At 34.6% G+C, this 57,671-nt stretch carries 59 protein-coding genes and 1 tRNA gene (1 of these 60 running past the window's edge); 26 read left to right on the top strand and 34 right to left on the bottom strand.

The features are described from left to right. From BLV64_RS12160 to trmD, 5 genes are all read right to left on the bottom strand, one after another. Nucleotides 1-124 carry the start of an NADP-dependent isocitrate dehydrogenase gene (locus BLV64_RS12160; protein ID WP_092135911.1) on the bottom strand. Its footprint begins 2,105 nt before the window's first position, so the window shows 124 of its 2,229 coding nt (coding positions 1-124); the start codon lies at nt 122-124; the stop codon falls past the left edge of the window. 153 nt (nt 125-277) lie between these two features. Continuing rightward, entirely contained in the window at nt 278-850 is a 573-nt protein-coding gene (locus tag BLV64_RS12155; RefSeq protein ID WP_092135908.1) for a pentapeptide repeat-containing protein, read from the bottom strand. An 866-nt stretch (nt 851-1,716) separates the two neighbouring features. Next, on the bottom strand, nt 1,717-2,067 hold the full coding sequence (rplS, locus tag BLV64_RS12150) for a 50S ribosomal protein L19 (RefSeq protein ID WP_092135906.1): 351 nt from the start codon (nt 2,065-2,067) through the stop codon (nt 1,717-1,719). Nucleotides 2,068-2,307: 240 nt separating this feature from the next. Then, on the bottom strand, nt 2,308-2,805 hold the full coding sequence (locus BLV64_RS12145) for a GyrI-like domain-containing protein (protein WP_092135903.1): 498 nt from the start codon (nt 2,803-2,805) through the stop codon (nt 2,308-2,310). 17 nt (nt 2,806-2,822) lie between these two features. Beyond that, nucleotides 2,823-3,500 carry a tRNA (guanosine(37)-N1)-methyltransferase TrmD gene (gene trmD, locus BLV64_RS12140; protein ID WP_092135900.1) on the bottom strand — a complete coding sequence of 226 codons (678 nt, stop codon included), beginning with the start codon at nt 3,498-3,500 and terminating at the stop codon, nt 2,823-2,825. A 156-nt stretch (nt 3,501-3,656) separates the two neighbouring features. Here trmD and BLV64_RS12135 point away from each other — a divergent pair, with 156 nt between their 5' ends. Beyond that, on the top strand, nt 3,657-4,538 hold the full coding sequence (locus BLV64_RS12135; RefSeq protein ID WP_092135897.1) for a DMT family transporter: 882 nt from the start codon (nt 3,657-3,659) through the stop codon (nt 4,536-4,538). 80 nt (nt 4,539-4,618) lie between these two features. On the opposite strand, the gene BLV64_RS12130 is transcribed toward BLV64_RS12135, so the two are convergent. The 16 genes from BLV64_RS12130 to BLV64_RS12055 form a co-directional block, all read right to left on the bottom strand. Continuing rightward, nucleotides 4,619-5,065 carry a KTSC domain-containing protein gene (locus BLV64_RS12130; protein WP_092135895.1) on the bottom strand — a complete coding sequence of 149 codons (447 nt, stop codon included), beginning with the start codon at nt 5,063-5,065 and terminating at the stop codon, nt 4,619-4,621. A 265-nt stretch (nt 5,066-5,330) separates the two neighbouring features. Beyond that, nucleotides 5,331-6,776, bottom strand: coding sequence for a cardiolipin synthase (gene cls, locus BLV64_RS12125; protein ID WP_092135893.1), 1,446 nt, complete (start codon nt 6,774-6,776; stop codon nt 5,331-5,333). Between the two features lie 75 nt (nt 6,777-6,851). Then, complete coding sequence (locus BLV64_RS14850; RefSeq protein ID WP_092135890.1) at nt 6,852-8,114, bottom strand: T9SS type A sorting domain-containing protein; 1,263 nt, start codon at nt 8,112-8,114, stop codon at nt 6,852-6,854. A gap of 124 nt (nt 8,115-8,238) precedes the next feature. Then, nucleotides 8,239-8,919, bottom strand: coding sequence for an aspartate/glutamate racemase family protein (locus BLV64_RS12115; protein ID WP_092135888.1), 681 nt, complete (start codon nt 8,917-8,919; stop codon nt 8,239-8,241). 4 nt (nt 8,920-8,923) lie between these two features. Next, nucleotides 8,924-9,871 carry an L-histidine N(alpha)-methyltransferase gene (locus BLV64_RS12110; protein WP_092135885.1) on the bottom strand — a complete coding sequence of 316 codons (948 nt, stop codon included), beginning with the start codon at nt 9,869-9,871 and terminating at the stop codon, nt 8,924-8,926. An 8-nt stretch (nt 9,872-9,879) separates the two neighbouring features. After that, the gene (gene egtB / locus BLV64_RS12105; protein ID WP_092135882.1) at nt 9,880-11,028 is read right to left on the bottom strand and encodes an ergothioneine biosynthesis protein EgtB; all 1,149 of its coding nucleotides are present in this window, start codon (nt 11,026-11,028) and stop codon (nt 9,880-9,882) included. Between the two features lie 207 nt (nt 11,029-11,235). Beyond that, complete coding sequence (locus BLV64_RS12100) at nt 11,236-11,742, bottom strand: GNAT family N-acetyltransferase (RefSeq protein WP_092135880.1); 507 nt, start codon at nt 11,740-11,742, stop codon at nt 11,236-11,238. A 23-nt stretch (nt 11,743-11,765) separates the two neighbouring features. Then, nucleotides 11,766-13,454, bottom strand: a complete 1,689-nt coding sequence (locus tag BLV64_RS12095) for a sodium:solute symporter family protein (protein ID WP_092135877.1) — start codon at nt 13,452-13,454, stop codon at nt 11,766-11,768. A gap of 112 nt (nt 13,455-13,566) precedes the next feature. Beyond that, nucleotides 13,567-16,074, bottom strand: a complete 2,508-nt coding sequence (locus BLV64_RS12090) for a PIG-L family deacetylase (protein WP_092135874.1) — start codon at nt 16,072-16,074, stop codon at nt 13,567-13,569. Between the two features lie 194 nt (nt 16,075-16,268). Next, nucleotides 16,269-17,345, bottom strand: a complete 1,077-nt coding sequence (corA, locus tag BLV64_RS12085) for a magnesium/cobalt transporter CorA (RefSeq protein ID WP_092135872.1) — start codon at nt 17,343-17,345, stop codon at nt 16,269-16,271. A gap of 11 nt (nt 17,346-17,356) precedes the next feature. Beyond that, nucleotides 17,357-17,887 carry a mechanosensitive ion channel domain-containing protein gene (locus tag BLV64_RS12080; RefSeq protein WP_092135869.1) on the bottom strand — a complete coding sequence of 177 codons (531 nt, stop codon included), beginning with the start codon at nt 17,885-17,887 and terminating at the stop codon, nt 17,357-17,359. A 64-nt stretch (nt 17,888-17,951) separates the two neighbouring features. Further along, entirely contained in the window at nt 17,952-18,548 is a 597-nt protein-coding gene (locus BLV64_RS12075; protein WP_092135867.1) for a Maf-like protein, read from the bottom strand. Between the two features lie 2 nt (nt 18,549-18,550). After that, on the bottom strand, nt 18,551-19,459 hold the full coding sequence (locus BLV64_RS12070; protein ID WP_092135864.1) for a geranylgeranylglycerol-phosphate geranylgeranyltransferase: 909 nt from the start codon (nt 19,457-19,459) through the stop codon (nt 18,551-18,553). A gap of 32 nt (nt 19,460-19,491) precedes the next feature. Beyond that, nucleotides 19,492-20,025, bottom strand: a complete 534-nt coding sequence (locus BLV64_RS12065; RefSeq protein ID WP_092135861.1) for a KdsC family phosphatase — start codon at nt 20,023-20,025, stop codon at nt 19,492-19,494. After that, a complete protein-coding gene (locus BLV64_RS12060) occupies nt 20,012-20,773 on the bottom strand; it encodes a Rossmann-like and DUF2520 domain-containing protein (RefSeq protein WP_092135858.1) in 762 nt (253 codons plus the stop codon). Before BLV64_RS12060 ends, BLV64_RS12065 begins: the two co-directional genes overlap by 14 nt. A gap of 18 nt (nt 20,774-20,791) precedes the next feature. After that, nucleotides 20,792-21,382 carry a Crp/Fnr family transcriptional regulator gene (locus BLV64_RS12055; RefSeq protein WP_092135856.1) on the bottom strand — a complete coding sequence of 197 codons (591 nt, stop codon included), beginning with the start codon at nt 21,380-21,382 and terminating at the stop codon, nt 20,792-20,794. Between the two features lie 74 nt (nt 21,383-21,456). Between BLV64_RS12055 and BLV64_RS12050 the strand changes: the two genes are divergently transcribed. The 4 genes from BLV64_RS12050 to mscL all read left to right on the top strand — a co-directional run bounded on the left by BLV64_RS12050 (nt 21,457) and on the right by mscL (nt 26,010). Then, complete coding sequence (locus tag BLV64_RS12050; RefSeq protein WP_092135854.1) at nt 21,457-21,738, top strand: hypothetical protein; 282 nt, start codon at nt 21,457-21,459, stop codon at nt 21,736-21,738. A 3-nt stretch (nt 21,739-21,741) separates the two neighbouring features. After that, a complete protein-coding gene (locus tag BLV64_RS12045) occupies nt 21,742-22,152 on the top strand; it encodes a group III truncated hemoglobin (protein WP_092135851.1) in 411 nt (136 codons plus the stop codon). A 90-nt stretch (nt 22,153-22,242) separates the two neighbouring features. Next, entirely contained in the window at nt 22,243-25,542 is a 3,300-nt protein-coding gene (gene ccsA / locus BLV64_RS12040) for a cytochrome c biogenesis protein (protein ID WP_092135848.1), read from the top strand. A 6-nt stretch (nt 25,543-25,548) separates the two neighbouring features. Continuing rightward, nucleotides 25,549-26,010 carry a large conductance mechanosensitive channel protein MscL gene (mscL, locus tag BLV64_RS12035; protein ID WP_092135845.1) on the top strand — a complete coding sequence of 154 codons (462 nt, stop codon included), beginning with the start codon at nt 25,549-25,551 and terminating at the stop codon, nt 26,008-26,010. A 293-nt stretch (nt 26,011-26,303) separates the two neighbouring features. On the opposite strand, the gene BLV64_RS12030 is transcribed toward mscL, so the two are convergent. From BLV64_RS12030 to BLV64_RS12020, 3 genes are all read right to left on the bottom strand, one after another. Then, nucleotides 26,304-26,675 (bottom strand): hypothetical protein, encoded by a 372-nt coding sequence (locus BLV64_RS12030; RefSeq protein WP_092135842.1) that lies wholly within the window; start codon nt 26,673-26,675, stop codon nt 26,304-26,306. Between the two features lie 82 nt (nt 26,676-26,757). After that, nucleotides 26,758-27,483: a DUF3307 domain-containing protein gene (locus BLV64_RS12025; RefSeq protein WP_092135839.1), complete on the bottom strand. Its 726-nt coding sequence runs from the start codon at nt 27,481-27,483 to the stop codon at nt 26,758-26,760. Between the two features lie 6 nt (nt 27,484-27,489). Next, nucleotides 27,490-28,080 carry a transcriptional regulator gene (locus BLV64_RS12020; protein WP_092135836.1) on the bottom strand — a complete coding sequence of 197 codons (591 nt, stop codon included), beginning with the start codon at nt 28,078-28,080 and terminating at the stop codon, nt 27,490-27,492. A gap of 224 nt (nt 28,081-28,304) precedes the next feature. Here BLV64_RS12020 and BLV64_RS12015 point away from each other — a divergent pair, with 224 nt between their 5' ends. The 4 genes from BLV64_RS12015 (at nt 28,305) to BLV64_RS12000 (ending at nt 31,258) form a co-directional block, all read left to right on the top strand. Continuing rightward, entirely contained in the window at nt 28,305-29,456 is a 1,152-nt protein-coding gene (locus BLV64_RS12015; protein ID WP_092135833.1) for a trans-sulfuration enzyme family protein, read from the top strand. Between the two features lie 23 nt (nt 29,457-29,479). Next, nucleotides 29,480-30,382 (top strand): 23S rRNA (adenine(1618)-N(6))-methyltransferase RlmF, encoded by a 903-nt coding sequence (gene rlmF / locus BLV64_RS12010; protein WP_177165331.1) that lies wholly within the window; start codon nt 29,480-29,482, stop codon nt 30,380-30,382. Next, complete coding sequence (gene bshB1, locus BLV64_RS12005) at nt 30,379-31,095, top strand: bacillithiol biosynthesis deacetylase BshB1 (RefSeq protein ID WP_092135828.1); 717 nt, start codon at nt 30,379-30,381, stop codon at nt 31,093-31,095. The genes rlmF and bshB1 overlap by 4 nt, the downstream gene beginning before the upstream one ends. 87 nt (nt 31,096-31,182) lie before the next feature. Further along, a tRNA-His gene (locus tag BLV64_RS12000) sits at nt 31,183-31,258 on the top strand. Nucleotides 31,259-31,445: 187 nt separating this feature from the next. Here BLV64_RS12000 and BLV64_RS11995 read toward each other — a convergent pair. The 3 genes from BLV64_RS11995 to BLV64_RS11985 form a co-directional block, all read right to left on the bottom strand. Continuing rightward, a complete protein-coding gene (locus tag BLV64_RS11995; RefSeq protein WP_092135825.1) occupies nt 31,446-33,500 on the bottom strand; it encodes an ATP-binding protein in 2,055 nt (684 codons plus the stop codon). 271 nt (nt 33,501-33,771) lie between these two features. Beyond that, nucleotides 33,772-35,325, bottom strand: a complete 1,554-nt coding sequence (locus tag BLV64_RS11990) for a M28 family peptidase (protein WP_092135823.1) — start codon at nt 35,323-35,325, stop codon at nt 33,772-33,774. A gap of 90 nt (nt 35,326-35,415) precedes the next feature. Further along, nucleotides 35,416-36,453, bottom strand: coding sequence for a M28 family metallopeptidase (locus BLV64_RS11985; RefSeq protein ID WP_092135820.1), 1,038 nt, complete (start codon nt 36,451-36,453; stop codon nt 35,416-35,418). 228 nt (nt 36,454-36,681) lie between these two features. On the opposite strand from BLV64_RS11985, the gene BLV64_RS11980 reads away from it, so the two are divergent. From BLV64_RS11980 to BLV64_RS11955, 6 genes are all read left to right on the top strand, one after another. Then, nucleotides 36,682-37,680, top strand: coding sequence for a metal-dependent hydrolase (locus BLV64_RS11980; protein WP_092135817.1), 999 nt, complete (start codon nt 36,682-36,684; stop codon nt 37,678-37,680). 329 nt (nt 37,681-38,009) lie between these two features. Then, on the top strand, nt 38,010-38,222 hold the full coding sequence (locus BLV64_RS11975; protein WP_092135814.1) for a hypothetical protein: 213 nt from the start codon (nt 38,010-38,012) through the stop codon (nt 38,220-38,222). Continuing rightward, nucleotides 38,222-39,121, top strand: coding sequence for a J domain-containing protein (locus tag BLV64_RS11970; RefSeq protein ID WP_092135811.1), 900 nt, complete (start codon nt 38,222-38,224; stop codon nt 39,119-39,121). Before BLV64_RS11975 ends, BLV64_RS11970 begins: the two co-directional genes overlap by 1 nt. Nucleotide 39,122: 1 nt before the next feature. Further along, nucleotides 39,123-39,413, top strand: a complete 291-nt coding sequence (locus BLV64_RS11965) for a chaperone modulator CbpM (protein ID WP_092135808.1) — start codon at nt 39,123-39,125, stop codon at nt 39,411-39,413. Between the two features lie 155 nt (nt 39,414-39,568). Further along, the gene (locus BLV64_RS11960) at nt 39,569-40,024 is read left to right on the top strand and encodes a pyridoxamine 5'-phosphate oxidase family protein (protein WP_092135805.1); all 456 of its coding nucleotides are present in this window, start codon (nt 39,569-39,571) and stop codon (nt 40,022-40,024) included. A gap of 51 nt (nt 40,025-40,075) precedes the next feature. Next, complete coding sequence (locus tag BLV64_RS11955; protein ID WP_092135802.1) at nt 40,076-40,546, top strand: YqiA/YcfP family alpha/beta fold hydrolase; 471 nt, start codon at nt 40,076-40,078, stop codon at nt 40,544-40,546. A 109-nt stretch (nt 40,547-40,655) separates the two neighbouring features. On the opposite strand, the gene BLV64_RS11950 is transcribed toward BLV64_RS11955, so the two are convergent. Then, nucleotides 40,656-41,774, bottom strand: a complete 1,119-nt coding sequence (locus BLV64_RS11950) for a T9SS type A sorting domain-containing protein (protein ID WP_092135799.1) — start codon at nt 41,772-41,774, stop codon at nt 40,656-40,658. Nucleotides 41,775-42,224: 450 nt separating this feature from the next. On the opposite strand from BLV64_RS11950, the gene BLV64_RS11945 reads away from it, so the two are divergent. The 3 genes from BLV64_RS11945 to BLV64_RS11935 are packed head-to-tail and all read left to right on the top strand — an operon-like array spanning nt 42,225 to nt 45,932. Continuing rightward, nucleotides 42,225-43,280 (top strand): Fe(3+) ABC transporter substrate-binding protein, encoded by a 1,056-nt coding sequence (locus BLV64_RS11945; RefSeq protein ID WP_092135796.1) that lies wholly within the window; start codon nt 42,225-42,227, stop codon nt 43,278-43,280. Beyond that, nucleotides 43,261-44,925 carry an ABC transporter permease gene (locus BLV64_RS11940; RefSeq protein ID WP_092135793.1) on the top strand — a complete coding sequence of 555 codons (1,665 nt, stop codon included), beginning with the start codon at nt 43,261-43,263 and terminating at the stop codon, nt 44,923-44,925. The genes BLV64_RS11945 and BLV64_RS11940 overlap by 20 nt, the downstream gene beginning before the upstream one ends. A 2-nt stretch (nt 44,926-44,927) precedes the next feature. Beyond that, on the top strand, nt 44,928-45,932 hold the full coding sequence (locus BLV64_RS11935; RefSeq protein ID WP_092135790.1) for an ABC transporter ATP-binding protein: 1,005 nt from the start codon (nt 44,928-44,930) through the stop codon (nt 45,930-45,932). Between the two features lie 87 nt (nt 45,933-46,019). On the opposite strand, the gene BLV64_RS11930 is transcribed toward BLV64_RS11935, so the two are convergent. The 6 genes from BLV64_RS11930 to BLV64_RS11905 all read right to left on the bottom strand — a co-directional run bounded on the left by BLV64_RS11930 (nt 46,020) and on the right by BLV64_RS11905 (nt 52,034). After that, nucleotides 46,020-46,556 carry a hypothetical protein gene (locus BLV64_RS11930; RefSeq protein ID WP_092135788.1) on the bottom strand — a complete coding sequence of 179 codons (537 nt, stop codon included), beginning with the start codon at nt 46,554-46,556 and terminating at the stop codon, nt 46,020-46,022. 254 nt (nt 46,557-46,810) lie between these two features. After that, the gene (locus BLV64_RS11925; protein ID WP_092135785.1) at nt 46,811-47,827 is read right to left on the bottom strand and encodes an alpha/beta hydrolase; all 1,017 of its coding nucleotides are present in this window, start codon (nt 47,825-47,827) and stop codon (nt 46,811-46,813) included. A 4-nt stretch (nt 47,828-47,831) separates the two neighbouring features. After that, a complete protein-coding gene (locus tag BLV64_RS11920; protein ID WP_092135782.1) occupies nt 47,832-49,016 on the bottom strand; it encodes an ABC transporter permease in 1,185 nt (394 codons plus the stop codon). Nucleotides 49,017-49,023: 7 nt separating this feature from the next. Beyond that, nucleotides 49,024-49,983: an HlyD family secretion protein gene (locus tag BLV64_RS11915; protein WP_092135779.1), complete on the bottom strand. Its 960-nt coding sequence runs from the start codon at nt 49,981-49,983 to the stop codon at nt 49,024-49,026. A 12-nt stretch (nt 49,984-49,995) separates the two neighbouring features. Next, on the bottom strand, nt 49,996-51,378 hold the full coding sequence (locus BLV64_RS11910) for a TolC family protein (RefSeq protein WP_092135776.1): 1,383 nt from the start codon (nt 51,376-51,378) through the stop codon (nt 49,996-49,998). 83 nt (nt 51,379-51,461) lie between these two features. Beyond that, a complete protein-coding gene (locus tag BLV64_RS11905; RefSeq protein ID WP_092135774.1) occupies nt 51,462-52,034 on the bottom strand; it encodes a Crp/Fnr family transcriptional regulator in 573 nt (190 codons plus the stop codon). A 224-nt stretch (nt 52,035-52,258) separates the two neighbouring features. On the opposite strand from BLV64_RS11905, the gene BLV64_RS11900 reads away from it, so the two are divergent. The 8 genes from BLV64_RS11900 (at nt 52,259) to BLV64_RS11865 (ending at nt 57,572) form a co-directional block, all read left to right on the top strand. Then, the gene (locus BLV64_RS11900) at nt 52,259-52,783 is read left to right on the top strand and encodes a DUF6933 domain-containing protein (protein WP_092135771.1); all 525 of its coding nucleotides are present in this window, start codon (nt 52,259-52,261) and stop codon (nt 52,781-52,783) included. Between the two features lie 68 nt (nt 52,784-52,851). After that, on the top strand, nt 52,852-53,292 hold the full coding sequence (locus tag BLV64_RS11895; RefSeq protein WP_092135768.1) for an SRPBCC domain-containing protein: 441 nt from the start codon (nt 52,852-52,854) through the stop codon (nt 53,290-53,292). A gap of 208 nt (nt 53,293-53,500) precedes the next feature. Beyond that, nucleotides 53,501-54,055, top strand: a complete 555-nt coding sequence (locus BLV64_RS11890) for a GRAM domain-containing protein (protein ID WP_092135765.1) — start codon at nt 53,501-53,503, stop codon at nt 54,053-54,055. Between the two features lie 268 nt (nt 54,056-54,323). Beyond that, nucleotides 54,324-54,731: a hypothetical protein gene (locus tag BLV64_RS11885; protein WP_092135762.1), complete on the top strand. Its 408-nt coding sequence runs from the start codon at nt 54,324-54,326 to the stop codon at nt 54,729-54,731. 537 nt (nt 54,732-55,268) lie between these two features. After that, a complete protein-coding gene (locus BLV64_RS11880; protein WP_143034163.1) occupies nt 55,269-55,850 on the top strand; it encodes a hypothetical protein in 582 nt (193 codons plus the stop codon). 266 nt (nt 55,851-56,116) lie between these two features. Then, nucleotides 56,117-56,569: a hypothetical protein gene (locus BLV64_RS11875; RefSeq protein WP_092135756.1), complete on the top strand. Its 453-nt coding sequence runs from the start codon at nt 56,117-56,119 to the stop codon at nt 56,567-56,569. Nucleotides 56,570-56,686: 117 nt separating this feature from the next. After that, entirely contained in the window at nt 56,687-57,022 is a 336-nt protein-coding gene (locus tag BLV64_RS11870) for a hypothetical protein (protein WP_092135753.1), read from the top strand. A 28-nt stretch (nt 57,023-57,050) separates the two neighbouring features. Next, nucleotides 57,051-57,572, top strand: a complete 522-nt coding sequence (locus BLV64_RS11865) for a hypothetical protein (protein ID WP_143034162.1) — start codon at nt 57,051-57,053, stop codon at nt 57,570-57,572. Nucleotides 57,573-57,671 lie beyond the last annotated feature (99 nt).

Genomic DNA, 57,671 nt, shown 5'->3' with positions numbered 1-57,671 from the left:
CTTTGGTTTCGATGTTTATTCCTGAAGAGGCAACAAAAGATTCTACTATAGGTAGGAAAGATCGTGTTGCTAAAGCTGGAGCTTCATCTGTTTTTGTGTAAATAATTTTTGGTGCTTGTGACATAATATCGTGTATGCTTTGTTTTAAAATTAAGAGTTGCGAATATACAAAATTCTTATAGCTTTTTAAAGCCTAAAATCAAGTGGTTTTTAGAATTCATAACCTTGTGGTTTTGGGGGTTATAAATTGCAAAATTCATAATATATTACCAAAATATTATGTAATTATAATCTTATAATCTGCTAATAAGCCTAAAGCATTTTCTTTAGAAAATTTTGCACCCTTAATCTTGTTGTATTCGGGAGAGATATTAAGGTTTTCTGCAGTGGTTAAATCTGCTTTTTCTAAATTGGTTCCACTAAATAAGGTTTGGTATAGATTGCAATGACTTAAGGTTGCTCCTAATAGATCTGTATTCGTAAAGTCCGTTTTCTCTAAATTACAGTCTGTAAATGTCGTGTTTTTAAGATTCAATCCATAAAAGGAAGCTAAGCTTAAGTTGCAAGCATGGAATGTCATTTCTAGTAAAAACGGATTACTCGCATTAAAAGGTGTGCCTAGAAGTTTACAGTTAGAAAAGTGAACGGATTTAAAAGCTGTGTTTTTAATTTTTGCAGAACTGAAATTGCAATCTATAAACTCACACTCTGAAAACACCGTAGATGTTAAAAAAGCAGATGTAAAATCGCAGTCTGTAAAAGTACAGGTATCGTATTCTGTGTTTTGAAGTTCTGAGGTGGTAAAGACTTTGTTTTTATACGAGGAATCGGTAATGTAAGGGCTATTCATTAAAAGCTTGTTTTTCAATGTTGAGATTATAACTAACAAAATTAGTAAATCGATTAGCCATTTGGATGGTTTGAGAGTAATTAAAATACAAAAGCCATAACACGATAGATTTAACTATGGTTGCTATGGCTTTCTTTGAGATAACGCATCGTGATCTATTTAGTTTTACCTAAAGGCATCCAAAACATGAGTTTTGCATGATTTCAATTCAAGAGTTGTTTACTCAATGATACATCCAGTAACGTTCAAAATGTATTGAGCTATTACTACTATGTACCCAAGAATTGTTTTTTAAACACAATTAACTTCACCTCGTTTTAATATAGGTATTACTTGTGTTTTGTTAAGTAGTACTATTTCTCTTGCGATCTATTTCCTAAGCTTAACTCTGATTTTACTATTTTGATTATAAAAATCCAAAATGGTAAAATACTGTAGTCTCTAAGTCTAAATATAAAATGTAAAATACTTCGAAACTAAAAAAACAATTTAAACTTAATTTTTTGAGAAATTCAGAAAGTTGAATGTTTTTACTTCAATATAAAAATGTGTTATTATAACTAAACTAAATCAATACATTTTTATATATAAAATACTATATTATTAATCCTAAATATCAATAAAAAATTAAGGTGTTAAAGAACGTGGAATTTAATGACTCAAAGATTTTAAAAAATATTACCCAAATAAAGTCGGGGAGCTCTTAAATTCTTATGCTAAGATACATTAAAGTATCCTGTAATCCAAGAGTTTTAACACTTTAGTTATCAGTATGTTATAAACGGAGTTTATTAACAATTGTTAATAAATGAAAAAGCCCTGTTTTAATAAAACAGGGCTTTAATACTATATAGGGTAAAAAGATATTATCTTCTTGCTTCTTTAATTCTAGCTTTCTTACCAGTAAGACCTCTAAAGTAAAAGATTCTAGCTCTACGAACTTTACCTTTCTTGTTCACTTCAATTTTCTGTAATGCAGGTAAGTTAACTGGGAAGATACGCTCTACACCAACGATACCAGACATTTTTCTAATTGTAAATGTTTCAGAAGCACCAGCGCCTCTTCTTTGTAATACTACACCTCTAAAGAACTGTGTACGTACTTTTTCACCCTCTCTAATTTCGTAATAAACTGTGATCGTGTCACCAGCTCCGAACTCAGGAAAGTCCTTTTTTGTTACAAACTCGTCTTGTACAAATTTTATTAAAGATTCCATCTTTATTTGTTTTTATTGATTATATATTCAAATTAACATTCACGTATCTCGCCAGAGGTTAATCCGAAATTGAGTGCAAAAATAACCATTAATTACTAATAACCAATAATTTTTTTCTTTTTTATATGGAGCTGTTTAAGCGTTGTATCTAAAGTAGATAGAAGACTTATTTCCTCACTTTGTTCGCTTCTTATATATTATACTCCTTTAACAACGCCTTAGTTTTCATAACTAATCCATCTAAAAGGTCTTGGTTTTTAGTGTAATGGGAATATATACCATTTCATTTGTGTGGGAGTCACCTTTTTTAAATGCGGTATCCAAAACATTAAAATGTGGTCTGTGGTCTATACTATAGTCGGAATTTGGAAGCCATTCTGTAAATATAAATTGCATATACTTAGGGAAATCAGCGACGCGTCCTCTAAAAGAAAACACGGCATATAAGCCTTGGGGAATTTGTATTGATTTAAAGGAGCTCGGTACAGTAGCACAGTCGTTAGCCTCTATTGTCGCCCATTTTACAAAGGTTTTCTCCGGCTTAAAAGCTGAGAAATAAGTACTGTCGTATAGTAACACTTCAAATACAGTTGCATTATTTTGCAGTGCACATCTTAGTTTATAAGGTATAAATTGAGAAAATAGCGCTTCAGTCGTATTCTCGATTAAAGACATCTCACAGGAAAGGCCAACCAGTTGTTTTGAGTTAATGGATTCAATTTTTGGGACGCTATTCATCTTAAAATAATAACAGATTATTCTTCTAAAAGATCAGGGCGTCTCTCTTTAGTGCGTTCGTAGGCTTGTTCTTCTCTCCATTTTTCAATTTTTGGGAAATTACCACTAAGTAATAATTCCGGAACTTTCCATCCTTTATACTCTCTAGGTCGCGTGTATATAGGAGGTGCTAAAAGGTTGTCCTGAAACGAATCGGTTAGGGCAGAAGTCTCATCTCCCAAAACCCCTGGGATGAGTCTAATAATAGCATCACATAATACGGCAGCTCCCAATTCGCCTCCAGATAAAACATAATCTCCAATAGATATTTCACGGGTTATAAACTGGTCGCGTACGCGCTGATCGACACCTTTATAATGACCACATAGAATAATAATATTCTCTTTTAGCGATAAATGATTAGCCATACCTTGTTTTAAGGTTTCTCCATCTGGCGTCATATAAATCACTTCATCATAATCCCGTTCTTCTTTTAAAGCTGAGATGCATTTATCTATGGGTTCGATCATCATTACCATACCAGCACCACCACCAAATTGGGTATCGTCGATAGTCTTATAGTTATCGGTAGTATAATCACGAAGATTATGGAAATGTACCTCTACTAAACCGGCATCAATAGCGCGCTTTAAAATAGAAGCATTGAAAGGGCTTTGTAATAGTTCGGGTAATACGGTGATGATATCAATTCTCATAGGTTAACTTTAAGATGCAAAGATAATTTAATTGTCTTATATATAGAACTTGTTTTCGTTGTGTTTTAATAGGGTAAAATTTAACGTATTGAAAAATTGCTAATTGTAGTTTTGTAGGATAAAAAAAGCTAATTTAGCCCGCTAATTTTTAGGTTTATGAAGAAGGCACGAATCGCATTGGTGATAGGAATTTTTTGCATTTCTATTTTTCCAATTTTGGTGAAATTAAAATTAACGCCGGGTGTTATCTCCGCGTTTTATAGGATGGCGGTTGCTTCTGCAATTATCTTACCGTATGCTCTGATTACAAATAAAATTAAAATTAAGTCTAGAGGGACTTTTATTTTAGCTGTTATCTGCGGGGTTGTTTTTGGATTAGACGTTGCTGTTTGGAATGTTGCTATCCAAGAGTCTACGGCAACACAAGCGACCTTACTTACCAATTTATCTCCGGTTTGGGTGGGAATAGGTGCGTTTTTCTTTTTAAAAGATAAGCCTACGACCAATTTTTGGATTGGTACTGTTATCGCTATAATAGGAATGGTATTATTGGTTGGTTTAAAAACCTTTGTGAACTTAGACTTTAATTTGGCTTTTTGCTTTGCTATTTTATCAGGTATGCTTTATGCCGTTTATATGTTGGTCAGTAAAAAGGTTCTTAACGAGCTTGATGTCGTAACCTTTATGTCTATCACTTTGCTATCGTCTACAATAGCTTTAGGATTAATAAGTTGGGTCATTGGCGAGCCGTTTTCAGGATTTAGTAATGCCGGTTGGTTGGTTTTATTAATTCAAGGTGTTGTTTGTCAGTTATTAGCATGGTTACTTATAAGTTTCGCTACGAAACACATGCGTGCCACTCGGGTATCGGTTAGTTTATTAGGTCAGGCGGTACTAGCCTCTATATTGGCGTGGTATTTTCTTGATGAGGCCATTTCGATACAAATGGTAATTGGTGGATTTGTATTGTTGTTTGGGATTAGAATTACCTTTTACACCAAGAGAATTGGTTTTTCTAAAAAGGTAATAAAAGCTTAAGTAAAACGTAAGTAGTTATATATAAAAAAAGCCTAGCTATTATTGAATAGCTAGGCTTTTTAATTTAATACAGTGTAAGCTTATGCTTCTACCTCACTTTTTTTAATTTTTCTGTATGGAAAAGAGTTAAAAACACTTCGTTTTCCAAAACGTGATTGTTTATCACTTTGAGAGAATTTAATATAAAGGGCTTTGTTAACTCCGAAATACTCGTAAGTATTACCGTCAAGAAAAGTCACTTCTAATAATAATCCTTTGTGTTTCCAATCCATAATCGGGCTAGAAATAGTGGTAGTATATTCTTCTTTGTTTGCTTCAATTGTTTCTGGGGCCATACTGACTAAGAAATGGTAACCATCAATAATTTTACGACTCATTTGTTCAGCTTCAATCGCTTTGTCGTCTCCATCTTGAAATTTGTCAGGATGCCATTCTTTAACTAAATTTCTGTAAGATGTCTTTAAACTTTTTAAAGTCATCTCATTTTCAACGTTAAATAATTTTTTGTACTCGTTAATACGCTTCATAAAAAGGTTTTCTAAATAAGGCGCAAATGTACTACATCTTTTTGCATTGATAATTAGAAAGTTGAAAAGATTTTTTTATACCGACTTGAAACCTTAAGCATAGCGGTTTAAACGTGTATTTAAGCCGTTGTTACTAGTTTTTTAGATTTCTAATTACCCGCATATTATAGTGTCTATTAAATTTTAATATCGAAAAGGACCTGTAATCCCAGACTTTTATTGTGTTTTTTGGCAATTGAAACTATTGAAGCTTTAAAAACTAGCTTTACATTAAAGATGAAAATAGGCGAAGTACACGTTCATAAAGTACTACGTAAAGCGGTCTTTTAATCCAACGTTCAATTTCTATTTTATTTGCGGTTTCTAGATCTTTATTAAAATGATCTTTTAATTCTGAAGCCAACGTGGTATCGTAAACAATAGCATTAACCTCCAAATTTAAATCAAAACTGCGGTTGTCTAAGTTGGCCGTGCCAACAAAAGAAACATAACCATCGCAGACCATTGTTTTGGCATGAACAAACCCTTTGGTGTATTTGTAGATTTCCACACCAGTTTCTAATAGTTCTTGATAATATGATTTGCAAGTCGCGTTTATTATAAACGAATCGGATACGCTAGGCACAAGTATTTTTACTTTAATTCCACTAAGGGCTGCAATTTTAATAGCGTCTAAATATGATTTTTCAGGTATAAAATAGGGGGTGGTTAGTAAAATTTCCTCTTTCGCTAAGGTGATTGCCTGAATAAGGGTGTACATTATATTAGGATGGTCGGACGACGGACCACTAGAAACAATTTGGGTGAGTTGTGAGCCTTGAAAATTTTTTCTTGTGTCCTCTAATGGGAAATAGCGGTAGGCGAATGTAATATTCTGATCGGCGCAGAAATTCCAATCGGTTAGAAATATGTATTGTAAATTTAATACTGCTTTTCCTGTAATTTTAATGTGTGTGTCGCGCCAATACAAATCGTTAGCATCAGTATTCACGTATTTATCAGAAACGTTTATACCTCCTACATAGCCTACAACACCATCAATTACAATAATTTTTCGATGGTTTCTATAATTAATACGATTGGCAAACTGTATGAAGTTAATCTTATAAAAAGGCACGGCCTCTACACCGGCTTGTTTTAATTTTGTAATAAACTTCTTTCTAATAGAGATACTCCCGAAATCATCATATATAAAGCGGACTTTGACGCCCTCTTGTGCTTTTTTAATTAATAAATCGCCAATTGTGTTTCCTATTTTATCATCGACAAAAATGTAGTATTCTATATGAATATGATCCTTAGCGGCTTCTATACTTTTAATTACTTCGGGAAACTTGTTTTCACCATTAATTAGGAGTTCTACAACATTGTTATCCGATATAAATTGGGTGCCTCTTCTATAGTTTGCCAACGGATAAAAGTTAGCAATCTCTGATTTATAGGTTTTTAAAACATCTTGGGTTTGTCGAGCTACTATTTCTTTTAATTCACCATAAGATTTACTGTCATAGTCTAGCTTTCTGAGATATAATTTTTTTTTACGGTAATTATCACCAAAAGAAAAATAAACAAAAATGCCTAGAATAGGGAATAGGATGGCTAGTAAAAGGTAAGCAGTTGTTTTACTCGGGGAATTCGTATTGTAAATAATACGAATACATACAAGAAACAAAACAATAGAATAAACAATGTAAAAGTATATGGAATCCACGTGCTGTGTTTAAGATATTTAAAAATACACTTTTTTATTATCCCTTCATTTCTATTCTAATAGAATTTAGTACTGCTATTGCAGTATTATCTTTTTAGTAAGTTTTTTTTGGTCTGCATTTACATGTAAAAAGTAAACGCCTTTGCGAAACTCAGAAAGGTCAAGTTTTATAGTGTTTTCAGAATGGTGGTTTTTGGATAATACCAGTTTTCCTGTGATATCGATAAGTTGCACATTAATGTTTTGGTAGTTATTAGCGGTCGTAAGAGTGACATAGTGCGATGTCGGATTTGGGAATACAGAAAACGAACGACTAGAAAAACTATCGGTGCTTAAGGATAAATCAATAGTAAATTCTTTGGTTGTTGTTGATGATTTACCACAGGCGGTAACCGTTAAGGATACGGTATAGGTTCCAGATTCTGTGTACGTATGCTCAGGGTTCATTTCGGTAGCCGTAGTGCCATCTCCAAAATCCCAATAAATAGATTCTGAAGGATCACTTGTATTGGTAAACGCAATGGTATCTTCAGAAACCACTTCTGTAAAACTGGCTAGGGCTGGAGGTGTTGTAAAGTCCCAATCTGATAACAGATTAAATACAACGGTTTGCGTAGCTGTTTTTATAGTGCTAGCCTCGGCAGCCGATAATGAGGCGTTCCAAGAGATTAGGGTTGGGTCTTTTTTGTAAATCATGGTGTAAAAAGCACAGGCAGCGGCGTAAGACCCTGCTAATGAAGGGTGGGATCCATCACCAGAATACAAGTTAATGTTAGGGTGGTTGGTTCTTAAATAACGCCAAACAGCTCCTACGGGAGCAAGTTCTGCATCATTGGAGTCTGCTATAAATGTGTAGGTTGCCTGAATCACATCGTCCATACTTTCATAGGTGCACACCCAAGGTAAATAAGGACAATTGTTCGCATCTCCATTTTCGCGACCCCAAGTCATATAAAACATAGGTTGCGAACAAGGATTGTTTGCTCTAATAGCATTGCTAAGCGCCGTGGCGTTTGGATATAATTCAGCTTCCATTTGAGCCTGAGGAAAAGAGGTTTCTTGGCTTTGTGCTTGTAAAACAACATAGTCCCAATCTTCAGCGTTAATTTTATTTTGGGTTGTGGCGTTAGAAACGTGATTTATAAAACGATAGCCTCCAGGTGTATTCGAATCATAAGTTAAGACATCACCCGTACTAGTAGCCATATTTTGTACAAGAGCGGGTAAATTATTGGATGCCGTATAGCTATTGCCTATAAAAAGTACTTTTTTATTCGATTGGCTGTGGCTAGCAATGGAAAAAAATAAAGAACAAAAAAGGAGCAAAATGGGTTTCATTACGGGTAGTAGGTTGGTTGTTTAATGGTTTACACTTTAAAAAGTTGCGTTAAATATAGTAATAAAAAGTGGGGCATAGCCTATTCTCACAGCTATAAAAAAGCCCTTAAGTAGCGTTTTATATTTACTGGGAATAGTGTAAACGTAAAGCCTCTTCAATTTGTAAGTCGGCTAAGTCTATAACCTGTGGCAAGTCATTTGATATTTGCATAACGGATAATTCGGTGCAAGCTAAAATAACAGTTGATTTGGCACTATAGCATTTTAATAATTGATAATAGCTGATTTTATCTGCTTCTGTTTCCGTTTTAGAATATACTTTTTGTCTGAAGCGTTCTATAAATAGCCTGTGTTTTTCTAAAGGTGAAAGTACTTGGATGCCTTCCACGCTAAAGTAGTTTGAAATGTAAGGTGAAGTCATGGTGTAATGGGTACCAAAAACAACTACTGATGTGGTTTGTTTTTCTTTTAAAATTTGCCGACATAGTACTAAAGGGTGAATGAGTTGTACTGGCAGACTTAAGCGATCAATGGCTTCGTGTAAAGTGATATTAGGTATTAATAACTTTGAAATGGGAAGCAATTCAATTTGACTGAGCACCTCTGAAAGAATGGGGATAAGGTCGTCGAATTTATTTGGTAAATAGGAGTTAATCGTATTGAAATTAGTGTTGTATACGATTAGTGGAAACGTGCTATATCCCTTTTCTTGCCTGTTAAACGCAGTGTTTAAGGCATTAATATAATACAAAGTGCTGCGGTTACCTAACCCTAATACGCCCAATCGACTTCCCGTTTGATCCATTTTTCTATGATTTAACTAAAATATAGTCGGCGAAGTATTCTTTAGAATCTAATAGTTTTGAGGCGATAGTTAATTTACTATTTTTTAAAATGCTACGCAAAACATCATCGTTATATTTACGAGAGGTTTCTGTATGAATTTTTTCTCCATTCCTAAAAGAGAAGGTTTTATTTAAAGCTTCAATTCTAACCTCTTGATCCCTTTTACTAACAATAAAACTTTGAGCCACGCCAGTCGTTTCGGAATACTCTGGAGCATGATAAAAATGATCTAAATTAAAGTTGGCGTCTAGTTCGGAGTTAATGCGGTTTAGTAAATTAAAATTAAAGTCTTTAGTGATGCCCGCTTTATCGTTATAGGCAGGTAATACAATGTGCTCGGGTTTTATTAAATCGACACCCAATAGAACCTTATCGTTAGTATTTAAAACAGCACTTAAATTTGTTATAAATGATTCTGCTTCCGTATCGGTTAAATTACCAATATTAGAGCCTAAAAATAAAACCACTTTAGGGTGTTTCGATGCCTTAAGGCTGTCTAAAACATGAAAATAATCGCCTTGTTTAGGAGCTATTTTTACTGCGGGTAATTCTTCTGTAAATCGCGACTCCAGTTGCTCTAAAGCATTCGAAGAAATATCTATGGGTATATATTTAAAAAGATAGTTGTTGTTAGATAAAACTTTTAATAATTCTTTGGTTTTAGTCCCATCACCAGCGCCTAGTTCAATCAATTCAAAATACCTATCCGGACTAATTTTTAAGCCTTTAATTATGTGTTGCGTCTGATTTTTAAAGATGTCAAATTCAGCTTTCGTCAAATAATATTCCGGGAGGTTCATTATTTTAATAAAAAGGGCATCCCCAATTTTATCATAGAAATATTTGGAAGGCAGTGTTTTTTCTGGAGCACTCAACCCCTTGTCAATATCGTTTTTAAATGTATCTTTCATAACTAAGTTTATTTGGCTAATCGTATTCCAGAAAACTGCCACTGTGATTCTGGAGAAAAGAAATTTCGGTAGGTGTGGCGACTGTGGTTTGCTGCGGTAGCTTTCGATGCGCCGCGAAGCACCATTAAATTATTCATAAATTTTCCGTTATATTCTCCAAGAGGCCCTTCGGCTATTTTAAAGTTTGGATAGGGAAGGTAGGCCGAATTTGTCCATTCCCAAGCCATACCCCAATCGAGTTGTGCCGCAGCAATTTCCCACTCGAACTCCGTTGGTAATCGGTATCCCGCCCAGAAGGCATAAGCCGAGGCTTCGTAATAAGAAATATGAGTTACTATAGCCTCTAGATCTACCGGTTGTAAACCGGATAAGGTATATTGGTGCCACTTACCGTTAATTGATTTCCAATATAAGGGATGAGATATCTGATTGTTTTGTAGCCATTGCCAGCCGTTGTCTAACCAGTATTTAGGGTTTTTATACGCATTATCCTCAATAAAAGCTATAAATTCACCATTGGTAACCAGGTCTTTGGCTATTTTAAAAGGCTCTAAAAATACACGGTGGGCACCGAGTTCATTATCATAACAAAAATCATCTGTGGTATGCCCAACAGTAAAAACACCCTCGGTACACTCCAACCACTCATTAGTTTTTGGTGCTTTACAGGTATAATTAGTGTCTTTATATTTTGGATAGGTTGGATTATGAGAAAAGGTGAATTTTAAATCGGTAATTAATAACTCTTGGTGTTGCTGTTCATGATTAATCCCTAGGGTAGTTAATGCTAAAACCTCATGAGAAGGCAAATTCTTAAGTAAGACATTCATTTCGCGATCAATATGTTCACGGTATTTATAAATCTCATCTACCGAAGGTCGCGTTATCAATCCGCGATGCCCTCTTTGTATTCGGTCTCCTAAACTATTGTAATAACTATTAAATAAAAAACCATAGCTAGGATCAAACACCTTGTAATTAGTCACATGTTTTTTTAAAATTAGTTCTTCAAAAAACCATGTGGTATGTGCTAAATGCCATTTCGGCGGACTGGCAAACGCGGCAGATTGCGGCGTGTAATCTTCAATTTGTAAGGGTTTACATAGATTCTGTGTGTGTGCTCTTGTTGTGTTATAAGCTTGAACTAAGTTTTCCATAGACTTAAATATAATAAGTAATTATGAATAAGTGCTTTCTAATGGGAGAATATTAAGTGAAAGGTCTTGTTTTATAGAATTTTAAGATATAGTAATACGGATACCGGGTATGCCTAAGGGGAATACAGCTTATTATGATGGGGAGAAAGCGATAGCTTAAAGCTGTTTAACCTTGAGTAATATTGGTTTTGCTTAAGCTTAGTAAAACTAAAGTTTTATTTCAAATAGAGTAAAGGCCCCTGCTTTGTAGTGTTCTGGAATGGGACTGTTGGGATCCAAATAACTAATACCTTTATTTGTGAATCCACAACTCGTATAATAAGCGTTTATTTTATCATTTCCAATGTGAGTATCGAGTCTAATAAATAATTTATTTTTAGCTTTAGCGTGGACTTTCGACCATTCGATAATGGATTTAATATAGCCACGGCCTCGATATTTTGGGTGTGTTGCAATGCGGTGTAAATAGAGAGCCGGATCTTTATTGGCGGCTTGCCAAATGAGCGGGTCCTCGTACGTAATTAAAAAGGTACAGGCAATGGTGTCCTTTTCTTTTATAATAAAATGACGGCTCTCTTTTATTTCTTTTTCGACTTGTGCACGATCAAAACCATTCCAATAGTGTTTTTGATGTCGTTTTTGATATTTGCTAGCTTCATCGTACAAATAAAAAACGGCATCGATATCTTCTATACAAGTGTTTTGAATGGTCATAACCTGCCTTACTTCATTTTTTATTAGTTAGACTTAAAGACGCCTTGAATTAGGCTAGCAATCGCAATTACAATAGCACAACCCACAAAATTTAACCATAAAAATGGAAGGTTTATCACCTCATATTCATTTAAAAAGAAAAGAGCAATCACGATTACTTGAGTAATTAAAGCGGCTACAAATACGGCTTGACCTTTTACAAACTTAAAAAAGAAAGCGAGTAAAAAGACACCTAATACGTTACCGTAAAATATGGAGCCTATTATGTTTACCAATTGAATTAAATTCTCAGCGAGATTGGCAACGCAGGCAATTCCTATGGCGATAATACCCCAGAGTAAAGTAAAGAGTTTGGATACTTTTACCATTTGTAACTCCGATTTTTCGCTGGTATTTCTTTTGTATAAATCTAAGGTCGTAGTACTTGCTAAGGCATTTAGTTCACTTGCCGTACTAGACATGGCAGCGCTTAAAATAACAGCTAATAACAAACCAATTAAGCCGCGTGGTAAATTGTTTAAAATAAAGTGGATAAATACATAATCTTTATCGTTACTTTCTACTTTTATATTTTGAGATTCGCCAGCTTTATCAATAAGCTCACGCGCTTCGTTTCTTAAATCATCACTCGTCGCATTGGCGGTCGCGATATAAGCTTGCATGTCTTGGTTTCCCGTTGCTGCATAATTAGTAATGAGTTGCTTTTTGTCATTAAAAATCTGTTTTTGCTCTTCTTGCAGTTGCTTGTATTCTTCGGCGTATTCGGAATTAAGGACTATGTCGGTGGCGGTCGGGTTAAAATTGACAGGCGCTTCGTTAAACTGATAAAATACAAACACCATGACACCTACGAGTAAAATGAAAAACTGCATAGGTATTTTTAATATCCCATTAAAAATTAATCCCATTTGCATTTCTTTTACCGATTTACCAGAAAGGTAGCGTTGCACCTGACTTTGGTCGGTTCCAAAATAAGAAAGCATTAAAAAGGTACCACCAATTATACCAGTCCAAAACGTATAGCGGTTATTTAGATTAAATGAAAAATCTAGAATTTCCATTTTACCACTAGCACCAGCAATATCTAAGGCTTTTGTAAATGAAATATCGGCAGGTAGTTTACTAACAATAATAAAAAAGGCAATAAACATCCCGGTAAAAATGACGGTCATTTGATGTTTTTGCGTGACGCTAACCGCCTTTGTACCTCCTGATACGGTGTAGATAATTACGAGAATACCTATTATTATATTTAGGAGTAATAGATTCCAGCCTAAAACAGCCGATAAGATGATGGCAGGAGCGAAAATGGTAATACCTGCAGCTAATCCACGCTGAACTAAAAAGAGAATAGCTGTTAGGGTTCGTGTTTTTAAATCGAATCTATTTTCTAAAAACTCGTAAGCGGTATAAACTTTTAGGCGGTGATATAGGGGAATAAACACCATACAAATAATAATCATCGCTATTGGGAGTCCGAAATAAAACTGAACAAATCCCATTCCGGAGTGAAAGGCTTGGCCTGGTGTAGATAAAAAGGTAATAGCACTGGCTTGAGTGGCCATTACCGATAAGCCTATAGCCCACCATTTGGCTTCGCTACCACCGCGAATATAATCTTGAACATTTTTACTACCTCTTGTTTTGTATGTTCCGTAAACTACAATCGCCAGTAGGGTGACAATTAAAACAATCCAATCTAATGCTTGCATATCTTAAAACGCTTTCATGATTAAATAAAAAATAATAATATATAAGGCATTAGCGACCAAAACGATGGTATATAAAGATTTCCATTTGTACTTATCCATAAGGTTTCGTGTTTTAGTTTTTTAAAGCTGAGGCTTCTTTACCTACAGAAAGCATGTTTGCAAATAAGCGATAGGCTCCCGAGACACCTGCTGGGAACTCTCTAAAGAAGCTTAAACCGGTGTATATATAATATCCTTTGCCGTATTTAGCAACGAGTAGACTTCCGTGTTTGGGAGTTTCTCCTTTGTCATTTAAAGATAAAATAGGTGTAAATTGATTATCCCATTGGTTTGGGAAGTATAAACCGCGTTCTTGTGTCCATCCTTTAAAATCAGCCTGAGTAATTTTATTTGGGAAATTTAACAAGGCGTGATTAGGAGCTAAAAAAGTGACTTCTGCGAACTCATCGGTAACACGATCTTTAGATAAGGTTAAGGGGTATGGCGCAAGCTTATTCGTTAATAAGCGGTGGTTTGTATTGTATTGTACAATCATATTGCCGCCATTTTTAACAAAATCAAATAAAATATCTTGCTTAAATTTTAACGTTTCTACGGTATTATAAGCGCGAATACCAACAACCACAGCATCGTATGGTTTTAGGGTTTCCGGAGTAATAGCGTCGGGGGTAATAATATCTACTTGATATCCAATTTGTCTAAGGCTTTCTGGTACCACATCTCCAGCACCCTCAATATAGGCGATTTTTTCACCTTGTTTTTTGATGTCTAATCTAACCACTCTGCTTTCACTTGGCAGTAGCACGGTTTGGTAAGGAATGTGGTCGTAATCGATTTCTATAAGTTCGCTGTTAAAAGTCTCATCACCAATAGTTACTTGCGGTTTTAAAGCACCTTCACTTTGTTTTGATGGTGGAATTACGGTAAAAACCAAGTGTTGTTCTTGTCCCTTATAAGCGATGTTAACCTTTTGTTGTCTTGGTAGTACGCGCCATCCTTTAGGGGCGTCTACACTAGCAACACCGTCAAGATTATCTTTTCCTGCTTTTACTATAACTGGGATTTCTTTGGGTTGGTCATCTTCGAAAATAATGACTTTCTCAGCAATTTTTACTGAGGCTTCAGGAATAATCTCAAAAGGCTTATAGCTTTCACCTTTAACAGGGTCGTTGGTTTTGTAAACTACAGGTTTAGTGTAGGGGATAGTAACGCCGTTAATTGTAATATTAAAGACTACATTAAAATAACTTGGCGTTTCAGGACGACCGATTAAATCTTTATTTGAAACCTTATACATACCTAAAGTTCCTTTTTCTGTTAACCAATACGGGGTGGTAACTACTTTTTTGTTTGAAGGTATAAAAGTCTCTTGAAGTTCTATTTTTCTGTTTTCAGCAAGGGAAATGTTTTTAGAAATGCTGAGGTGGTTAGGAATAACTACTGAAGCCAAACTCATGTTTTTAGCACTTCTATTAATCACTTCGATGGCTAAGTTTACCTCGTCATTTACTGTAGATTGTGAAGTGCCTGCAACCGCTTCAAGATACAATCCCGCACAAGCAGCAATAATGTTTTTTATGTCTTCAGATTTTACGGCTTTCCAATGTTCGTCTTCAATAGACTGAATTAGGGTATAAGCTTTTATAAGGTTGTCGATTGAAGCCGATGGGTTTTTAAAATCGTAATCCCGTTGCACTTTTTCCAAAAGCGCTCCAATAGCTTGTCCGCCCTTTACACGATTCCATGTGGTGTCTATACCTTCAAAAAGATCAGATTTGTTTTTCGGCATTTCTCCTTTAATCAACTCAACGTAATCTATGGTAGAACCACGCGTTCCTGTATCGCCAAAACCTTGAGATTTATGCTGACTGCGACTTAATGAAGCAATTTCAGTATTACTTTTACCTTTAGAAGGGTAGTAGGTACCAATATCTATAGGAAGTAGGTGTGATTTGTCGGCTGCATCAAATTTATCTTGACCACCATAAAACCAATAGGACGTATTAAAAAATAAGCGTTGTGGCTGCCAGGTACCAAAGTCAGTCACTTGGTTTTTATACGCCGAAGGGTCGTTAGCCACATCAAAAGCCTCAATACTTAGCATTGCCGAACTGGTATGATGTCCATGAGTTTTTCCTGGACTTCTGTGATCGAATCGGTTTATTATAATGTCCGGTTTAAAGGTTCTTATTGCCAAAACCACATCACTAAGTACTTCTTTTTTATTCCATATTTCTAAGGTTTCGTCGGGGTGTTTAGAATAACCAAAATCGTTTGCGCGCGTAAAGAGTTGTTCTCCACCATCAATAGCACGTGCCGTTAATAACTCTTGAGTTCTAATAACCCCTAACAGTTCTCTAATTTCCGGACCTATTAAATTTTGACCTCCATCACCTCGGGTTAGCGATAAATAGGCCGTTCGGGCTTTTACATTATTAGCCATATACGAAATAAGGCGCGTGTTTTCATCATCGGGGTGAGCAGCCACATATAATACCGAACCAAGGAAGTTTAACTTTTCAATGGCGTCATATATTTCGGATGCATTGGGTTTTTCGGGTTGTTGGGCAGCAGTAGAAAAGGTTACTATTAGTAGTAAAGCAGCAAGGAATTTTTGCATTATTGACTTTGTGTTTGTAGAGTTAGTACTTTTAATAAGTGATGGAATTGTGAGCTCTTAGTTTGCTGCAATCAAGCAAAACTGAGGTGAGCACAGGGTTTGAGTTTACATTACTTAGCTTAAAATCAAATATAAAAAGAAAACCAGCTTAGCAACTGGTTTTGTATTCATTTTAACGTTATTTAACTTTTTGCTTACAGCCACTTTTTACGTTTAAAATAGTAGAGCATTCCTATGAAAACAATAATCATAACTAACCAAAGTATATGGTAACTGTATTTATAATGTAGTTCTGGGATATTATCGAAATTCATCCCATAAATACCTGCTATAAAGGTTAACGGTATAAAAATAGTCGCTATAATTGTAAGTACTTTCATTACCTCGTTCATACGATTGCTAATGGTGGTCATGTACATATCCATTAACCCCCAAGTCATTTCACGATAAATGTCTATCGTATCTGTAATTTGTACAATATGATCGTAAACATCATCAAAATAGTGAAGGGTTTTCTCATCAATAAGCTTATTTTCACTTTTGTCAATACGATTTATTATTTCTCTTAGCGGGAAAATAGAACGGCGGATTTTTAAAATCTCGCGTTTTAAACTTTGGATATCGGTAGTGATTTCCTCTTTGGTTTGTCCTTCGAATAAACTATCCTCAAGATCCTCTATTTTATTACCCATGGTTTCAATAATGGCGTAATAATGATCGGCTACCGAATCAATTAAGGCATATAATAAATAATCTGATCCTAAGCTGCGAATACGGCCCTTAGATTGGCGGATACGTTCGCGTAGGGAATCAAAAACATCACCCTCCGCTTCTTGAAATGACAACACATAGTTACTACCTAAAACAAAACTGACTTGCTCGGATACAATATTTTCATCCTTGTCGTAATACATCATTTTTAAAACCATAAAAATATAATCTCCGTGATCATCTAGTTTAGGACGCTGTCCAGTGTTTACGATGTCTTCAAGTACTAAAGGGTGTAGATTATAGTGGTTTCCAATTTTTTCAATTTCTTCAATATGATTCAGTCCGTTAATATTGATCCATGTGGTAGATTCTGTAGATTTAAATTCGAAGGCATGTTCTACAGTTTCTAATTCCTGCTCCTTGAAGTAGTTTTCAGTATAATCGAAAGCGTCTATAAACAAATCGGAGTTTTTATTCCCAGTATAAATTAAGGTTCCGGGAACTTGGCCAATTTGCTTTTTATAGTTTTGTGTTCTTTTTTTAGGTTTTCTTTTGGACATAGGTGGTTAATTTAGTGAAAATCGCCAAAGTCTTCAATAGCATCTTTCTGAATTAAAGTTACAGCTTTTTGAAGAATTAAGTTATTAGGATAGGTCACTAAATTTCCATCGTCTAATCGCAAATGTAATTGAAAGGCTCTAATGTCTTCAATTACCGCTTCGATAGGATAGTCTTTATCATGGATTTGTATTTTATCACCGACTTTATACGGAAAAGAAAAAAACATTATAATTCCCGAGGTGATATTACTAAGAATAGACCAAATTGCAAATAAGGCAATTCCTATTACTGCAAATACAGATGAAAAAACGAGGGAGATGTCTTTACCGTCTACACCAAGAATAAACGCTTCGATTAGCAGTAATAAAAAGACCAAGCTTACGGTTAGGTAACGACAAATTAAAGCGATTCGCGCTTCGTTAACACCGCTTTTATGACCTATTTTTCTAATTGCTAATCGCGCAAGAGCTCTAATAATTATAAATATTACAATTATTATTACTGAGTTAATAAGTTGCGTTTTGTAAACTTCTAATAGCATTAATATAACTTTTATTGTAAAGGTAAGCAAGCGCTTCTATACAAAGTAATATTATAACATAACATTAATAATTGTTTTCTGCAAATGCGATTAATGTATTGTAAACAGCGTGTGTAGGTAAGCCCATAACATTAAAGTAAGAGCCTTCAATTTTAGTAACACCTATCTGGCCAATCCATTCCTGAATGCCATAGGCTCCTGCTTTATCTAATGGAGCGTAGGTGTTAATATAATACCAAATCTCTTCTGGAGTTAATGCTCTAAAGGTAACTTTAGTCACAGCGTTTATTGTTTTTTGAAACGTCATGTTTCGAATACAAACAGACGAAATAACCTCATGTGTAGCACCACTTAATGAAGAGATCATCTGAAAGGCTTCATCGTTATTTTTAGGTTTACCTAACGCTTTATCATTATGCCATACTATGGTGTCGCTAGTAACTAGAATATCATTAGGTTTTAATTCGTCTAGAAAAGGCAATGATTTTAATTGCGCTAAATAATCACTAATTTCAAAATGACGTAAACGAAGCGGGTATTCTTCTTTTATTGGTTTTAAGCGGACCTCAAAATCTAAACCTAAATTCTTGAAAAAATCTTGACGTCTCGGAGACCCCGATGCTAGAATAATATGTTTTCCTTTAAGTTTTTCTTTAAGCATGATTAAAATATAAAACGATAGAGTAGCATAGAGAACATACCGGTAACCATTATGGCTTTAAGCATAAAACTAACATGCTTGTATTGGGGGGTGTTTTCGGCCATGATTAATTTTATAGCCGTATAGATTAACGGTCCCACTACAGCTATTAAGAAGTATACAATAGCTTCATAATGCATAAATAAATATGCAGATATGTAATAAATAATTACCAAAATAGTAATTACGGTTAAGGTAAAGGCTATTTTACCTGTACGCGCCTTTCCTAATATAATAGGTAGGGTTTGCATACCTTGTTTATAATCGCCATCAACGTCAATGATGTCCTTAACAATCTCTCTTACAAAATTAATTAAAAAAGCAAACACGGCGTAATCCGTGAGCACTTCAAACATAGTCGATTGAATACTTTGATTAGAGAGTGTTATGGCAGGAATTAACTCGAAGATCCCTACAATTATAATACTAAAACTCACTAAAATAGATACAATTATATTTCCTGCAACAGCAATTTGTTTTAGATAGATAGCGTAGATATATAATAAGGCTGCTATTAAAACAAAAAGTCCAAAAAATGGCGGTTTGTTAACGGTATGAGATAAGTAAAACCCTAATAGTACACCTGTTATTGTAAGTGCAAAATAGAGATTATACGCCCTGTTTTCACTAATTTTATTACCTATAATCACTTTGTTGGGCTTATTAATAGCATCGGTATCAACATCGTAAATATCGTTAATTATATACCCACCTGCAGCGATGCAAACCGTACTTAAAATAAGTAGTGCAAAACCTAAAGGGCTTAGTGTCATATCTATGGCAAAAGCAGGGAATAAGGCATACTTAATAAGAAGCTGGACTACAGCAACCATTAATAAATTTTTATAACGAATCAGTTTTAAAAAGTTCATTAGTAATAATTAGTTTATTGAAATAAATATGGTTAGTGTGCTTCAGCATTAAAATTAGAGTCCCAATTATCTTGGACTTTTAAAACTTGTTCTATAACATCGCGAACGCATCCCTTACCACCATTTTTATGTGAAATATATTTAGAAATGACCTTCACTTCTGTAACCGCATCTTGGGGGCAAGCTGCTAATCCTACACTTTCCAATACAGGAATGTCTGGAATATCATCTCCCATATAGAGCACGTTTTCAATGTTAATGTTTTTTTCTGTGATATAGGTGTTAAACGGTTCCATTTTTAAATGAGCACCCAAATACACATCGGTTATCCCTAAATGTTGTAATCGCAAGCGAACGCCTTCATTTGTACCCCCAGAGATAACACAGACGTTATATCCTTTTAATAAGGCTTGTTTTAGGGCGTAACCATCTTTAACGTTCATGGTACGCAGCATTTCACCGGTAGTTGTAATGGTGATATTTCCATCGGTAAGTACACCGTCAACATCAAAAATAAATGTCGTAATGTGTTTTAAGTATTCTTTGTAGCTTTTATTGTTTTCCATGTGTAGTCTTAATAGATTCTGTTAGTAAAGTATAAATGGTCTTATGCTCTTCTTTTTCTAGTTGTTTTAAATGTCTTTTAATAGTTTTCTTGTCGTTGCGTTTCGCCGGACCTGTTTGAGCCATATACGGAGATATCGTTTCAATTTTTGCAGCCGTTTCTCTAATTAGCGGTTTTAAGATGTCAAATTCCACACCTTGCGATTCTGTAATCTCATGAGCAATTCTATACAGTTGATTACTAAAGTTATTTACAAAAACAGCAGCAAGGTGTAATGCCTGTCTCTGGTTGGTATTCACTTTATGAGATTGCGCACCTATTGCCTTTGCTAATTTTTTCAGTGTTTTTAAATCGTCTTTTTTTAGAGCTTCTACGCATATAGGAACAGCACTAAAATCGACTTCTGTATCTTTAGAAAAGGTCTGTAATGGGTAGAAAACACCGCGGTCATGCTTTTGCTCTATCGCATATAAGCTTGTGCTTCCCGAAGTATGAACTACCAATCGGTTTGTAAAAGGAAGCTGTTCGGACAAGGATTCTATGACATCATCACTAATGGCTAGCATGTAGACATCGGCTTCTATTAATGCTGAAAGATCATCGGTTACAGCAACTTTGTTTTTATATAAATCTATCGCTTTTAAATGTCTGTTGTACCATTGTACTACGGTGACATTTTCTGAAGCGTAAAAGGCCTTAAATAGGTGAGTGGCTACATTGCCGGCACCAAGAATAACTACTTTAATCATACCGCAAAAGTAACTAAATTAGAGATAAACTTTTCGTTCTATGATGGTTAATTTATTAGACCGTTCTAATTTTTTTATCGCTCTAATCACTGTTTCTACACGCATGCCTGTTAATTCTGATATTTGTTGTCGCGTAAGCTTGACTTCGTACAATGTATTTTGCTTATTATCAGTTGTTTTGAAATGATTTAAGAGTGTTAAAATACGATGTTCTGGAGGGTAAACGGAAACCTCTTTCATTATTTTGGCTTTATAAATCATACGGCGACATAGAATTTGAGTCAGTTTTAAGTGTTCTTCCGGATGAGCGGTTAACAGTTCTAAAAAATCAGATTTCGCTAGCGTGTAAATATAACTGTCGGTGGTGGTTTGTGCTGATGCTGGGTACTTAAAGTCACCAAATAGCGGAGGTTCGGCAAACGAATTATTGTCTTTAAAAAAACCTTGCACAAATTCTTTACCGTCTTCCGTTAAGTTAAACATCTTAACACTTCCGGTTTTAATTTGATAATAAAGTAACGGTTGCTCTTTCTCATTAAAAATCACGGTGTTTTTAGGATAAAATTTAAGCTGTGCGTTACTGGCTTCTAAAAGCGATGTGGCTATCATAGACTTATGATTTGAATCATAAAATAACAAAGATATGTTATAGAAATTTGTGAAGAAATTAAAACAGATATATTATGAAACTTTATAACAATTACCTTCTCGAATTTAAAAATTTATATATGGCCTATATGCCTTTAACTATTATACTTCAAAGTTGTATAGGATCGGTTGCGGCCATGCTAATCTTACAATCGAGTACACCAGATTACTTCCCGTTTTTTCAGTTAACAGCTTGTGTTATAATAACCATGCTTTATAATGCGGCTATTTTAGCGCAATTAGGAATGAAACTTATTTTTAATACCTTACTTTTATCCCTTCTAATAAATATAGTATTAATTATAATAAACCTTTAATTTATGTTGGAGCATAAAAAAGAGATTGAAACGCGTGACGATGTGTTTTTACTAGTCAGTTCTTTTTATGATAAGGTGAGAGTAGAACCTACTTTAGGTCCTTTTTTTAATCGTGTTATTAACGATTGGCCAAAACATATTGAGCATTTAACGACCTTTTGGCAAACAAGTTTGCTTTTTAGTAAGACTTTAGAAAACAGGTATACTGGAAATCCTATTGAGGCGCATATAAAAGTAGATAAGGAAAATGATCATGCGATAAGCGAATTGCACTTCGGACTATGGCTTAATCTATGGATAGAAACGATAGATGAGAATTTTAAAGGCGATATTGCAGAAATGGCAAAACGTCGCGCTCGTAAAATGGCTTCTTTTTTATATCTAAATATATTTGAATCACGACAAAGTCATTAAGAAAATTTAACAAAAGATTACTCTTTGTTAGACCGGTAAATACAAACAAAAATAAGTATCTTTGCCCGAGCTAAATAAAGGCTTATTATTATGCAGAATAAAATCGCGAAAATTCTTTTTTCTACCCGTCTAACAGCTATTTTGTTTATTGTTTTTGCCCTGGCTATGGGGATAGGAACTTTTTTAGACGCCGGACAAGACACTTCCCCAACTCCGTACTCAAGAACTTTAATATATAACACCTGGTGGTTTGAAGCTATTATGGTGTTTTTTGCTATTAATTTTTTTGGTAATATGTTTAAGTATCGCTTATTCCGTTGGAAAAAATGGGCGACATTATTACTGCATTTATCTTTTATTTTTATTTTTATTGGTGCATTTATTACCCGTTATATAGGATATGAAGGTATGATGCCAATTAGAGAGGGCGCTACCGAAAACACGATGCTGTCTCAAAAAACATATATTTCTGGTTTTATAAATGGAGATTATGAGATTAACGGAGTGCCACAGCGTTTGCGCTTTGAAAAGCATGTTGATTTTTCTCCACGTTTAGATAATGAGTTTCACTTTGAGACGAAGTACGACGGACAACCCGTAACTATTTCTATGGAGAAGTATGTTGGTGGTGCCGAACTAGATATCGTTCCTGACGAATCTGGTGAAGAATACTTAAAATTAGTGGAAGCTGGAAATGGAGATCCCCATAACCACTTTATAAAAGTGGGAACGATCGAGAATGTTCACAATCTGCTTATTGCTCTTAATAAACCAACAGAAGGAGCTGTTAATTTAACGTATAAAGACGGTGAGATAACTATCGATTCTCCTTTTGAAGGAGAATACCTGCAAATGGCTTCTATGAATACAGGGAAACTTGTAAAAGATAGTATTCAACCTTTAATGTTGCGTTCGCGTTATATTATTGGCGATATGCAAATGGTATTTCCAAATCCTGTTATTAAAGGGGTTTTTGATATTAAAGAGCGTTCTAAATTATTAAAATCACCATCAGAAAATGGTATTGTATTAAATATTACCACTAACGGAGAAACAAAACGCGTTAACGTATTAGGGGGTAGCGGTACAAATAACGGCTATACCAATGTTGAGGTAGGTGGTTTAGATTTAGATATTAAATATGGAGCTAAAGTTATTGAGCTGCCATTTAGTATAAAATTAAACGATTTTATTGCCGAGCGTTATCCTGGTACTGAAAATAGCTACTCGTCGTTTGCGAGTCAAGTAACGGTTATCGACGAACAAGAAGGCGATTTTGATTATAAGATTTATATGAACCATATCTTAGATCACCGCGGATATCGTTTTTTCCAAGCACAATTTGATCCTGACGAAAAGGGAACTATTTTATCTGTGAATCACGACTATTGGGGGACATGGTTTACCTATTTAGGATATTTCTTATTATATATTGGATTAATGGCTATTTTATTTGACAAGAATACACGATTTAAGGATTTAGAAAAGGCTTTAAATAAGATTAAAAAGAAGAAAGCAGAGACTTTAACAGTGCTGTTACTTATGCTTTCTGTGTCCGGTTTCGCACAAGAGGACCACTCTGGTCACGACCATGCTAATGAGGCACAAACGACTTCAGAGCAACACCAAGTTGAGGAAGCTAATATTGAGGACGTAAAGCAGGTTGAAGAAGCTAGCCATACTTCAGAAGAAGACCATGTAAAGGTTAGAGCAACTAAAGCTCAAATAGATTCTGTTTTAAGGGCAAATATTGTACCTAAAGAGCACGCAGAGTTGTTTGGTCATATGGTGATTCAAGATCTAGGAGGACGTATGATGCCATTAAATACCTATGCTTCGGAGTTGCTTAGAAAAGTGAGTAAAAGTGATACCTACGAAGGGTTTGATGCTAATCAGGTGTTTTTGTCTATTCAAGAAAGTCCGATGATTTGGTATAATGTGCCAATCATTTATTTAAAGGCTAAGAAAGATGATTCAATTCGTAAAATTATTGGTGTCCCAAAAGATCAGAAATATGTGACTTTATTGGATTTCTTTACAGATGATTTTCAGTATAAATTAAACCCGTATTTAGAAGAGGCGTCAAATACGCAAATTAAAACGGGGTACCAAAAAGAGTTTTTAGAGACCAATCAAAAGGTTAATCTATTATCGAATGCTATTGAAGGGCGCTCGTTAAAAATATTCCCTATTCCTGATGATGAAAATAACAAGTGGATTTCTCCAATGGAATTTAGAACGGAAGGGTATAGAGAGAAAATAGCAGACTCTACGTATGCTAGTTTTATAGATTCTGGTTTTAACTGGTATTTATACACGCTTAATGAAGCGAAAAAGAAAGGTAATTTTGCTGCGGCAGATAAGTTTTTAGAAACCTTTAAAAAGACGCAACATAATATTGGTGGAGCCGTGATGCTTAACGACGATAAGGTTCACGCCGAAATTATGTATAACAAATACGATATTTTTAAGAAACTATTTAGTTGGTACATGTATGCGGGTACCTTGCTGTTTGTTGTTTTAATTATTCAAATTTTTAAACTGAGAAGTAAACCTATTCATATTGCAGTACAAGTTTTAAAATGGAGTATTGTTGGTTTATTTGTGCTACATACATTAGGGTTAATATTACGTTGGTATATTTCAGGACACGCTCCATGGAGTGATGCTTATGAGTCTATGATTTATGTGGCTTGGGCAACCATGTTCTTTGGTCTCGCTTTTGGTAGAAAAAGTGATCTTACCCTAGCATCTACTGCTTTTGTAACCTCTATGATTTTAATGATTGCTCATTGGAATTGGATGGACCCAGCAATTGCTAACCTACAGCCGGTATTAGATAGTTATTGGTTAATGATTCACGTAGCAGTTATTGTGGCAAGTTACGGACCGTTTACCCTTGGAATGATTTTGGGTATCGTGGTACTATTTTTAATGATACTTACCAACGAGAAGAATAAAGCTAAAATGCTGATTAATATTAAAGAGCTTACCATTATTAATGAAATGGCATTAACAGTAGGTTTAGTCATGTTAACTATAGGTAACTTCCTTGGGGGACAATGGGCCAACGAAAGTTGGGGCCGTTACTGGGGATGGGATCCTAAGGAAACATGGGCTTTAATTAGTATTATGGTTTATGCTTTTGTAATTCATATGCGCTTAGTGCCAGGTTTACGTGGTCGTTGGATTTTCAACCTTATGTCAATAGTCGCTTTTGCAAGTATTTTAATGACCTATTTTGGAGTGAATTTCTACCTTGCCGGTTTGCACTCGTATGCTAGTGGAGACCAAATAGTGAGTCTTAAGTTTATTGCTATAGCAGTTGCGATTGTAGCGGTTATCGGATTCTTCTCATATTTAAAATTCAAGAAGTTTTATAAGAAATAATCAGTAATGGGTTTTTTTAAAGAATTTAAGGAGTTTGCTGTTAAAGGTAATATGATGGATATGGCCATTGGTATTATCATAGGCGCCTCTTTTAATAAGGTGATTGATGTTCTGGTAAAAAAGGTGTTAATGCCACCCTTGTCTTTAATGAGTAACGGTATAAACCTTCAAAATAGAAAACTTGTATTGCGTACTAGTGAGTTGGACGAAGCTGGTAAGGTTTTAGTAGAGGAAGTTGCTATTCAATATGGTGCTTTAGCCGAAGCACTAATCGATTTTTTGATTATAGGGATGACGATATTTGTGGTTGTAAAAGCAATGAATAAGCTACGAGACCGATCGCAAAACCCAAAAGATAAAACGGTGAAAACCCCAAAAGATATTCAGTTATTAAGCGAGCTAAATACGCTTATGCAAGAACAAAATGAGTTGTTGCGCAAGCAAAAGTCTCAGAGGGAAGATAAGTAATCTAAGAATCCAGTTGTTCTAACTTTAATTCGTCGTAGTTTTTTTGTATTTTTAAAAAGCATTACGTTTAAATTTCACTTATTTATAAATACGAAACTATGAAAAAAATACTTCAGATTATCGCCGCTTACTGGGGGGCGAAGAAATTAAATAAATTTGGTTGTGTAGGGTTTGTAGTCATTTTTATAATTCTATACTTAATTTTGGGAAAAGTCCTTTAAAATAATAAAAAAAGCAGCATACAATTCTAGAATTGTATGCTGCTTTTTTAGTAGCTAACTGTAGTATGTGCTCTACAGTTTTATTAAAGTTTTATTTAAGTTCAAATCGTTTAACATATCATGGGTAAATTTATAATGCCCACGTTTTGTGATGATTCTAAACCTGTGGTCGTTCATTCGCGTTAATACGTCTAAAAAACGCCATTTTGTTTTTAATAATCGTGGTTCTTGACTTTTTACACTAAGTTCAAAATAGTATTTTCTAGTGCGTCGTGTAGCAGTAATATCGGGGGTAATTGTGATATCGGTGCCTTGTTTCTTGTAGGATTTCGGACTCTCGTAGCCTTCAATATCTGACTTGATATTTTCAAATCCTAAATTTTCTAAATAGCTAATCGATTCCAATAGGAATGCTTCGTTTTCTTTTTTCTCTGAGTGTACCATAGGCCTAAGTTAATAAAAGAAATACGTGTTTTGCGTTAATGCCTTGTTAAACCATTGGTTTTTAATAGTTTTGTAAGGATTTTTAAATGGCGCTATTAAAATAAATAAAGCCTAGTCCCGCTAAAATGGCGAAGCCAAAACTCATTAACGTGCCTATTAAAACATACTCGGTGAGTTTGCGGTCTTTTGCTTTGCTTAAATCTCCAAACCTAAAAATAGATTTTGCAGCCATTAAAAAGCCAACACCTTCCCAGTGACCGGTAATAATAAAAACGAACACAAATAAACGTTCTAACACACCTATATAAGCGCCTGCCTGTTCTAAGGATCCACTTTTTTCACCTTTTGTATCTTCTAAGCTCCATTTAGAAATTATCACTTTCATGCATACTGAGGCTACAACTGTAGCTATTAATAAAAAGGTTATGAAAACAATAAGTTGCGGTGTTATTAATGCGGCAATGGAGAACTCAGAAGGGTAATAAATAGCTGTTACTACTGCTAAGATAATAAGGTGCGCTATTTGATCGGCAGCAAATAAAACCCGTGCATTTTTCTTGGTCTGCAGTTGTAGTTTGACTAGATCTATAGCATAATGCGTTGGAATGATTATAAGAAAGGCTAGCCAATATGATCTAAAGTCGGCTTGAAGGACTAGGGTTAAAGCTAAAAAGTGTATTAGAATATGGTAGTACACGTATTTTGACTTGTATTTTTTCTTTCTTTTGTGTTTCACCCATTTTGTAGGTTGAAAAACAAAGTCACCAAGGCAATGTGCAAGAACTAGTGTTAGAAAAAAGAAGAGCATAGGCGCTTAGAATTGGGAGTTATAATAATTAAGCATTTTTAATATTTCGTCGTAACCAATGCGTTTTAATCCTGCACTAACATTACCTTGTTTACGGTCTAATAATTTAGCTATCTCTATTTGGTTAAAATCGCTGTGCTCAAGGGTGGCTTTAAAAAGGAGGGCCGCTTTAGGGGTCCAACTATCCATTGTTAACGAGGCTAAATCAAGCATGATATTTATAACCTGGTTAAAAGAATCGTCTTCCGTTTTTATGGCTAAACGCGATTTTCTCAAACTTTCAAAGCATTCTCCTGAATTCACAAAAGCACTGCCGTTTGACTCTGTTATCGCCTCTGCATCGTAAGTTTTTTTGCCAATGCCGATGGCTAATCTTACATCGATGGTTTTAAATTGTTTAATGCTTGCTTTAATTAATAGAGCGGCTATTAATGCTTGTTTAGGACTAACCTCAAGTTGAAAGCTGTCTCCGCGATAAACTTCCCAATGTTTGGGAGCAGTGCCGTACTTATTAAGTTCTGCTTTTAGTGCCGCTAGCCATAATTTGGGATCAGCACTTCTGGAACTTATGATATCACCGGTGATTATACTTGTCATTTAGTATGGATTATATGTAAATGTATTCATTTTATCTATAAAAACCTAAATTATATGATTTATAGTATATATTTAGTATTATATGGTTTTAAGTATATATTTACAGGGATATGACGTATTGTATATAAAGACGATGTGTTTGACTACTCTTAACGTGCTTTATAAGACTAAAAATACTTTTGTATTAAAATCTTATTCCTTGGTCAATTTTTTATCTTTACAAGATGAGTAAAACAAAATTTGGGGTAAATACGATTTGTACCCATACTGGAGAAGTAAAAGACGAGCAGTTTAAAGGGGCGGTTTCCCCTATATACATGTCAACATCCTATGCCTTTGAAGAGGTTGCGGTAAAACGCTATCCGAGATATTTTAATACACCAAATCAAGAATTTGTATCAAAAAAAATAGCTGCTTTGGAGCACGCTGAAGCGGGTATGATTTTCGGCTCTGGAATGGCCGCTATCAGCACAGTGTTTTTAGCCTTTTTAAAAGCAGGAGATCATATAGTGGTACAAAACACACTGTATGGAGGTACGAGTAATTTTATACGCGAAGAGTTTCCTAAATATGGCATCGATTTCACATTTACTAATGGGTATAGTGTCGCTGATTTTGAAAATGCGATACAAAGTAATACCAAACTTATTCATATCGAAACCCCGTCAAATCCTTTAATGACTATTACCGATATTAGTGCTGTTGCTAAATTAGCACAAGCTAAAGGCATTAAAACCACTATCGATAACACTTTCGCTAGTCCGATAAATCAAACAGCTATAGATTTAGGAATTGATATTGTTATTCATTCGGCTACGAAATATCTAGGAGGGCACAGTGATATATTAGCTGGGGCAGTAGCGTGCTCTGAAAAAGACAGGGAGATTATTTGGAATGTTGCCAAAAACCTAGGAGGTAGTTTAAGTGATTTTATGGTTTGGATGTTAGAGCGCAGTATGAAAACCTTAAAATTGCGTGTCAAGAAGCAAAATAAGAACGCCCTAAAAATGGCGCAGTATTTAGCACAACATAAAGCTGTTAAAAGGGTGTATTATCCAGGTTTAAAAACACATCCAGAATACGCTTTGGCTAAAACCCAAATGAAAGGCTTTGGCGGGATGCTATCTTTCGAGCTACAGGAGACCTACGATGCGTCTCAGTTTCAAAAGCGCTTACAACTTATAAAACCCTCGATGAGTTTGGCAGGAGTAGAGAGCACCATGTTATCCCCGTACTTAACTTCTCATGCTTTACTAACGCAAGAACAACGCGATGCTTTGGGAATTGGGAAAGGGTTAATCCGTTTTTCGCTAGGTATCGAATCGCTTAAAGATTTAAAAGCAGATATTGAACAAGCCTTACAATCATTACATTAATACATACTAAAAGATCAAACAATTTGCACAAAAGAAACAAACATAAAGACGGATATGATTTTGAGCGTTTATTAAAAGCTCATAGCGATTTAGATCCCTTTGTTTTTACTAACGCACACGGTACACAAACCATAGATTTTGCGAAACCAGAAGCTGTAAAAGCTTTAAATACGGCGCTGCTAAAAGCACATTACGATATGGGGTATTGGGAATTCCCTAAGGCCAATTTATGTCCGCCAATACCCGGACGTGTCGAATATATCCATTATATGGCCGATGTATTAAAATCTCCCACTCCCAATGCTAATATTAAAGTGTTAGATATAGGTACTGGAGCAAGTTGTATATATCCTTTATTGGGTCATGCTACCTGCGAGTGGCAATTTGTAGGATCGGATATCTCGGAGCGCTCATTGGAAAATGCAAAAAAAATAGTAGATAAAAATAAACTAGGAGAGGCTATTACCTTTCGTTTACAACGGAGTCCTACTCATATTTTTAAAGAAATTTTAAGAGAGAATGACCAATTTTCTTTGTCTATTTGCAATCCCCCTTTTTATAAAAATGAAGCAGAAGCGTTCGAAGCAACCACGAGAAAACTAAAAGGATTAGGTAAGCTATCAGATACGGTAGTTAGAAACTTTGCGGGTACGGCTCAAGAATTATGGTTTGAAGGTGGTGAAAAAGCGTTTTTACATACTTATTTATATGAGAGCTCATTGTATAAAAAGCAATGTGTATGGTACAGTAGTTTGGTGTCTAACAAAGCTCATGTTAAGTCTATGCAAAGTTCGTTGAAAAAACTAAAAGCCGAAACGGTAAAAGTGATTTCTATGCCTATGGGGAATAAAGTGAGTAGGGTAGTGGCATGGACCTTTTACACAGAAAAAGAATTAAAAGAAGTCATAAATAATAATTACAAATGAAACTAGATATATTAGCCTTTGGCGCACACCCAGACGATGTCGAGTTAGGTGCTGGAGGAACCTTAGCGAAAGCTATTAGTGAAGGAAAAAAAGTAGGAATAATCGATTTAACTCGTGGGGAATTAGGAACGCGTGGTACCGAGCAAACTAGAAAGGAAGAGGCTAAAGCAGCGGCAGATATTTTAGGCGTTTCTATCCGTGAAAATTTAGGCTTTGCCGACGGCTTTTTTGTTAATGATAAGAAGCACCAATTGGAGGTTATTAAGATGATTAGAAAATACCAACCTGAAATCGTGTTGTGTAATGCCATCGATGATAGGCATATTGATCACGGTAAAGGGAGTCAATTGGTTAGTAATGCATGCTTTTTAAGTGGCTTGCTAAAAATTGAAACTGAAAGTGAGGGGAAAACGCAAGAGCGTTGGAGACCCAAGCAAGTATACCATTATATACAATGGAAAAATATTGAACCCGATTTTGTAGTTGATATTTCTGGCTTTATGGAAGTCAAGTTAAAATCGGTGTTTGCCTACAAAACGCAGTTCTATGATAAAGATAGTAAGCAACCAGAAACACCTATTACGAGTAAAAATTTCACCGATAGTATAGAATATAGAGCTAGGGATATGGGACGCTTAATTAATACGGATTATGCAGAAGGCTTTACTACAGAACGTTACGTTGCAGTGAATAGTTTGTTCGATTTAATTTAGAAAAAAGATTAAAAATTTCGATAAAAATGTTTTGTAATAATTAGTAAATAATATACATTTGCACACGCGTTACTGAAACGCTAAAATGGTGATTGTAGCTCAGCTGGTTAGAGCATCGGTTTGTGGTACCGAGGGTCGCGGGTTCGAATCCCGTCTTTCACCCAAAAAGCAAAAGCTTCTCTTTTTAAGAGAAGCTTTTTTTGTATGTGCTATTTTGGGTTTTTGTAGTTTAACAGAGGCTTAAATCGTCTAGAATAGTGCCGTTTTGTAGGCTGTTAGGTTCTACTTATATTCTTAGCTGTAAATTATTATAAAGGAGGCGCACCTAACGAACATTATTGATGCGTGTGTTAATCGAGCTTATTAGAAAAATACTTCAGTAAGACCTGAGATAGTTTTTCTTTAGATAAAGGTTTTGTTAAATACTCTGCCATACCTTTTTCTATAGAATGCGTAATGGCTTGTCTAGTAACATCTGCCGATAAACCAAAAATTAAAATGTCCTTATTGGTTTCTCTAATAATTTGAGTTGCTTCAAATCCATCCATTATGGGCATATGAATGTCCATTAAAATTAATTGATACTGATTTTCTTTTACCTTATTAATAGCTTCAGCTCCATTAATAGCCTTTTCGGATTGAATGCCCAGATGTTCTAGAAGTTTAGATAATACTAAAAGATTAGTTTTATTATCATCTACGATTAAAACCTTAAAATCTTTAAAATGAATGGCTTTGGAGTCGGTAGTTTTTTCATCCTCAGTTAGTTGTTTAGAGATCGTAAAAGGTAAAGAGATAACAAATTCGGTACCCCTTTGAATATCACTGTCTACAGTAATAGTACCACCCATAAGTTTAATCAAATTTCTACTTATAGAGAGTCCCAAACCGCTTCCTTTATGCTTTTTCTTTATCCCAACATCCAGCTGTGTAAAGCGTTCAAAAATACTTGACAAATTATCTTTTGGTATACCAATACCCGTATCTTTAATACTGATTTTAACGTTGAGTTTATGCTCTATTATTTGCTCTTCATATCTAATAGTTACGCCACCGGTATTTGTAAATTTCAGTGCGTTTTTAATGAGGTTTATAAGGATCTGATTGTATTTTCCTTCATCTCCTACTACGGTAGCATTGCTCGAACCAATACATTCTAAATTTAAATATAAGTTCTGTTGTTTAAATTTTGTTTCGTACTGACTTACAATCGAGGCAATTTCTTGCGAAGGTTTAAAAATGAGATTTATAAGATGTGTTTCTCCAGATTCAATTTTATCGAATTCCAAGACATTATCAACCAACGATAGTAAGTTTTTAGAGGATTTATCCATTAGCTTTAGATAGGTCTTATTTGTTTCCGTATCCTTGGAATATTTTAAGATTTCTATAAATCCTAGTATAGCATTTAATGGCGTCCTTATTTCATGACTCATATTAGATAAAAACTCTGTTTTAGCTTCCGAAGCTTTTTCTGCTTTCTTTCGTTCTTTGATTATTTTTTTGTTAGATTTTTTTAATCGTTTGTACGCTTTTATTGCACGCGAGTTTTCTTTACGAGATCTAAAGTAAAAATAGATGATAAGACTAAGTGAAGAGGTTAATACCAACCCGAAAATAAGCATGATCGAAATGGAAATAGTGTTACTCTTTAAAACAGTTGATAGTTTTGGCTTCATTATTAACGTCCATCGCTGATGGTCTAATTGATCAATTGTAAACGTTTTTAAAAAAGTAACATCAGAGTGTGTCGTATCTATTTTGTCTAAATCATGTGTGTAAAAGGAAGAGCCTTTGTCATCTTTTACTTCAATAGCATAATTTTCTACGTTTTTCGAAAACTTATCTAGGTTGTTTTTAAAATCCATACCCGCGGTAATAGTACCTTGTAATGAGCCTTTAAAATACACAGGAATGTCTACTAAAAACGCATACCCTCCTTGAGTAAGTTCAGCCCACGGTGTTATATTGGTAGATTTATCGATGGTGTGTTTCATCCACTCATTTCTACGGTAATCAATTTTAGAAATATCTAGGTTTATGCTTGCTTCATTCCCCTGTAATGGCGTCGTCTTTTTTATAATCATGGAACTGTCAATCCATTGAATAAACTTAAAAGACGGGTTTTGTCCTATAATGGTCTGTGCATCATGTTCCCAATAATTAAAATAACTACCATTAGTTATTTCTAACCTGTTTTTTAAATTTTCTAAAATCCGAATGTCTTTTTGTATAGCATGGCTAATATCTTCACTGAGGTGTTCTCCAGAGAATTCGATGTCATTAACAAGTTCTAATTTTTGGTCGTTCTTATATCTATCCCATATAAAAAGGACAAATAGGTTGAGTAGTATAAAGGCAAAAAGAGCTATAAAAAACTCTTTCTTCTTAATAATAGATACCATTTTTTAGTATAATTGTTATCAATATTAGCACTGTATAAGGACTTAGGGTAAACTAATATAAAACGAAGGTAATCATTTTATTTTTTTATTAATACTTAGCCTTAAGTATTTACATTTTATTTTAAGCGTGATTCGGTGCTAAGTAGTGGGTGATCTTTTTATTTTTAAGTAGGTATAACTCAGGGTAGGTATATAACTATAAAATAAAAAGGCTTCATAATAACGGTGGTTACTATGAAGCCTTAAGAACGGTATAAATAAACTTATCTACTTATTCTGTTGCTTTGTCTACTATAATTCGAGCATCGCGATTAGCTAATTCCCATGCCGTATAAAATATAAGACGGGCACGGTTTTCTAATAAGTCGTACTCAATTTTATCTGGGGTATCTGTAGGTTTGTGGTAGTCGTCGTGTGTACCATTAAAATAAAAAATACAAGGCACATTGTTTTTTGCAAAGTTGTAGTGGTCAGAACGGTAGTAAAAACGATTTGGATCGTTTTCAGCATTGAATGTGTAATCTAAATCGATGTTCATGTATTTTGAATTCATCATTTCAGAAATTTCATGTAGTTCAGTACTTAACTTATCGCTACCAATAAGGTATATGTAGTCTCTGTTTTTCTTTTCGCGCTTTGGATCGATACGACCAATCATATCTATATTTAAGTTTGCTACTGTGTTTGCTAATGGGAAAATAGGGTCGTGGTCTGTATAATAGCTAGAGCCTAAAAGACCTTTTTCTTCAGCGGTAACATTTAAAAATACAATAGAACGTTTTGGTCCATGTCCCGCCGCTTTAGCTTTTGCAAAAGCTTGAGCAATTTCTAATACTGCTACAGTTCCAGAACCGTCATCATCAGCACCGTTATAAATTTCCCCATCTTTAACACCTTCATGATCTAAGTGTGCAGAAATTACGATATACTCCTCTGGCTTTTCACTTCCTTTAATTACAGCAGCAACATTTTCTGAAACGATTTTTTCTGAATTGTTAGTGAAATCTAAGGTCATATTTGTTTTAACAACCTTTGCTGTATTATTCGTTTCAATATCACTAACTAGGCTTTTTGCTAAGTCGGTATTGATTAAAAAATAATACATGTCATCACTTTTCACATCTAAAGTCATACGTCCGCTAGGGTTTCCAAATCTAAAAGCAGCCATTTTGTACACTTCAGGGTAATAGAAGAGTACAGCTTTAGCGCCCTTTTCTTTAGCAATATCTCTTTTTTTAGCGAATTGTGTTCTGAATTCAGACCATTCTGAAGCTTCAGTTGTTCCTGTTAAAAGGTAAGTCCCATCAGCATTTTTAGGCTCTCCAGATTTAATAACAACCACTTTGTTTTCTACATCTAATCCATCATAACTTGAAAACGTATCTGTTTCAAATCCGTAACCCGCATAAACAATTTCGTTAGCCGTAATTGTTTGTGTATTACCAGCACCTACCGATACTAAATCGTCAACGTAAGTAAAAGCTTTACCATTTACACTTAGGGTAACATCAGGCTTACCTAGAACTTGTAAAGGAACATTCTGAAAGTAATCGCCATCTTTTTTTGCAGCAGGTACACCATCTTTAATATAGTGTTCTTTAATATAATTTACTGCCATTTTCTGACCAGGAGCACCAGTATCACGCCCTTCAAATTCATCGGAAGCGTAGGTGTAAAGCATTGTTTTTAACTCTGCTTGAGTGATCGTGTTGGCGTAAACCGACGGGTCGGCAGCTTTTTTAGTTGTTGTCGTTGTAGTCTGAGTTGTACTACCGCAAGAAGAAAAAAGAAGCGATAAGGCAACTAGATAAAGTGCTTTTTTCATAAAAAGTATGTCTATAATATGTTTGATTAATTGCTAAAAATACATGAAATAATGGGGTTTTTAGTAATTCATTAACAATCTTTAACAGTTCTACATATCTTTATTGTGTACTAAATGGTATTCTTGGTTTGCCAATTGCCATGCTGTAGCAAAAATAAGTTGTGCTCGCTTTTGTAAAAGTCTATAATCTATTTTGTCTGGGGTATCGGTAGGCTTGTGGTAGTCGTTGTGTTCTCCATTAAAGTAGAAAATAACTGGAATATTGTGTTTTGCAAAATTATAATGATCAGAGCGGTAGTAATATTGGTTGGTATCCTCTTCATCATTAAACGTATAATCGAGTTCTAGGTTTGTAAACATTGCATTTATTTTTTCTGATGTAAAATGCAAATGCTTACTTAGTCTGTCAGCACCAATCAGGTATATATAATTAGGATTGTTCTTGTGTTTTTCATCTATGCGACCAATCATATCTATATTTAAGTTAGCCATTGTATTTTCTAGACTAAATATGGGATTGCTAACGTAATAGCGCGAGCCGTATAAACCAATTTCTTCGGCTGTTAAATGAAGAAAAACAAGACTTCTTTTAGGGGGGTATCCTGCTGACTGTGCCTGTTTAAAAGCCTTGGCGATAGCAAGCATGGCAACGGTTCCAGAGCCATTATCGTCGGCTCCAAAGTGTATGGAGTCGTTTTCAACCCCCATATGATCTAAATGGCCAGAAATGATAATGAGTTCTTCAGGAACTTTCGAGCCCTTTATATAAGCGACTACATTTGCCGAGCTGTTAACGCCTTGTGGTAAAAAGGATTGCGGTACAGTTTGATAGTAGGTAGAGTCTCCAACAGCTGGTAAAATATGCTGTGTCTTGTAAAATTCTTTTAAAAAAGCAGAGGCTTTAAGCTGTCCAGGTTCTCCTACTTTTCTGCCCTCAAACGCTTTGGAGGCAAAGGTGTGTAAATTGTGTTTTAACTCTTCAACAGAGATGGTATTAGCGTATGTGGCTATGGCTGTACTATCATTCACCTGAATACTGTTTTTTAAGTTGTCGATTTTGGTGCTGTATTTCGTAGTCGCACAAGAACCTATAAGAGTGAAAGCAGAGAGAAGAATAAAGGACTTCATAATAGTGTGTTTTTAGGGAATACAATACTACAATTTTTATCAGAATTAGAACTTGATTTTAGTGGCGTGTAATCGTTTTAATTCAGCGTTTCTTTAATTAAAAATAGAGTGTCTTTCGTTTTTAATGCTGTGTTAAGGAGGTAACGATTAAAATGTGTGCACTTAAAAAATAGGCATAAACTATTTAGATTGCTTAGCTTTGCCAATTCAAAAATCGTTTACAAAACCATGGATTCATTAACACAAATTGTACTAGGGGCAGCGGTAGGGGAAGCTGTTTTGGGACGTAAAATTGGTAATCGTGCTATGTTATATGGAGCGATTGCGGGTACGATTCCAGATTTTGATGTTTTGGCATCTCATGTTACCGATACGGTAAGCGCACTTGAAATTCATCGGGGGTTTACTCATTCTATTTTCTTTTCGGTAGTTTTTGCGCCCTTTTTTGCGTGGTTAGTAACGCGATACGACAGCCATAAAAGTATTAAAGATTGGTCGTGGTTGTTTTTCTGGGCTTTTATAACACATCCTATTTTAGATGCTCATACCACTTGGGGAACACAGTTATTTTGGCCTTTCGATTTACGCTTGGCCTTTAAAACAATTTTTGTAATCGACCCCTTGTACACCCTGCCTTTCTTAATGTGTGTTATTTTGGCTATGCTGCAGCATAGAAGCTCTAAGAAACGCCGATTTTATAATCGTTTAGGGTTAATATTGAGCACAACCTACTTAGGATTAACTTTGGTTTTTAAAGGCATGGCGTATACTCAGTTTGAAAAGGCTCTAAAAGAACAGGGGATTGCCTATAGAGAACTAGAAACCAAACCTTCCGCTTTAAATACCATATTGTGGTGTGCTAATGTCGAAACGGAAAACGCATACCTGATAGGATATTATTCGTTTTTTGATTCGCAACCCATCACTTTTGTGTCCTATTCTAAAAATCACGATGCCCTTGGCGAATTAAAGCATTCAGAGAAAATACAACGTATGATTACCATTTCTAAAGGCTGGTATACCATTTCAAAAAAAGAGGGTCAGTTGTATTTTAACGATTTGCGATTCGGATTATTAAGTATACAGCCCGATGCTAAAAACTTTGTGTTTAGTTATTTGATTAATGTGACTAACGATGGTAAAGTAAACCTAATTGAAGCTCCAAAAGGGAGACGAGAAGGTAAAAAACTTATGAAAGATTTGTGGCAACGCATTAAAGGTAATTAAGAGGCTTAAAGAATTAAAAGGTATAAGTACCATGCTTAAACGTAGGCCTGAAATCGGCCTGTAAATTTTTTAGTAAGTCTATACAAATAGGTCTTAAATCTTGCCTATAAGCTGTTGTAACTAGAATTTAATCTACAGCTTTCTTAATTGAATTTGTACTTTTAAGATCGGATGCGATTAAAAGCCCAATATAAATATGAATACGCGTTTTTCTTATAAGCTAATAAATCGTTAAAGACTAGAGTGTTATTGGGATATGAGTTTCTTTTTTCGTATCTTAAAGTTAATAATTAACTGAGTAATTATATTACTGTAAAATGTTTTAAATTATGAAAACACTTCATGAACTTCTTAACAAAGTCACCACATTAACAATGCGTCTTAAAACGGAGTACCCTGAGCTTTATGTGTATCTTGGTGAAGATCCGATAACTATTCCATCGGTAAGTGATCCTCACATGGATGCTACTATATTGAAGGAATATATTTCGAGTTTAAAAGGCATGCTTAAATCTCATTTAAAACCCAAGTCTAAACACTAATGGCGTATATAGATTACTATAAAGTGTTGGAAGTGTCCAGGGACGCTTCTGATAAAGATATAAAAAAAGCCTACCGGAAACTTGCGAGGAAATATCATCCCGATCTTAATCCTAATGACAAAGAAGCTGAAAAGCGATTTAAAGCACTTAATGAGGCGAATGCCGTATTGAGTAATGCCGAAAATCGTAAAAAGTATGACGCTTATGGCGAGCATTGGGAAAATGCTGAAGCTTACGAACAGGCACAGAAACAACAAGCAAGACAGCAGCACAGTAATCAGCAGTATCGAGGACAGCAAGGTGGACAGCAGTTTACCGACGATGAGTTTTCAGACTTTTTTAGTTCGATGTTTGGTGGTCGTGCACAATCTCAAGGCCGACAAGTTAAATTCAAGGGGCAAGATTATACCGCCGAATTACAAATTGATATTAAAGAAGCCTACACCACACATAAACGAACCCTTACCGTTAACGGTAAAAATATTCGTATAACTATTCCTGCAGGCGTAGAGAATGGGCAAGTCATTAAAATTAAAGGGCACGGTGGAGCCGGTGTAAATGGTGGGCCTAATGGTGATTTGCTAATAACCTTTTCCATAGTAAATACTACGGCTTTTAAACGCGATGGTAACCACTTGTATACCACGGTTGATTTAGATTTATATACGGCCTTACTAGGGGGAGAGCTCACTGTAGATACTTTTAATGGTAAGGTGAAGCTTAGTATAAAGCCAGAAACCCAAAATGGTGCTAAAGTGAAACTTAAAGGAAAAGGCTTTCCTAAATATAAAAAAGACGGTCAGTTTGGAGACTTGTTTATTACTTACCAAGTAAAAACACCAACACAACTTACCGATAAGGAAAAAGCACTGTTTACCGAACTCTCAAAATTACGATAACATGGATACGACACACTTAATCTCTATACAGCAGTTTTGTAAGCATTACCAAGTACCCGTAACCTTTATTAATGCATTACAAGAGTACGAATTGGTGGAAATCACCGTTACAGAAACCGATCATTTTATAAAAACGACTCAAATAAATACGGTGGAGAAAATGATGCGTTTGCATTATGATCTTGATATAAATTTGGAGGGTATCGATGCTATTTATAATTTATTGCAGCAAGTGGAAAGGCTGCAAGAAGAAGTGCGTATGCTTAAAAATAAATTAAATGCCTATCAATAAATTCACAGGTGCCTTAAAGGAATTATTAGCGGCAGACTATATAAAGAGGTGCTGTGTTGGAAATAATACGCTAAGCTGACTAAAATCAGTCGTTGTAAACATAGGTTTTATTAGTTTAGCATTTCTATAAGGCGTTTTAAGTAAGCAATTAAACTATGAGAAGAACATTAAAAGACAACGAGAATCTAAGGATTCTAGAAGATAATTATATTGGTAATTTGGGGTATATCTCTCAAAATAAGCCGTTCGTAGTGCCTATTACCTATTTCTATAATAAGGAAAAACATGCTATTATAGGCTATTCGGCCATGGGGCATAAAATCCGCGCACTTCGCGAAAATCGTGAGGTTTCTTTATTGGTCACCGATATCGATTCTGTAAATGCTTGGAAATCTGTTTTAGTACACGGTAAATATCAAGAACTGTCTACTAGCGAAGCGAAGTCGCAAATGCATACCTTTTCTTTAGGGGTTAAGGATTTAATAATTAATAACGAATTAAGAACCGTAAATTTTATTGAAGAATTTTCGAGTAAAATTGACACTGACGATTATCCTATCGTCTTCTTAATTCATATTGATGAGATTACTGGACGTATTCGTACCGAGTAGTTTTAATGCTCATTAAAAGAAAAAGATTTTAATTTAAAACTGAAATATAGAATGAATATACTTTATTTGCACGGGTTGATGAGTAGTAATCAATCCGTTAAAATTGATTGGCTGAAGGAGAAACATACGGTGTTTAATCCGCTTCTAAAATATAAAGACCCCGGACAGTCTATTTTTGCAGATTTAGAAGATCTTATTGAAAATAATACAATCGATTTAATAATAGGGAGTAGTATGGGAGGTTACTTAGGGTTTCATCTAGGTAATAGATATCAGATCCCTACTTTATTGTTTAACCCCGCGCTAGCAAAGGAAAGTGAATTTAAGCCTGAAGTTAAAATTGTAGATAATACCAGTATTTTACACACTCTTGTGTTGGGGCAAGATGATGAGGTTGTGATTCCGTCACAGACCCTTCAGTTTTTGAAAGCTAATAACACTAATTTTGTGTATACTTTTGAACCCATGGGACATAGAACGTCTTTCGACGTGTTTAAAAAACATTTTGGATTACTAAAATAGGGCAAAGGTGAGTTTTAATACTTTCGCCATAATCTAAAGTAAGGGCTTTATACCTTTAAAAATTAAAAAGCTCCAGTTGAAAAACTGGAGCTTTTGTTAAAATATGATTTTACTCTTTCACCATTTTTTTTCTCACTACCGACTCGCCATTTTTAATGGCCACAATATAGATTCCTTGCTTTAAATCTTGGACATCTACAGTGTGGGCCGATTTGTTTTGGGCTTGGTTAATTCTAGCGTTTTTAACACGCTGTCCTGAAAAGTCATAGATCTCTATCTCGTAATCTAAGGTGTTATCTGACTGAATAACCAATTTTAAATCGTCTTTTACCGGGTTGTTGAAATGTACAGGTGAGTCACCTACTAAAGCGGGTTTGCTTAATTGCATTGGTAAGAGCAATTTATTCATACAGGTTTTAAATGTTTTAGTGAACGTGTAATCAGTCCATCCGTAATTACCAGACGTTATTTGGTGTACTATAGTGTTTCCACTAAGCGATGTACTCTTATAAAATAACTTAACAGTATACGTTGTATTGGTATTACAACTATAAAAACTGTTGTTAGCAATGGTGTTATTTGGTGAAGTCGAATTGGCTAAATTGGTTAACTTAACTAAGCCATTTTGATTACAATTATTAGTATTCGGCGTGGTTTGAAGATACAGTTTACTAGCATTGGTATACGAACCGTGGATGGTTAAGCCTATATACCCATTGTATTTGCCTTTTTTATCTTTTTTACATTTCGCTCCTAGTGTTAAATTTAAAGTAGGGGTGGCTTCTTTTAGTATAATGACCCTAATTAGTTGTCTAGAACCTGAAATTTCGCTACCGTTACAAAGGCTTTTAACGGTGTAATAATGGGTGCCTACAGGTAGATTCTGTATTTTATACCACTTATGTAAGCTTGTATTCGTATTATTTGAATAGGTGGAATTATTCGAATTTACGTTAATCATCGTCGCACCCGGGCAGTAAACGCTCGAGTAGTCTGTTCTTAAGTTGAGCTCATTTAAGGTAGAACTGTAAAAAGGAATAGTAATTTCGAAGGTTTTGTGGGTGTCTACACCGTTAGAGTTGCCATAAACATTTTTCTTCACTGCGTTACTATAAGTCGAAAAATCAACTTCAATCGAATTTAGAGCAAATGATGAATAGGACAAGGATAAAAAAGCAATAAACAGCGCTGTTTTTATCGTTTTAGAATGGTTTAATTTTAGTTTCATAATAGTAATGTTTTTTATATCCCTACTCTTTTAGCTTTTCGGGTTCCGCTTCTTGTTTTACATGTGATGATGGGTAAAATGTGTTCTTATAAAATGTGATTTAAAAAGGGTTTGTATTTCTATATCAAGTCTTATTAAATATTGTTACCCTTAATTATTATGTTTTATTAGAAAAGCTCGTGTATCGGAATTACTCCCTGTATTTAGTATGGTATATTCCGTTAGTGGAAAAAGACTACTGGTTATAAGCGGCAGAATTGTGATGAGGTTCTAGAGTTGTGTGTTTTATATCTTGCTGAAGCTGTGAGGCTCGTTTTGTAGCCATTATGGATTCTAATTGCTTCGTAGTATAAAGAGTTTTAAAGAGATGTTAATTTATAATAATCGTATTCAAGTTTTTATTTATATCCATTCTAAACTATTATATTTGCATCTGTAAAAAAACATATCATGAAGAAAATACTATTAGCAATAACAGCTTTTTCACTACTAGCTTCTTGCGGCAAGGACAATAAAAAGAATGAAACTACAGTAACCCCAGAATCATCAAAAGATCAAGTGGTAAATGTGTATACACACCGCCACTATGAGCCGGATCAAAAGATTTTCAAATTGTTTGAAGATAAGACTGGTATTAAAGTAAAGGTGATTAATGCTAGCGCTGATGAGTTGATTCAGAAAATGAAAATGGAAGGAAAGCAATCTCCTGCCGATGTACTAATCACGGTAGATGCGGGACGATTAAGTCGAGCTAAAGATGAGGGCTTATTACAAAGTATAAAATCTGATGTTTTAGAACAATCGATTCCATCATATTTACAAGATGTCGATAACCAATGGTTTGGCTTAACTAAAAGAGCGCGTATTATAGCGTATTCAAAAGACAGAGTCAACCCTGAAGACCTTACAACTTACGAAGATTTAGTGAACCCGAAATGGAAAGGGAAAATTTTAGTCCGATCGTCTTCAAATATCTATAACCAGTCGTTAATGGCTTCAATTATTGCTAACGACGGTGAGGAAGCGGCAAAAGAATGGGCAAAAGGAATGGTTGCTAATATGGCACGTTCTCCAAAAGGATCAGATAGAGATCAGGTAAAAGCAGTTGTTGCTGGCGAAGGTGATTTGGCTATTGTAAATTCGTATTATATTGGTAAAATGTTGAATTCACCAGATGCAGAAGAGGTGAAAACAGCTCAGCAAATTGGTTTATTTTTTCCGAACCAAGACGATAGAGGAACACATATTAATGTGAGTGGTGCTGGTGTTGCAAAGTATGCTCCTAATAAGGAAAATGCCATTGCTTTTATCGAATTTTTAATTGGTGAAGAGGCACAGAAAATTTTCACAGACTCGAATTACGAGTATCCAGTTCTTGAGAGTGTAATTCCTGTTGAAGATATTAAGGTGTGGGGGGAATTTAAAGAAGATAATTTAGGTCTAAATAAGTTAGGCGAACACAATAAAAAAGCAGTGTTGATTTTTGATGAAGCAGGTTGGAAATAAAGACGAGGCATTTTCGTTAAAAACACGAATTAAAAGGCTTAAAAGAGATAGTAACAAGTGGTCAGTTTTTACACTGGCCATTGTTTTTTTCTTGGCTTTACCTATTGTATTTATCGGCGTAGAACTATTTGCTGGTCCAGGAGAATCGTGGAGCCATATTGTAGACTACCTATTGCCCGATTACATAGGTAATTCCTTTTTTCTTGTTTTCTTTTGTAGCATTCTCGTTCTTGTTTTCGGGGTCTCTGCGGCGTGGTTTGTTTCGCGATACGAGTTTCCTTTTCGAAAACAAATGGAGTGGCTTTTAATTCTTCCATTAGCAATACCCTCTTATATTGTGGGGTATGCCTATGCTGGTATTTTCGACTATGGGGGGAGTATGGATCTATTATTTCGAGAAGTCGGCTTGACCTTTATTCGTATAGATATTATGAATAGAGCAGGACTTGCATTCGTATTAAGTATTTCTCTGTTTCCCTATGTTTATGTGAGTGCAAGAGCCTTTTTTCTTAACCAAGCGAATAATCTTTTAGAGGCTTCAAAAATGTTAGGGGTTAGTGAGGTTAAAACATTTTTTAGACTGATGTTACCACTTGCGCGACCGGCCATTGTTGCCGGATTAGTTTTGGTCTTAATGGAAGTGCTTAACGACTACGGAGCAGCAAAATATTATGGTGTAAATACGTTTACAACAGGAATTTTTAGATCTTGGTTTTCTCTTGAAGAGCCTCAAACCGCCGTTTACCTTTCCGCATTGCTTATCTTAATCATTTTTGTTTTAATCCTGATTGAAAAATGGCAGGTGCGTAAGATGAAATTCACCTCATCTAAAAGTAACAGTAAGCAAATTCAGCGTAAACCTACAAAAGGCATCATGAAAGGTTTTATCTTTTCGGTTGTATTTTTACCTATCCTTTTAGGTTTTGTTTTACCAGTAGTACAATTAATCTATTGGGCTGTGTTAACAGCAGCTACCGTTTTTGATATGGAATTTATTATGATTTCTGTTCAAAGTTTTGCTATCGCTATAGCTTCCGCAGTAATTACTGTGTTCTTTGCGCTTATTCTAATTTACTTTTCAAAATGGAGCACCCTTAGCGCCATAAAAAATATTTCTAGAGTCGGTGTTTTAGGTTATGCTATTCCTGGTGCCGTTATAGCCATTGGGATTATGATTCCTACTCTGGCCTTAGATAAATGGTTGATTAACGTGTTGGGTAATTTTGGTATCGATTCAGGGCTTATTATTAATGGTACGCTAATCGCATTGCTTTATGCTTACGCCGTTCGTTTCTTAGCAGTGGCTTATAATCCTATAGATTCGACAGCTTTAAAAGTAGATAATTCTATACCTGACTCTTCAAAAGTCTTAGGAGTAGGGAATTTAAAAACCTTTTTTAAAATTGAATTTCCTCTGATTAAAACCGGGGTGTTTAGTGCTGTAATTTTAGTGTTTATAGATGTTATGAAAGAATTACCACTCACCTTGATATTGAAACCCTATCATATAGATACTTTAGCAGTAAAAGCTTTTGAGTATGCAAGTGATGAGATGGTTATGGAAGCGTCAATCCCATCTCTTTTCATTATCTTTACGGCGATGATACCAGTAATATTTTTAAATAAATTATTGATTAAAAAATAAGCATGCTAACAATAAACTCCCTTTCAAAAAGCTATAATAAAGGTAAGAACTTTGCCTTGGAGGATGTCACTTTTAATTTAAAGGCTGGACAGGTCTGTGCGATTGTAGGAGAGAGTGGGAGTGGGAAAACCACTTTGGTGCGCTTAATTGCTGGTTTAGAGCGCCCTGATCACGGTAGTATTGTCATGGGAGATAAGGTAATCGCCTCTTTAGATAAATTTGTACAGCCCGAGAAAAGAAAAATCGGATTGGTTTTTCAAGAGTATGCCTTGTTTCCACACTTAACCATATTAGAAAATGTGCTATATGGTATTTCAAAAATAAAGCATAAAAGAAAACGCGCTCAAGACATGCTTGACTTGGTGGGTTTAAGTGATTTAGGAGATCGGTATCCGCACCAATTATCTGGAGGGCAGCAACAGCGTGTCGCTTTGGCAAGAGCGCTTGCTCCGGAACCGTCACTATTAATCTTAGACGAACCTTTTAGTAACCTAGATACCATGTTGCGTACCCAATTAAGAAATGAGGTATTCGATATTATAAAAAAAACAGAGGTAACCGTATTATTTGTAACCCACGATACACAGGATGCACTTTCGGTAGCTGATGAAATATTGATTTTGCAAAATGGTAAAGTCATTCAAAAGGACGTCGCGGCAAATTTATATGTTAACCCTAATACCTTATACGTCGCTTCTTTATTTGGAAGTACAGTGCATATAAATAAAAACTTGCAACACGCCTTCCGTTGTCCGCTAAAAGAAACCTGTTGTTATGCTATCCGTAATGAAAAGATAAAGGTAAGTCCGTCGTCTTCAGATACAGATTGTGAATACATTACTACAGCACAAGTTATTAAAAAAATTCAATTAGGAGAATCTATCCAACTGCTTTTAAAACTGGATTCTGGAGAGCAGTTAACGGTAATGACTCAGGATAAAAATATTGCCGACACCATTTTTATAGGATTCAATTCTACAGATATTTTAGAATTTGAAAATGAGTAGGACGTTCACGTCCTAGTAATAACGAACTGTAAATGGTAAATTTGTAGGGGTAACCCGAGGGGTCTTAGGATCTAATTTGTTACTTTTTTACCAAAATTTCCACCATGCTTTTGGTTCGCTTTGTTCAAAAGATTTACTAGAATAGATCGCAATGATATGATGGTAATTATCTTGGTTGATAGCTGTCCATTTAAAAGGGACTTCTGTGGTGCTTAGCTTTTTGATTTTTCCACCAAAGTCGTATAAGAAGCTTTCATTTTTAGAATTTACTGCATGTACATTATCGAAAGCCGTGTCAGTTTTAGACACATAAATCATAAGCCATTCTCCGTAATTAAACTCATAGGTCTCATTAATTTGCGAAGTTTGATAGTAACCACTTAGTTTAGGTGAGAATTTGTCATAGCCTTTAGGGTAATTAATGTAATTCACAAAATAATTGAACCTTTCAAAATCTGGTTGGACTGAAAACAAGATTAAAAAAGAATCATAATTTCCCTTTTCTCTATACAGCTGGATGCCGTTTACAAATTCGGTCTCTGAATATAGATTAGCTAAATCCATTAAGATACGTTCTAAGTCTTGTTGATTAACGTTTTTAACTAATATGTAGTTCTCCGACATGTGTTACTCTAGTATTACATTACTGGTTTAAAATCTGTTTTTTATTTGTGTAATCAGAAAGGACAGCACTAAGTTTTTACTCGAACGCTTCCAAAGACTCTACCGTATCATGAATATAATCGTTTTTATCTACTGTTGCTTTATAGGGCAAGATAAAGTTTACAAAGCGCTAGTAATGAGATGAAAATAGTATTAATTAAAAGCTTCGCCATAGCGTATAGTAGCAATTGTGTTTAGTGCTTTGGTTCGATTATTTAACCGCTAGCAAGTGCTTCACTTTGATAAGACTCTTGGTTGACGTGCTGGTCTAGCCAATCAAATACCCTTTTGTACGTTTCCTCTCTAACCGTTTTTTGTGAAAGCACTAAATCGTGCATGCCATTTTTAATTTCGCAGGTACTTACATCACCTTTTATTTTATTGGCATAATGTTTAATGTGGTTTACATTTAAAACTGAATCTCCTGTCATAAAGCGATCGGACCACTTTTTGTCTGAAATTGTTTTATCACTATACAATACGAGTAGGGGAACATTGAGGGTTATAGTGTTCTGAACGAGGTTTTGTGCCTGATGAATGGCAGCAATAAAACTTAAGGTCACATCTGGAATATCATGAGGTTTCCAAACTAGCGAGTAGTTCCACTCGCCATACTTGTCGTGGTGAAGACTATAGCCATACAGTCTTGAAAAGCCGCTAGAAATCGTTTGGTTTGGATAATAACGACTAAGAAAGGATAGAATTGGGGCTCCGATTTTTCTCTCTAAGACACTAAGATTAAATTCATAAAACGGACTGTTGCAAATCACACCGTGAAACAAATCACTATTTAAGTGTCGTCCGGCATAATACGTTACCGTAAGTCCGCCAGTAGAATGTCCGATTAAAATAACCTCTTCGTTTTTTTCTGCTTTAATGTGGTGTAAAGCCTCGGTAATGTCTTCATCATATTCCATCAATGAACGCACATTATTTAATTTTTGATGAGGCATATACGAACGCCCATACTTTCTTAAATCTAAGGCGTAGAAATTATAGCCTTCAGCATTAAACCGATTAGCCATTTGGGCTTGAAAAAAATAGTCATTAAACCCATGAATGTATAACACGGCTTTAGGCGTTTGCTTTTCTGATTGTTTGCGAACTAAGGTTGCTTTTACTTCCCCTTCATAGTCATTTGAAAAAGCTAGAGTTAATTGCTCAAAGCCATCACCAAGTACATCGGGGGAGTACGATCTCTTAATAGGATTTATAATATTATTCGCTTGCATAACACTAGTTTTGGGTGTCGTTTACGAGGCGACTTTGTTTTTTTCTTTGTCTAGAAATCTTAAATTGAAGGAGAATTACCATGGCAATGAAAGTAATTAAGATGATAAGTAATAACATATTGATTTCTGGAGCAATGGCTTTTAAATCACCACCATAAAAGGCTACTTTTCTAAAACCACTTAAAAACTGTGTTAATGGAATACATTGTGCTATGGCGTTAATAGAATCAGGGATTGCCATCGAAGGCCATGTAAATCCACTCAATACAAATGCTGGCGTAGAGATTACCATGAGTAATTCGGTAGCCTTTAATTGACTCGGAATCGCAATCGAAAACAGCATACCTATGGTCATAGAACCTAAAGTTAATAAGCTAACTAATACCAACATCGGGAAATTGTAAATAGCAGCGTCGATTTTAAAATAAGGTATAAAGAGACTCACTAGAAACCACATAACCGGTATCATTAGTATAAATGGAGTCGATTTAAGTGCTATATGATAAAGAGACCATTTGCTTTCTTTTACCAAATCACCAAAATAACCATCTTCAAAATCTCTAGCAAATACTAAGGCCATCGCTAGAAATATAATTTGTTGCATGATTCCAGCCAGTAATCCCGGAAGCATAAAAGTGACGTAATTCCCAGTAGAATTATAGAGTTTATTAAAGTTAATTTTAAAACTCTCATAGGCTGACTTCGCCTGATCGGCATTCATACCTTGTTTTTTAAGCCCCTCTATTTCTATCCCCGCGTTTAAAGTCATTAATACCGACTGTATGTGTTTACTTGCAGTGTTGGCATTTAATATGTTAGCCATGTTTAAATCTACACGAACTTCGGGGTGTCGCTTTTGAAGGATATCAGCTTCGAAATTGGTCGGAAACGTTACTACGGCAGCATATTGCTCGAAAGGCATTTCTTCTTTAATAGTTCCCGGAGTAAATCTTAAACTTTTTACCAATAACCCCTCATTATCCTCGAAGGCATCAATAATTTTATCTGTCGTCGGACTGTTATCTTGGTCAATAATAACAATAGGTAGGTCGACCACTTTAGCTTGCTGATAGACATAGCCGAATAATACCCCATAAAGAATAGGTGCTCCAAAAAAGATAGCGAGTAAAACGTTATTCGAAAATATCCGTTTAAACTCTATCCGCAATAATTTTAAAAACGTTGTCATGGCTATATTATTTAATTAGGATCGTTGCATTTAAATAAAACACGTGATCACTAGTTTTTTCGGTCGGTACGACTTTAAGCTCATAAATAGATTCTGATAATTCGTATAATGGCGCGGTGCTCGTAATATCGGCATATTGAGCTAGTTGTTTAATAGCTACAATTTTGGCGTCGACTTCCTCTTTAGTGTAGGGATTAACCAGTTTTAGAGGCATATCCACTTTAAAGTCATACACTTTAGATTCAGGAACTGTAAATCTAAAATAAACACTATTTGTTTTATAACCGTTAATTAAGGTGTAACCGGGAGAAAGCAACTCGCCCTCTTTTAGGCTAATGGTTTCGACAGACATATCAGTAGGAGCAATCACATATTTTTCGTTGGATGCCGAAATCACTTCATCTTTAACCCCCATAGCACGATCCAATTGCCCTTTGGCTTGATTTATTTGTTCTATTCGCGCTCCATTTATAGCTTCGTTACGTTTAGCTTCTAAGGCGTCTACTTGCGCCTGTGCCATATTTAATTTCATTTTAACTTCGTCAAATTGTTGCTGACTTATTAAAGAGTCTTTGTACATGGCTTGCATTCTTTGGTAAGATTCTTTGGCAAACTCTAACTGTGCATTTCCGGAATTTAACTGACCGTTTATTTGGTTTAATTGATCTTTTGTGGCCCCGTTAAATGCCATGTCTAACTGCCCTTGAGCTGCTTTAATGGCACCGTCAGCTTGTGTTAATTTAGCGCTAACTTCTGGGATGTCAATATAGGCTAAAGTGTCTCCTTTTTTTACGTTTTGACCTTCCTCAATATAAATTTTCTCGATTCTTCCGGCTAGCTTACTGCTTATAGAAATAGTTTCAAACTTAACCTTTCCGCGGTAGGAGGTAATCGGTTCATCGTTTCCGCACGAGTATAATGTTAATAAAGCAATAAGACTGATACATATAGTTTTGATAGTGTTCATTTTTTTTCGGTATTATTTATAAAAAGAAGTGAGTTGCCCTTTCGCATGAAGCCTATTTGTACTCGCTCGGCGTTGATCGAAATAGGACTCTTGTAATTTAAAATTAGCTTTCTCTAAATCGGTTAGAGCTTCTATAACATCATTAATAGAGGCTAGGTTGTTTTTGTATTGTTTATTAATCATCTCATAGGTAGCCGTAGCCAATTCAACCTCCTTTTGAGCTATGACGCTATTTTGCAGTGACGATTCATATTCCAGTTGCGCTTTAATAATACTCATAGCTATGAGCTCTTCGGCTTCTTCTCGTTGTGCTCTGTATTTCTGACTTTCTAATTTTGATTTCTGACTCTTTAATTTTGATTGCATGCCGTCGAAAACCTGCCATTTAATACCCACGCCAATAAACCATTTGGGATCTAACAGAGACAAGTCTTCCTCAATAAATTCATAATGACCTTTTAAAGCCACTTTAGGGATAAAATGGCTTTTTTCCATTTTTGACTTGTAAAGCGCTGCTTGCTCGGCAGCTTCAAGGGCCTTAATTTCATTGCGCTTATCGGTAGCTGTATTAGAGATAACCGTTATCGATTGTAGTTTAGGGTTTAATAAAGCGAGGGCTTCTTTGTGTTCTCCAGTAAGCTGATGTAGCACTTCGATTAATAAGATTCTATTGTGATTAAACTCTAATTCTTTAGAGGCTAATTGCTGCTGTGCTAATTCAATTTTCTTTAGAGAAATAGGGATAGCCAAACCATTTTCGATCGCCTTTTTTACATAGCGTTCCTGTTCGCTTAAGTACGCTTTCGTGGCGTTTATAACCTCTTTTGATGCATAAACTAAAGCAAGCTTGTCGTAGGCTTCAATTATTTTTAAAGCGATTTTGTCTTTTTCGGCATAACCAAGGTAGTTTAGCGACGTTTCTTTATGCTTACTAGCTTTAATAGCATTATGAGCTTCTAAACCACTAAATAAAACCCAGTCTAAATCGACCGAAGATTTTAAGATGTTTTTATCCTGAAGGTTTGGTATTTCGGACAAGGGAATGCTTTCTGGAAACGGACTGTTAAAAGGCATACCAATAGCTTCTTTAATAAGTAGTTTTTGCGTGCCCATTAGTAAGTTCTGGGTGTCCCCATCTAAAGTAAGATCGTCATTAAGTCGCGTAAAACTCCCGTTAAATGTGATTTTAGGAAGGAATACGGTCTTGGCCAAATTCTGATCTATTTTTGCTTGCTCGGCGTCTAAATTATTAATGGTAAGGCTATGGCTTTTATCTAGACCTTTGCTTATAAGATCTTTAAGCGCGGGGTCTAATTGCTGTGCCTTTGCCGTATAAATATTGATCCCAATAATAGCAAGAGTTAAAATAATTGTTTTAGATATGTTTGTATTCATAATACCTGTTTTTATAATAGCTATGCAAATATCCTAAAGATAAAGCTATTTTCATTTGACCTAAATCAAATAACAGAAAAGTATTACAAATTCATATCGTTTTTTCTTATCCTACTGAGTGTTTCTTGGGTCATTCCGAGGTACGAGGCAATATGTCCTAGAGGAACACGGTGAGCAATATTCGGGAATTCAGCAATCATATAATCATAGCGCTCTCTAGCCGTTTGAAATTGAATAGCATTTAATTTTTGAGCGACTTTGGTAAGCATGGTAATCGCTAACAGCCGAGTAAACCGTTCCATAGTGTGATATTTTACGAGTAAATGGTTTAAATCGTCGTACGAAACACTGTATAACACGGAATCTTCTAAAGTTTCTAGATAGTAATAGCTTGTACTTTGATTAAAAAAACTGTCGGCACTAGACATAAATACACCATCGCCAAAGAACCATTGGGTGACTTCCTTACCGTCTTCTTTTAGATAATAGCTTCTTCCCATGCCTTTGTGTACGAAATATAACCGACGACAAACCTGTCCTTTTTTTACTAAAAGTTGATTCTTTTTAACGTCTTCCTTGGTGAAATACGAAAGAATGTCTTGTAATTCATCGTGTGAAAACGCAACATAGGAAGTAAGAAAATCGGTTAAATACATAAAGAGTTGAATTGAAACTAAGGCTGTATAAAAAGCTCTAGGTTTAAGGACTGTAATTTAGGTAATCCAAACTTGAAAAGGAAATTATAGTGTGAAGAGTATAATTAAGGTGGTGATGTGGTTTTGAAAGGAGCTTCACAAGGGTGTAATTGTGTTTTTTTTTTTCTAAATTAGATGCTGAAAACATACAGTCAATCTTATAAAACAATGTTTTGCATAATTTAATGAAAACACCAGTCTACACATCAAAAAAGCTTGAAAAATTGATAAAAAAACTGATTCAAAAAGATTCAAGTGACCAATGTGGTATTTTGGGAAAATGGAATGCAACTGTTTTTTATATGGATAGAAAAAAGTGTTGGCTAATTTCAAATGCAAAAACTCAATATGTGGTTGTATTAACGGACATTAAAGTGGCGGATTTTAAAAATATTGAGCAACTATTTAAAAATGCGCTTTATGGACAGTTAGTGTATGACGGAATAGTAACGGAATTTGAAAATGTAAGCCTTGAAATTGGTGAACTTGAATTTTTACCTACCGATAATGATAGAAAGACTATTGGTTTTCAAAATCAACATCTACATGAATTGGAGTGGAGGAAACATGAGTTTGGTAGCTTAGATAACATGCCTATTAAAGATTTAGTAAATCGATTGAATACAAGTCCTATTCATATTGGAAAAGGACGTAAGGTTTCTGATTATTCGGATGCGATAGAGGAAATGAAAAAACTGTTAGTCCATTAAAACTAAATGCAATACGGCTTATACCGAGAGCGGTCATTTGGACTAAATCAAAACATAAATTAAACAATATGAAACTAGAATCCAAGGCAGTTATACAAATTCAAAAACCGATTAAAGACGTTTTTCAGGGGATTGTAAATCCAGAGAAAATGACTAAGTATTTTATTTCTGAAAGTAGCGGAAGACTAGAGTCAGAAAAGGAAGTGATTTGGAAATTTCCTGAATTCGAAGAAGAGTTTCTTATTAAAGATATTAAAGTTCAAAATAATAGTTCAATTTCCTTTGTTTGGGACCCGGAAACTGTTGTGAAAATCACTTTAGAAAAAGTGCCAGATAATAGTACCATAGTACGAGTAAACGAAAATGGAAAGGAGTTTTCTGAAGAAAATTTAAATTGGGCCTTAGAGAATTCTGGAGGATGGGCAAATTTTCTGGCCTGTATGAAAGCATATTTGGAATACGGTATTCAACTTAGAAAAGGGGCGTATGACTTTATGAGAAAAAAATAAATAATAAATTCTTATCAAAATGAAAGTTACCGACAAAAACCATAAAAAAAAGTGTTTGCAAAGCCGTTTATATCCAATAACTTGGTTTTTACGAGCACACGAATACGACTTTGCCAGTTCACTGTGATGAGGTTCTGCGGATTCTTTAATTGTTATTTTTTTCTAAATTAGATGCTGAAAATAAGGTAGAACTGCAATCGACTAAACTATGGAAATAGGAAACAAAATGATGAAAATCAATTGGAAATACCGAATAGTATTCGCAATCGGTAATGCAATTCTTTACGCCGTATTATTGTGGGTGTTTGATTACTTCACAGATGAAGAGCTCTTTCCAATTAAAATGTTGATTATTCAAAGTGTTTTATTTGGGATTTTTTTCGGAATAGGATTCCCTTATATAAATGAAAAATTTGCAAGAAAATTTTCAAAGAAAGTGGAGAAGAACATCATACCGAATTTGGAAGTAGATGAAACTATTGAAATTGAAGGCCCTGGAAATTTATTTCGCGGCATGGAAGGCGTTGGAGGAAAACTATTCTTAACCAATAAAAAACTGATATTCAAAGCGCATAAAATTAACTTTCAAAGAGGGCAAACTGATATTGCATATCAAAACATCCAAGAAATTATAAAAAGAAAAACATTGAAGTTAGTAGATAACGGCATTAGAGTTGTAACAACGGATCATCAAGAATTTGATTTTGTGGATAACGAAAGAGATTTGTGGTATGAGAAAATTAACGAACGTTTAAAATTATAATGCAGTGCATTAAAGTGCTAGGTGAAATTCAGTGAAAACGCATTAATTTTTTGATACAGAAAATAGTAAAACATGTTTTTGTTAATATATTATGTTTGTTTTGTCTAGTTTGTAAGGGGCTTGGTTAGTGATCTCGGTAAGCAAACAGACTTACGACTAGCTTTAAAAGAGGACAGAATAGCTTATTACCCTGATTATAGTACCCGAAAAAGTGTATATTAGGTGTTTTATGACATGTTGGCAACAATATACCAATCACTCTCTGAAAATGGATTTTAAGAAAAAAATTAGTGAAATAAATATATTACCTAAAATGAATATAAACGCACCAACATTTGACTTACAAAGTTCGGAAGAAAAAACACAAATTGAAATTAGAGATTTAATGAATACGCAATTAAAAACTGCTGAATTACAATCTAAAATTTCTGACGTGCAATATAAGGTTTCATTATTCCTAACCATTGCTGCAATTATTATAAGTGTAATACCATTAGCGAAAGATTTTATATTTGAAAAACCGAACTATAACGAATCCATAATTCGAATATCTGAAACGCAATCACAACAATCTGAAACCATATCAAATATGTCCACTTATTTACTTGACCTTCAGAATAAAGTGCAAAGTTTGGAAAAAGAAAATGAATTACTGATTGAAAAGTTGAAAAAATAAATACTGTAGCCAACAAAGTACTGCGGCAAAGAACAAGTAAAAACTCATTAACTTTTAACTAAAGTACTTCTATAAGAATCATCATATATTAACCCAGATTTTGCAATTATTAGTGCCTGTTTTATTAGCTATTAAATACGGCGATTAATGTATTACCTGCCGCTACATTTTAATTTAATCTCGTGATTGTAAGAGTATTTTGAAGTGTGGCTGGAAGTACTAACTTACTTTCACTATTCTGAAAAAGTGTATGATAAACTTATTTCATTTTACGACACAGTTAGCCATGAAAACATTGCATAATAATGTGTATCATATTTGTTGAAAATAAGAAACAGGTTTCATGACGAAGGACCCTGATAGTCAAACCTATTTAAAAAGAATAGGTTGTTAGGTGTTTTTAAATATATACTGCATCGAACTCTAGTGTTTGTGAATAAAACTTCATATAATTAGGATAGTAAATCTGGTAAAAAATATTATATTGGCTACTTAAAATTAAGTTGTATACAAGTAAACCATAAATATTAAATGACTATGAATTTTAAGATTAATTTACTCTTTTTATCATTACTAATCGTTGTGTTAAGTTGTAGTGATAATGATAATGACACTGAAAATAATTTACCGATTCCGGAGCAACAAGCGAATAGCTTCTTTGTGAATGAAACTGAATACATTTTAACTAATGGAACTCTTGAGAATTATGGCGTAGATAACGACCCTACGAATGATTTTAACTATCAAGGTTCTAATTTTGATTTATACTTAACCTCTGAAAATATTGAAATCACATCTGATAACAATGGGGTTTTAGATTTGAAAGGTTATGGACAGCTTCTTTATTTTGAGTTGTTTTCAGAGAATGAAAACGACTTAAGTGAAGGGGATTATACAGCTTCAAACCAAGAACCTTACTCTGTTTTTACTTACGATATTGCAGAATATAGTATAGACTTTGACGAAGTTAATAGAAATACTATTGAAGTTATAAGTGGTACATTGAATATTCGAAAAGTTAATAATGAATATGAAATTACTATTAATTTAACTGATATTAATGGGGATTCTGTGGTAGGATACTATAAAGGAACACTTCAGCATTTTAACTATAATTAATAATTACCGTGGAATAATCGGTGTGAATACTTTGTGCTAGTCTGTCCTGACTTGTAAGCCATGATTAATTAACAATACTGAATTCAAGATAAACTAAAAAGAATATGTAAAAGATTAAATTTTTTTTTACTAAAAAATCAGATAAAATTAAAAAAATAAAAGATTCTGATTTAGCAGATAAGATTTCTGAAGAATTTGTTTTAGATGATAAAAACTCTAACCAAACCAAATTCGTTTTTAAGCAAATTAATATAAGAAATAAAATTTTGGACACTTATAAATGGACCGGCATTAGAATTATTATACACATCATTGTTTTATTCTTCTTCAGTTTCCTTCCAGAATTACCTGATTTCTTAGGTGTGATTATGGGTATTATAGCTTTAAGCCTTTTGGTTCACGTGTTTTTTATAATTATCCTTCCTTTTACAATTACGAAAAAGTTAATATTTCTTGTTGGAAATAAGAAAGGTGTAATAGAAAAGAAACTTATTGGTTTTAAGTCTCCCTTAATGGATTTAAACAGAATAAATCGTGTTGTTGTAACTAAAGAGGCTAAGTATTATTATTTTACTTTTAGAGAAAAAAAACGGGATAAAATACAAGAGAAAACGCCAATTTTAGCTGTTGAAGCTAGTAATTTAAATGAGTACAATACTTTAGTAGCGTTTATTAAAGATCATTTCTTATCTGGTACGAAAATAGATTTAACGGAATAAATCATGAATTTAAACTCTGCTATGTTTTATTTTTAAAATTATACAGCCATCATTATAAGTGGATTGTCTAGTTTAGCTAGGACTAATTTTTACGGTCATAAATTATATATTTGAATTATGGCAAAAAAATACGACAATGAATTAAAGATTACAGCTAGTGGTGGACTATCTTTTTTACCTTCTTGCGAAAATGGACAAATGACCGTCCATTCTGAACTTAGTACCGATGGTTCATTTTATAGTTATAGAATTGGGTTAAAGGCACTACATTTGGGTGACTTTGTATTGAGTTGTAATCACAGTTTTTTGACTATTGATCAGAGAAACGAATTCATTTTTGATGACTACCCTATAGAATTACACCCAAATCAATTAGGTTTTAACAAATGTGGAAATATCTCTTGGAGATTTGTAAATGAATCCCCAAAAGAGTTTTATTTTCGAGTAGAATAAAATGTTTAAAAATAAGATAAGGCACATATTGAAAACAATTATTTTACTCTTTAATATGTTGGTATTGTCCGTGTGTATTGCGCAAGAAAAAGAATATGCAGTTACCAAAAAAGGAGATACTTTATATGGCAAAATTACACGAGCTAATAGTTTCTTAAGCCCTTCAAAAGTTAGATTTAAACTCAAGGAATCAAACGGTAATAAGAGATTTTTATATCCTAACGGGGTTGAAACAATATATTCTCTAAAAGGTGTCGATGGTGAATGTATCATAAAATCGGTTTATGATAAGTGGTTTGTAAAAATGATTATTGATGGTAAAATAAAAGTCTATCAACAGCTTGATGGTGTTATCTTTTATACTTCAAAAGGCCATTCTGAAATTAAATTAACCGATTTTGGTGGACTAAATAATAGAAAGGACTCACACTCGAGAATAAGATTATTATTAAAAGATAATTCAGAAATTTTAAAAGAATTTGATGCCTTAGAGGGAACCCAAAACAATATTCTCTATATCATAGAAAAATATAATAATTTAGAAGAGTAAAACTGTGGAATTACTACATTAGACTAGACATTAAGTTGAGAGAATTTGTTTGCTAGTTATTATTTTAGCAATTATGAGAAGTAAAGCAAAACATTACAC

The organism is Bizionia paragorgiae, from assembly GCF_900107625.1.
In the GTDB taxonomy this organism is placed as follows: domain Bacteria; phylum Bacteroidota; class Bacteroidia; order Flavobacteriales; family Flavobacteriaceae; genus Bizionia; species Bizionia paragorgiae.
This window is presented reverse-complemented; position numbering and strand designations above follow the sequence as displayed.

Coding starts and splice junctions, on each gene's coding strand:
- BLV64_RS12155 (WP_092135908.1), bottom strand. CDS start 850: ATGAATAGCCCTTACATTACCGATTCCTCGTATAAAAACAAAGTCTTT.
- rplS (WP_092135906.1), bottom strand. CDS start 2,067: ATGGAATCTTTAATAAAATTTGTACAAGACGAGTTTGTAACAAAAAAG.
- BLV64_RS12145 (WP_092135903.1), bottom strand. CDS start 2,805: ATGAATAGCGTCCCAAAAATTGAATCCATTAACTCAAAACAACTGGTT.
- trmD (WP_092135900.1), bottom strand. CDS start 3,500: ATGAGAATTGATATCATCACCGTATTACCCGAACTATTACAAAGCCCT.
- BLV64_RS12135 (WP_092135897.1), top strand. CDS start 3,657: ATGAAGAAGGCACGAATCGCATTGGTGATAGGAATTTTTTGCATTTCT.
- BLV64_RS12130 (WP_092135895.1), bottom strand. CDS start 5,065: ATGAAGCGTATTAACGAGTACAAAAAATTATTTAACGTTGAAAATGAG.
- BLV64_RS14850 (WP_092135890.1), bottom strand. CDS start 8,114: ATGAAACCCATTTTGCTCCTTTTTTGTTCTTTATTTTTTTCCATTGCT.
- BLV64_RS12115 (WP_092135888.1), bottom strand. CDS start 8,919: ATGGATCAAACGGGAAGTCGATTGGGCGTATTAGGGTTAGGTAACCGC.
- BLV64_RS12110 (WP_092135885.1), bottom strand. CDS start 9,871: ATGAAAGATACATTTAAAAACGATATTGACAAGGGGTTGAGTGCTCCA.
- egtB (WP_092135882.1), bottom strand. CDS start 11,028: ATGGAAAACTTAGTTCAAGCTTATAACACAACAAGAGCACACACACAG.
- BLV64_RS12100 (WP_092135880.1), bottom strand. CDS start 11,742: ATGACCATTCAAAACACTTGTATAGAAGATATCGATGCCGTTTTTTAT.
- BLV64_RS12095 (WP_092135877.1), bottom strand. CDS start 13,454: ATGCAAGCATTAGATTGGATTGTTTTAATTGTCACCCTACTGGCGATT.
- BLV64_RS12090 (WP_092135874.1), bottom strand. CDS start 16,074: ATGCAAAAATTCCTTGCTGCTTTACTACTAATAGTAACCTTTTCTACT.
- corA (WP_092135872.1), bottom strand. CDS start 17,345: ATGTCCAAAAGAAAACCTAAAAAAAGAACACAAAACTATAAAAAGCAA.
- BLV64_RS12080 (WP_092135869.1), bottom strand. CDS start 17,887: ATGCTATTAGAAGTTTACAAAACGCAACTTATTAACTCAGTAATAATA.
- BLV64_RS12075 (WP_092135867.1), bottom strand. CDS start 18,548: ATGCTTAAAGAAAAACTTAAAGGAAAACATATTATTCTAGCATCGGGG.
- BLV64_RS12070 (WP_092135864.1), bottom strand. CDS start 19,459: ATGAACTTTTTAAAACTGATTCGTTATAAAAATTTATTAATGGTTGCT.
- BLV64_RS12065 (WP_092135861.1), bottom strand. CDS start 20,025: ATGGAAAACAATAAAAGCTACAAAGAATACTTAAAACACATTACGACA.
- BLV64_RS12060 (WP_092135858.1), bottom strand. CDS start 20,773: ATGATTAAAGTAGTTATTCTTGGTGCCGGCAATGTAGCCACTCACCTA.
- BLV64_RS12055 (WP_092135856.1), bottom strand. CDS start 21,382: ATGATAGCCACATCGCTTTTAGAAGCCAGTAACGCACAGCTTAAATTT.
- BLV64_RS12050 (WP_092135854.1), top strand. CDS start 21,457: ATGAAACTTTATAACAATTACCTTCTCGAATTTAAAAATTTATATATG.
- BLV64_RS12045 (WP_092135851.1), top strand. CDS start 21,742: ATGTTGGAGCATAAAAAAGAGATTGAAACGCGTGACGATGTGTTTTTA.
- ccsA (WP_092135848.1), top strand. CDS start 22,243: ATGCAGAATAAAATCGCGAAAATTCTTTTTTCTACCCGTCTAACAGCT.
- mscL (WP_092135845.1), top strand. CDS start 25,549: ATGGGTTTTTTTAAAGAATTTAAGGAGTTTGCTGTTAAAGGTAATATG.
- BLV64_RS12030 (WP_092135842.1), bottom strand. CDS start 26,675: ATGGTACACTCAGAGAAAAAAGAAAACGAAGCATTCCTATTGGAATCG.
- BLV64_RS12025 (WP_092135839.1), bottom strand. CDS start 27,483: ATGCTCTTCTTTTTTCTAACACTAGTTCTTGCACATTGCCTTGGTGAC.
- BLV64_RS12020 (WP_092135836.1), bottom strand. CDS start 28,080: ATGACAAGTATAATCACCGGTGATATCATAAGTTCCAGAAGTGCTGAT.
- BLV64_RS12015 (WP_092135833.1), top strand. CDS start 28,305: ATGAGTAAAACAAAATTTGGGGTAAATACGATTTGTACCCATACTGGA.
- bshB1 (WP_092135828.1), top strand. CDS start 30,379: ATGAAACTAGATATATTAGCCTTTGGCGCACACCCAGACGATGTCGAG.
- BLV64_RS11995 (WP_092135825.1), bottom strand. CDS start 33,500: ATGGTATCTATTATTAAGAAGAAAGAGTTTTTTATAGCTCTTTTTGCC.
- BLV64_RS11990 (WP_092135823.1), bottom strand. CDS start 35,325: ATGAAAAAAGCACTTTATCTAGTTGCCTTATCGCTTCTTTTTTCTTCT.
- BLV64_RS11985 (WP_092135820.1), bottom strand. CDS start 36,453: ATGAAGTCCTTTATTCTTCTCTCTGCTTTCACTCTTATAGGTTCTTGT.
- BLV64_RS11980 (WP_092135817.1), top strand. CDS start 36,682: ATGGATTCATTAACACAAATTGTACTAGGGGCAGCGGTAGGGGAAGCT.
- BLV64_RS11975 (WP_092135814.1), top strand. CDS start 38,010: ATGAAAACACTTCATGAACTTCTTAACAAAGTCACCACATTAACAATG.
- BLV64_RS11970 (WP_092135811.1), top strand. CDS start 38,222: ATGGCGTATATAGATTACTATAAAGTGTTGGAAGTGTCCAGGGACGCT.
- BLV64_RS11965 (WP_092135808.1), top strand. CDS start 39,123: ATGGATACGACACACTTAATCTCTATACAGCAGTTTTGTAAGCATTAC.
- BLV64_RS11960 (WP_092135805.1), top strand. CDS start 39,569: ATGAGAAGAACATTAAAAGACAACGAGAATCTAAGGATTCTAGAAGAT.
- BLV64_RS11955 (WP_092135802.1), top strand. CDS start 40,076: ATGAATATACTTTATTTGCACGGGTTGATGAGTAGTAATCAATCCGTT.
- BLV64_RS11950 (WP_092135799.1), bottom strand. CDS start 41,774: ATGAAACTAAAATTAAACCATTCTAAAACGATAAAAACAGCGCTGTTT.
- BLV64_RS11945 (WP_092135796.1), top strand. CDS start 42,225: ATGAAGAAAATACTATTAGCAATAACAGCTTTTTCACTACTAGCTTCT.
- BLV64_RS11940 (WP_092135793.1), top strand. CDS start 43,261: ATGAAGCAGGTTGGAAATAAAGACGAGGCATTTTCGTTAAAAACACGA.
- BLV64_RS11935 (WP_092135790.1), top strand. CDS start 44,928: ATGCTAACAATAAACTCCCTTTCAAAAAGCTATAATAAAGGTAAGAAC.
- BLV64_RS11930 (WP_092135788.1), bottom strand. CDS start 46,556: ATGTCGGAGAACTACATATTAGTTAAAAACGTTAATCAACAAGACTTA.
- BLV64_RS11925 (WP_092135785.1), bottom strand. CDS start 47,827: ATGCAAGCGAATAATATTATAAATCCTATTAAGAGATCGTACTCCCCC.
- BLV64_RS11920 (WP_092135782.1), bottom strand. CDS start 49,016: ATGACAACGTTTTTAAAATTATTGCGGATAGAGTTTAAACGGATATTT.
- BLV64_RS11915 (WP_092135779.1), bottom strand. CDS start 49,983: ATGAACACTATCAAAACTATATGTATCAGTCTTATTGCTTTATTAACA.
- BLV64_RS11910 (WP_092135776.1), bottom strand. CDS start 51,378: ATGAATACAAACATATCTAAAACAATTATTTTAACTCTTGCTATTATT.
- BLV64_RS11905 (WP_092135774.1), bottom strand. CDS start 52,034: ATGTATTTAACCGATTTTCTTACTTCCTATGTTGCGTTTTCACACGAT.
- BLV64_RS11900 (WP_092135771.1), top strand. CDS start 52,259: ATGAAAACACCAGTCTACACATCAAAAAAGCTTGAAAAATTGATAAAA.
- BLV64_RS11895 (WP_092135768.1), top strand. CDS start 52,852: ATGAAACTAGAATCCAAGGCAGTTATACAAATTCAAAAACCGATTAAA.
- BLV64_RS11890 (WP_092135765.1), top strand. CDS start 53,501: ATGGAAATAGGAAACAAAATGATGAAAATCAATTGGAAATACCGAATA.
- BLV64_RS11885 (WP_092135762.1), top strand. CDS start 54,324: ATGGATTTTAAGAAAAAAATTAGTGAAATAAATATATTACCTAAAATG.
- BLV64_RS11880 (WP_143034163.1), top strand. CDS start 55,269: ATGAATTTTAAGATTAATTTACTCTTTTTATCATTACTAATCGTTGTG.
- BLV64_RS11870 (WP_092135753.1), top strand. CDS start 56,687: ATGGCAAAAAAATACGACAATGAATTAAAGATTACAGCTAGTGGTGGA.